The organism is Anaerobiospirillum succiniciproducens DSM 6400 (assembly GCF_000482845.1).
Lineage (GTDB): Bacteria > Pseudomonadota > Gammaproteobacteria > Enterobacterales > Succinivibrionaceae > Anaerobiospirillum > Anaerobiospirillum succiniciproducens.
Genome location: NZ_AXWV01000020.1, coordinates 1 through 57,671, shown reverse-complemented (window position 1 = coordinate 57,671; position 57,671 = coordinate 1). Strand labels below are relative to the sequence as shown.

General features: G+C 44.5%; 30 protein-coding genes, 1 tRNA gene and 1 pseudogene. 18 read left to right on the top strand and 14 right to left on the bottom strand.

Translation table 11 applies throughout. The annotated features are described in order from the left end of the window. The first annotated feature begins 101 nt into the window (after positions 1-101). The 4 genes from H524_RS0103275 (at position 102) to H524_RS14050 (ending at position 5,077) form a co-directional block, all read left to right on the top strand. Positions 102-1,370: an oligosaccharide MFS transporter gene (locus tag H524_RS0103275; protein WP_052338883.1), complete on the top strand. Its 1,269-nt coding sequence runs from the start codon at positions 102-104 to the stop codon at positions 1,368-1,370. A 433-nt stretch (positions 1,371-1,803) separates the two neighbouring features. Further along, positions 1,804-3,279 carry a glycoside hydrolase family 32 protein gene (locus H524_RS14055; RefSeq protein WP_044121372.1) on the top strand — a complete coding sequence of 492 codons (1,476 nt, stop codon included), beginning with the start codon at positions 1,804-1,806 and terminating at the stop codon, positions 3,277-3,279. A gap of 395 nt (positions 3,280-3,674) precedes the next feature. Further along, on the top strand, positions 3,675-3,872 hold the full coding sequence (locus H524_RS0103265; protein WP_027939190.1) for a DUF4250 domain-containing protein: 198 nt from the start codon (positions 3,675-3,677) through the stop codon (positions 3,870-3,872). A 350-nt stretch (positions 3,873-4,222) separates the two neighbouring features. Then, positions 4,223-5,077: a hypothetical protein gene (locus H524_RS14050; protein WP_044121370.1), complete on the top strand. Its 855-nt coding sequence runs from the start codon at positions 4,223-4,225 to the stop codon at positions 5,075-5,077. A 177-nt stretch (positions 5,078-5,254) separates the two neighbouring features. On the opposite strand, the gene H524_RS0103255 is transcribed toward H524_RS14050, so the two are convergent. Beyond that, positions 5,255-7,162 (bottom strand): AAA family ATPase, encoded by a 1,908-nt coding sequence (locus tag H524_RS0103255; RefSeq protein ID WP_027939188.1) that lies wholly within the window; start codon positions 7,160-7,162, stop codon positions 5,255-5,257. A gap of 290 nt (positions 7,163-7,452) precedes the next feature. Between H524_RS0103255 and H524_RS0103250 the strand changes: the two genes are divergently transcribed. Next, positions 7,453-8,313 (top strand): hypothetical protein, encoded by an 861-nt coding sequence (locus tag H524_RS0103250; protein ID WP_027939187.1) that lies wholly within the window; start codon positions 7,453-7,455, stop codon positions 8,311-8,313. A gap of 275 nt (positions 8,314-8,588) precedes the next feature. Here the strand turns inward: H524_RS0103250 and H524_RS0103245 are convergent, their stop codons facing one another. The 6 genes from H524_RS0103245 to H524_RS0103220 all read right to left on the bottom strand — a co-directional run bounded on the left by H524_RS0103245 (position 8,589) and on the right by H524_RS0103220 (position 18,476). Continuing rightward, complete coding sequence (locus H524_RS0103245) at positions 8,589-9,911, bottom strand: hypothetical protein (RefSeq protein WP_156907525.1); 1,323 nt, start codon at positions 9,909-9,911, stop codon at positions 8,589-8,591. A gap of 540 nt (positions 9,912-10,451) precedes the next feature. After that, on the bottom strand, positions 10,452-13,202 hold the full coding sequence (gene topA, locus H524_RS14045; RefSeq protein WP_084281631.1) for a type I DNA topoisomerase: 2,751 nt from the start codon (positions 13,200-13,202) through the stop codon (positions 10,452-10,454). A 901-nt stretch (positions 13,203-14,103) separates the two neighbouring features. Further along, positions 14,104-15,285: a protease SohB gene (gene sohB / locus H524_RS14040; RefSeq protein ID WP_044121368.1), complete on the bottom strand. Its 1,182-nt coding sequence runs from the start codon at positions 15,283-15,285 to the stop codon at positions 14,104-14,106. Positions 15,286-15,294: 9 nt separating this feature from the next. Further along, entirely contained in the window at positions 15,295-17,259 is a 1,965-nt protein-coding gene (locus H524_RS16315; RefSeq protein WP_052338882.1) for a S1-like domain-containing RNA-binding protein, read from the bottom strand. 655 nt (positions 17,260-17,914) lie between these two features. Beyond that, a complete protein-coding gene (gene rplY / locus H524_RS0103225; RefSeq protein WP_027939185.1) occupies positions 17,915-18,202 on the bottom strand; it encodes a 50S ribosomal protein L25 in 288 nt (95 codons plus the stop codon). Between the two features lie 197 nt (positions 18,203-18,399). Next, positions 18,400-18,476, bottom strand: a tRNA-Pro gene (locus H524_RS0103220). Between the two features lie 766 nt (positions 18,477-19,242). Here H524_RS0103220 and H524_RS14030 point away from each other — a divergent pair. Further along, positions 19,243-19,866 carry a deoxycytidylate deaminase gene (locus tag H524_RS14030; RefSeq protein ID WP_084281630.1) on the top strand — a complete coding sequence of 208 codons (624 nt, stop codon included), beginning with the start codon at positions 19,243-19,245 and terminating at the stop codon, positions 19,864-19,866. Positions 19,867-20,205: 339 nt separating this feature from the next. After that, on the top strand, positions 20,206-20,886 hold the full coding sequence (locus H524_RS14025; protein WP_052338881.1) for an HAD family hydrolase: 681 nt from the start codon (positions 20,206-20,208) through the stop codon (positions 20,884-20,886). 399 nt (positions 20,887-21,285) lie between these two features. Here H524_RS14025 and H524_RS14020 read toward each other — a convergent pair whose 3' ends face one another. The 6 genes from H524_RS14020 to H524_RS14005 all read right to left on the bottom strand — a co-directional run bounded on the left by H524_RS14020 (position 21,286) and on the right by H524_RS14005 (position 31,159). Next, complete coding sequence (locus H524_RS14020; RefSeq protein ID WP_052338880.1) at positions 21,286-22,875, bottom strand: hypothetical protein; 1,590 nt, start codon at positions 22,873-22,875, stop codon at positions 21,286-21,288. A gap of 346 nt (positions 22,876-23,221) precedes the next feature. Then, positions 23,222-24,145 (bottom strand): carbohydrate kinase family protein, encoded by a 924-nt coding sequence (locus H524_RS0103200; RefSeq protein ID WP_027939184.1) that lies wholly within the window; start codon positions 24,143-24,145, stop codon positions 23,222-23,224. A gap of 351 nt (positions 24,146-24,496) precedes the next feature. Next, positions 24,497-25,360 carry an aldo/keto reductase gene (locus H524_RS0103195; protein WP_027939183.1) on the bottom strand — a complete coding sequence of 288 codons (864 nt, stop codon included), beginning with the start codon at positions 25,358-25,360 and terminating at the stop codon, positions 24,497-24,499. Between the two features lie 630 nt (positions 25,361-25,990). Then, entirely contained in the window at positions 25,991-27,082 is a 1,092-nt protein-coding gene (dusA, locus tag H524_RS14015) for a tRNA dihydrouridine(20/20a) synthase DusA (protein ID WP_245580437.1), read from the bottom strand. A gap of 455 nt (positions 27,083-27,537) precedes the next feature. Beyond that, on the bottom strand, positions 27,538-28,884 hold the full coding sequence (locus H524_RS14010; protein ID WP_052338878.1) for a hypothetical protein: 1,347 nt from the start codon (positions 28,882-28,884) through the stop codon (positions 27,538-27,540). 745 nt (positions 28,885-29,629) lie between these two features. Next, the gene (locus H524_RS14005) at positions 29,630-31,159 is read right to left on the bottom strand and encodes an SLC13 family permease (protein WP_084281629.1); all 1,530 of its coding nucleotides are present in this window, start codon (positions 31,157-31,159) and stop codon (positions 29,630-29,632) included. 2,299 nt (positions 31,160-33,458) lie between these two features. On the opposite strand from H524_RS14005, the gene H524_RS0103175 reads away from it, so the two are divergent. From H524_RS0103175 to H524_RS16305, 5 genes are all read left to right on the top strand, one after another. Continuing rightward, entirely contained in the window at positions 33,459-34,823 is a 1,365-nt protein-coding gene (locus tag H524_RS0103175) for an SLC13 family permease (protein WP_027939182.1), read from the top strand. Between the two features lie 521 nt (positions 34,824-35,344). Continuing rightward, entirely contained in the window at positions 35,345-35,632 is a 288-nt protein-coding gene (locus tag H524_RS14000) for a hypothetical protein (protein ID WP_044121364.1), read from the top strand. A gap of 868 nt (positions 35,633-36,500) precedes the next feature. Next, complete coding sequence (locus tag H524_RS16310) at positions 36,501-38,102, top strand: peptidoglycan DD-metalloendopeptidase family protein (protein ID WP_052338877.1); 1,602 nt, start codon at positions 36,501-36,503, stop codon at positions 38,100-38,102. A gap of 1,241 nt (positions 38,103-39,343) precedes the next feature. Further along, complete coding sequence (locus H524_RS0103155; protein ID WP_027939181.1) at positions 39,344-45,130, top strand: zinc-binding metallopeptidase family protein; 5,787 nt, start codon at positions 39,344-39,346, stop codon at positions 45,128-45,130. Between the two features lie 962 nt (positions 45,131-46,092). Further along, the gene (locus H524_RS16305) at positions 46,093-47,736 is read left to right on the top strand and encodes a DUF4253 domain-containing protein (RefSeq protein ID WP_052338876.1); all 1,644 of its coding nucleotides are present in this window, start codon (positions 46,093-46,095) and stop codon (positions 47,734-47,736) included. Between the two features lie 327 nt (positions 47,737-48,063). On the opposite strand, the gene H524_RS13985 is transcribed toward H524_RS16305, so the two are convergent. Continuing rightward, positions 48,064-49,281: an iron-containing alcohol dehydrogenase gene (locus H524_RS13985; RefSeq protein WP_044121362.1), complete on the bottom strand. Its 1,218-nt coding sequence runs from the start codon at positions 49,279-49,281 to the stop codon at positions 48,064-48,066. Positions 49,282-50,329: 1,048 nt separating this feature from the next. Between H524_RS13985 and potA the strand changes: the two genes are divergently transcribed. The 6 genes and pseudogenes from potA to H524_RS16995 all read left to right on the top strand — a co-directional run. Beyond that, positions 50,330-51,454: a polyamine ABC transporter ATP-binding protein gene (gene potA, locus H524_RS0103140; RefSeq protein WP_027939180.1), complete on the top strand. Its 1,125-nt coding sequence runs from the start codon at positions 50,330-50,332 to the stop codon at positions 51,452-51,454. A gap of 413 nt (positions 51,455-51,867) precedes the next feature. Then, positions 51,868-52,719, top strand: coding sequence for an ABC transporter permease subunit (locus H524_RS0103135; protein ID WP_342663613.1), 852 nt, complete (start codon positions 51,868-51,870; stop codon positions 52,717-52,719). Further along, a complete protein-coding gene (locus H524_RS17945; protein WP_317383726.1) occupies positions 52,706-54,541 on the top strand; it encodes an ABC transporter permease subunit in 1,836 nt (611 codons plus the stop codon). The genes H524_RS0103135 and H524_RS17945 overlap by 14 nt, the downstream gene beginning before the upstream one ends. Before the next feature lie 370 nt (positions 54,542-54,911). Then, positions 54,912-55,826 (top strand): flagellin N-terminal helical domain-containing protein, encoded by a 915-nt coding sequence (locus H524_RS0103125; protein ID WP_027939178.1) that lies wholly within the window; start codon positions 54,912-54,914, stop codon positions 55,824-55,826. Between the two features lie 19 nt (positions 55,827-55,845). Then, on the top strand, positions 55,846-56,823 hold the full coding sequence (locus H524_RS0103120) for a flagellin N-terminal helical domain-containing protein (protein ID WP_027939177.1): 978 nt from the start codon (positions 55,846-55,848) through the stop codon (positions 56,821-56,823). A gap of 424 nt (positions 56,824-57,247) precedes the next feature. Then, positions 57,248-57,343, top strand: a pseudogene (locus tag H524_RS16995) (flagellin N-terminal helical domain-containing protein); the annotation flags it as partial. Between the last annotated feature and the right edge of the window lie 328 nt (positions 57,344-57,671).

The window sequence follows — 57,671 nt, the reverse complement described above, 5'->3', positions numbered from 1 at the left end:
AGGGAATACAAAATCTTAACTTAGTGTTTGTCAGAGCAAAATGCTTTATTGCAAAGCTTTTAATGCCATGATCTTGTAGCTGGTTTATGGGGACTTTTCAGATGGCTGATAAGCGTTCATTCTTAGCACTTATGCGCTCTATGGGAAAAGAGTACTACATCTTATCCCTAATGATGTATTTCTTCTTTATCTCATGGGCAGGCTGTTACTCATTACTTGCTGTATGGCTTAAGGAGTTTTTCAAGCTCTCTGGTTCTGAAATCGGCTTTGCTTATGCTGTATTCTCTGTAACTGCTTTATGCCTATCACCTGTCTATGGCATGTTACAGGACAAGCTCATCTTACGCCGCCATCTACTTGCCTTTGTAGGTGTTTTACTTTGCTTAGCTGGACCTTACTACATCTTTATTGTTGAGCCGCTTTTAACCATTAATGTAATTTTCGGCGGTATTGCAATTGGTCTGTACATGGGTTTTGCTTTTAACGCTGGCATTGGCGCTTTAGAGACCTATACTGAGCGTTTTGGTCGTGTTGCAGGCTTTGAATTTGGTCACGTTAAGACTTTTGGTGCCTTAGGATGGGCCACAGCTGTTGCCATCACAGGCATCTTAATTAACATCGACCCACACTATAACTTCATTATTTCTTCAATAGCTGGTGTCATCTTCTTGGCTTTACTGGTGTTCTTAAACACCGCAAACTCCTACTCCAAGAATATGCTTGAAAACTATGAGACCAATGATCAGCAAAAGGCTTCATTTAAAGAGTTAGGCCGTATTGCTAAGCATGGTAGTTTTTGGGCTTTGATCATCTACATGATCGGCGCATCTATCTATGGCGTTTACGATCAGCAGTTCCAAGTATTCTTCGTATCAAAATTTGAAGATGCTGCTGAAGGCGCTCGTATGTACGGCTTCTTAAACTCCACTCAGGTTTTCTTAGAGGCAGCTTTCACTTTTGCAGCTCCATTCATCGTTAACAAGATTGGCGCTAAAAACGGCTTACTCTTAGCTGGTGCCATTATGTTCGTACGTATTGGTGCTTCAGGTCTAGTTGACACTCCACTAGCAATCTCAGCAGTTAAGCTTCTGCACGCACCTGAAGTTCCTTTATTAATTGTTTCTTTATTTAAGTACATCACTACTCGCTTTAACCCAGCTATGTCAGCAACAGTATACCTAGTTGCAAACGTTATGGTCTGCCAGATCATTTCAGCTGCCCTAGCTCCAGTATGTGGTTATTTCTACGATACTATTGGTTTTGGAGACACCTACTTACTTATGTCAGCTTTAGTACTTGTATGCACAGTGCTGTCAGTCTTCTTGCTGTCCAATAAGACTCTTGAGGGCACCTCAGAGAGCAATATCTAAGAAGTAGCTATACAGGACTCGTTGCCTTGTTGCTGCCAAGCAAAACAATTACAGTCTCATCAAATAAGCATATACGAGTCCTTGCTAAAAAGTTCTGCACGGCTAAGACCTTGACGCAGCTAACTTAAAGAATAGTAACAATCAAACAAACTATTTAAAACTACTACGTCATAGCTACCCAAATACACAATATCTCGGGTAGCATCCTAAATTGCAAAACCATCTTGCGGAATTTAAGCGGTCTTAAAGCTGTATGTAGTTAAGTTTACTTAGCTAAAAAGTTTTACTTATTGCGCTACGACTGTAGCTAAAACTTATCCAAAATGCTCAAAGTCATACTTGCTCAAGCAGGTTAAAACTACTCTCAGCACTCGTTCATTGAGCTTTAACTATAAGTAGTATCTGCGCACTCAAAGACAGATAAGGAATCGTCATGTTAGATCAAACCAAACATCAAGAGGCACTTGCCAAGGCTAACCAATTTATCCTTGAACATGCACATGAAGTAAATAAGCGTTCCTACCCTCACTTCCATTTAGCTGCTCCTTATGGATGGATCAACGACCCAAATGGCTTTTGCTATGCTTTAGGCAAGTATCACATCTTCTATCAATTCTACCCTTACGATGCTAAGTGGGGCCCAATGCATTGGGGTCACGCAACCTCAACTGATTTAATTCACTGGGAGCACCAAGAGGTCGCCCTTGCTCCATCAGAAGATTACGACAAGGACGGCTGCTTCTCAGGATCTGCAATTGAGCACGACGGCAAGCTCTACCTTATGTACACTGGTCATCACGTTTTTGATCCAAACAACGACCAAGTTTTCCGTGAGGTTCAGGCCATTGCAGTCAGTGAGGACGGTATTCACTTCAAGAAGCTCGGTGCAGTAATTGAGCCTGAAGAGGGCATCATTCACTTTAGAGATCCAAAGGTTTGGAAGGATGAAGATGGTCTCTTCCATGTTGTGTTTGGTAAGAGCAACAAGAATGATGAGGGCGAAATCCTTCACTACACTTCAAAGGACTTAATGAAGTGGGACTTTGTCTCCATCATCAAGACCATCGAAGACAATGCATTCATGTATGAGTGCCCTGACTTCTTCAAGTTATCTGAAGACAAGTGGGTTTTAGCCACCTCCCCTATGGGTCAGTCACCAGATGGCTACGACCGTCAAAACCCTGCTGTTAACTCATGGCAGTCTGGTACCTTTGACGGTAAAAACTTCACTCCAGATACCAAATTATATGAGGTAGACCGTGGCAACGACTTCTATGCCACTCAGTCAACCGCCACTCCAGATGGTCGTCGCATCCTCATTGCATGGCTCAACATGTGGAAACTCCCATTCTTAAACTACCAAGATCACTGGGTAGGTGCTTTAACCTTACCTCGAGAGTTATCCATTAAGGATGGTCATATCTACCAAAAGCCTATTCGTGAGGCTGCTAGCTTACGTTTAGCTAAGTACGAGTTCTCTAAACAAGAGTGCACATTAAACTCTTCTGTAAGAGCCTTAAGCACCAATAGCGCTACCGAGATTACCTTTAGCTTCAACCCATCTGAGAATAACGCAGAGCAGTATGGCATCGCTATTGGCCACTCAATTCGCTTATTTGTAGATCGTCAGACTAAGAATTTAACCCTATTCCGTACTGACTTAAATGCAACCTCTTACCGCTCTATTCCTATCAGTTTTGATAAGGAGCACAAGCTGCAGATCTTCATCGATAACTCCTCTATCGAGGTCTTTATCGATGACGGTCACGATGCAATGACCACTAACTTCTTTGGTCAAGATCACTCCATCTTTGCTTATGCAACTAATGGTGCAGCAACTTTCAAAGACCTTACCGTCTATGATTTAGAGCGCCCTATGTTCAATGCACCACTTTTCAAGAAAGCGTAACGCATTGAAACTCAAGTAAGAAACTTGAGTCAATAGACAAAATACCATCCAACCATTTAGCTACATGCCCTGAGAGATGCCCACCACTTAAGTGGCATAGCTCGGGGCATTTTAGTATCTGCTATCACTCCCTAGCCTATGGTACTTATACACCAGCTAGATATCGATGCAGTTACTTGCCCTTGCTTTTCTGACTTACGCACCGTTAAGAGATCTTTGCAATTACTTGCCCTTGCTTTTCTGACTTATGCACCAGCTAGATATCGATGCAGTTGCAGCATTACTAAAAGAATAACGCATTTGATGCGCTCAATAGGATGCTTTGTGCCATAATTGACACAGCGCTATGAGCCATTGCTCATGGCACGATAGCTTTCAGATGAAGGAGTTTTACTATGGCAAATATCCTCGAGCGCTTCGAGACAATGGATCCTTATATTCTGCTTTCAGCAGTGAACTTAAAGCTGCGTAACGACTGCTCTTCACTTGACGATCTGTGCAAGACTCACGAGATCAGTGAAGAAAAGCTTTGCGCACGCCTTGCATCTGTTGGCTACAAGTACAACGCCGACCAAAACCAATTTGTAGGCTAATTGCCTGTTGCTGATAGCCCTGCCCATGTCAAAGCATTGCATTTGCCTTTGCATGAGCTTTGGCTTTGATTGAGCTTTAGCTTTGCATGCGCTTTTCTTTTGCATGCGCTCTGCTTTTGCCTTAGCGCACAGTAGCACAGCAGATAGCACCTCTAGCTAAGCCTTGCGTAGCACACGAGAGTGCCTTATGTTGGCATTAGCTATCAGATAGCGCATTAGCAACTTACAAGCCCTGTGCCTTAGTGGTACGGGGTTTTTTGTTACTTTTTTTGAGACCTAGCCTAATGCCATGCGGCTTTGATTATGTGTTAGGATTCTAAGATAAGCTTTTCTTTGTTCAAGGAACATTCATGGCCAATACCTACGATCTACCCAAAAACTATATCAAGATAGTTGAAGAAGCTAAGTTGCTACCAGGCAAACCTTTCCTGAGATATGTGCAAGAAGGGCAAAAGTATTTAATCGAAAAACAATCATTAGACAAGTACAGCAACCAAGCGATAATTAGACACACACTGACCATACCAACTATGTTTAGAACATCCTTGATGTCCGACATGGTTGTCTTTTTATTCATGGATTTGTTTGGTCTGTTCGGTTTTTACAAAGACAAGCATCAATTTGAAATCTATGGCCCTGCTCTTAGAGCCAACGCTGCAGCATACGCATTTGACTTCTTCTGTGAGGATTCATCAGCACACAAAAGCGAATATACAAGTGCTTGTCGCGAGCTTCTGCTAGAAAGATTGCATGAAGCTTACCCAATTCACTGCAAAGAGGCCAAAGTACCAGTAAATCCAGCTGTGCTCAATGCTAAAAGTGTTAGCGCTTTCTTACGCGAAGCTCCTGAATATAAGAAAGATGCTAACGCGTTTTTGAAAATCAACACTGATGCCACAATGCTTGATTGGCTGAAAGCTATCCGCCTTAACACCCTGTTAATTGCTCCAAATAAGAAAGAAATTAAGGAAATGATGCGCACCGCTGACAAGCTCAATCTTCCAATTGCTCCTTGTGACCGCATTATTGAGACCATGCCTACGGTTAAGCAAGCCCCACAGCTTTATCAAAACAACACCAAAGCACAGCTTATGCAAACGCTTAGACGTCAACTTCCGTCATATATTCCATTAGCAGATGAACATGGCAAACTGATTCATCCACAAAAGCCACCTCACAATCTACCTGAATATTTGATTCGCTAACAAGAGCTTCTACGATAAAGACCTTGGTAAAGTATTCTTGCGCCTCAAGGATGAACTTTATTTATCCTTGCGGCCATAATGAAAATGCCGCAGCATGACACCAAAATTTCGTCATGCTGCGGCATTTTTGTTTCCATTCACTCAAAATAGCCATTGATTAGCAACGGCCACTTAATATTATTTTGGTTTAGCAATGCCCTTGGCATTGATGTCAGGGTGTTGATACTCAATAGCATAAGTGCCGTCACGGTTAATCCTAGAGACAGCTGCAACTTGCTTAAGAGCATTGCTAATGACTATGCAATAGCGATGCGGATCGGAGTTAAGCAAGCTAAAGCCATACTTGCGATCGACCATTTGCTTAGAGCCCTCATTAAGCTTCTTGATGATATTCTCGCGACAGCGTGCTAGTTTAAACTCAATTACCACGTCAGGCACCATTGGACCATTTTCTTGCTTATAAATCACAAAATCTGCATAGCCAAATAGGGATGCGGCTTCACGCTGTGCATAAAATCCTGAGCACATCATTGAAAAGCCTATGATCGAGGAAAGAACTTCCTCGTAATTAGGTTCTTTGAAGATCTTTTGATCAAAACAATTGAAGATGTTGCTAAATAGATCAGCAATACCCTTAGCGCCTTGATGCAGGCGTTCAAATACTTCTTTCTTATTACTAAGCAAGCTAAAGAGCTTATGGTTTACACCAGGCATTCCTTCTGGGTTGTTTTTGAGTTCGTTAATTAAAAGAGTTGCTAAAGAGTTAGCTACCTCATGATTGGCTAAACCCAAGTATGCAACGTTGTCTATAACCTCCTTAATGCTTAAGTAGCCAGATTGGAACAAGATGGCTATAGCATTATCTAAGGTGATGGCCTTAATATCGTCATGTTTGACAATTAGGCTGTCTACATCAATAGATAGAAGTTGTTTGTTAGCTTGATTTGTTTCCGAATTATTTATTGCCAAGCTAAATACTGGGAAAAGGCCCTCGATTACATCAGCCATTGATGCATCTATCTCTGCCTTTTTATCTATTGCGTTTTGATAGATGCTGTTAAGAAGCTGGTTAACAATGGCATGATTACATTGCTGTAACAGCTTGAGTATAAATGATGATCGAGCTCCTGTGTTAGACCAGTAGTTCTTGAAGCCATTGTGTGGAGATCTAAGAAATAACGAGACACTAACAGGGCTAAATACACGCTCCTGTTCAGATGGATTTTCTGAAAAGCTATAACCATCGTAGAAATAGCTCATAGCCTTTAGAAGCTCATCGTGGCTTAAGCTAGTAACCTCTTGAGCTCTCTTTAGCTCAGGAGCAAAGTAGTGCTCAATTTCTTCGCGTGTATAGCCACAGCAGGTTGCATAATCACTCTCAAGACTGATATTTATGAACTGATTTGCTCCAGAGAATATTGATGTTTGAGAGTACGAGCTTACGCCTGTAATAAAGACCATACGAAGGCAACGTAGACTTTTTATAGTAGCGAAGATTTCTGAGTAGATTGGCAGCAGCTGTTCAAACAGCTCTGGATTATCTAAATTTCTTGATAGAGGTGCGTCATACTCATCAATAAGTAACACAATTCTATCACTACGAAATGGTCGATCGCCTTCTTTTAATTCAGGATGCGCAGCTAAAAACGCCTCATCTTTAAGCTTAGTCAAGCATGATTTAATCAAACATTCAAAGCGATATGCTACAGACTCTTTTTGAGGAATAGTAATACCAAAGTATGATGCGTACTCGTTGAGATACAATCCAACTTTGTGTTCAAACTGCTCTACAGAAGATGGTACACATTTGCTCCAGTCAAAGTGAAAGACGAAATAGCGATTAGGATCAGGCCAATGATCATGGCAGTAGAGACCTTCTGTGCCTACAGTGCCTTTTGAGAACAGATACTCAAGTGTATCTACTAACGTGCTTTTGCCCATACGACGTGGTCTAGTGAGCAGATATTGTGCGTATGTAGAGGCCATCTCACATATAGGCCTAGTTTTATCAACATAGACCATGGTTTTATTAATCAGTTGAGCAAAAGACAAGCTTTCGCCTGTGGTTATAATACGCATTGTCATAGAATCCACCTCGATACTGATCAAAGAAAAAGACTTAACCTAGCCTACGATATGAGTACAGTAGTCCATGGGCTTATCTGCTTTCTAGTAGTCTAATCATACACCACTCATTCAAGGCATATCTAATTCCTGCGAAATGATATATGGCGCTCCTACCGGTGAGTGACTGACAAGCCCTGTGCCTTAGTTGTACGGCGGTTTTTGTTATTTTTGATGCCTAGTTCGCTGCTATCTTGCTTTGATTATGTGTTAGGATTCTTAGACAAGCTTTTGTTTTTAGAGGGCTCCCCATGCGCAATACCTACGATCTACCAAAAGATTATCTTAAGAAAGTTGAAGCTGCCAAATCGCTACCTGGCATACCTTTCATAAGGTTTATGCTCGAAAGCCAAGATTACTTACTTGAAAAACAAATGGCAGGTAAGCAAAGAAATTTATCTGTACAAAGACACACCATGACCATGCCTACTTTGTTTAGAACATCACAGTTTTCAGACATGGTTGTCTTTTTGTTTATAGATTTGTTTGGCCTGTTTGGATACTACAAAGACAAGCATCAATTTGAACTCTATGGCCCTCACCTCAGAGCTAATGCTGCAGCGCATGCATTTGAGTTCTTCTGTGAAGAAGCATCGGCACACAAAAAAGAATACTCAAGTGCTTGTCGTGAAATTCTGCTTGAAAGACTAAAAGAGGCCTATCCAATCAACTGCAAAAAAGCAAAAGCTAAAGTAGATCCAGCTGCACTCAATGCACCAAGCGTAAATGCTTTCTTACTTGCGGCCCCTCACTATAAGACAGATGCCAACGACTTTTTAAGATACAACCTCGAAATCGAAATGACCGATTGGCTAAAGATGATCCGTATCAGCACCAAACTCTTTCGCCCAACTGTCAAAGAGGGTACAGAAATGTTGCGTACCTCTAGAAAGCTCAATTTGCCAACTTGGCCACGTGAGGAACGTACTATTGAGACTATGCCGACAGTTCAACAGGATCCAGACTTATTCAGTGAGCTTGACTCCCCAGAAGAGCTTATTGCGGTCTTCAGACAACAACTACCATCAACCATGCCGTTAGGTGGATTAGATGGTAAACCTGTTCTTGCTCGAAAGAAGCCTCATTGGCTGCCTAACTACTTAGTGCGATAGAAACCCTGCAGCATTTGATGGCTATATAGAGCATAGCTCGAGCACTCTATAAACAATTGCATTGCAAGCAAACTGATGCTTACTCCCATGCCATGGCGTGGGAGTTGTGGCATGAATCCTAGGCTATGGTGGGGCTAAGGTTAAGCGCCACTTGCATCTGGTAGCTGCGTTACGAATAGCTGCTTTACGCGCAACACCCCTCGATTTTGGGTTGATGAGTATCTTTTTCTAGCTGCTAGCGATTTGATGCGGGGGTAATTATTTTTTGCTGCTAGCTAAAAGAAAGATGCGATGCGGTTTAAGAGCTCAACAGCCTTCTTGTCGTCATGATCGATGCTGCTTATGAGCAAGGAAAGATCATTTTTAATGCTGCTAGCACGCTTAGCTACAGTATGGCTTACGTAGTCACGATACTGCTCGATTTGACCATCAAAGACAGCTTTTGGAAAGTTCTCAACGAGATAGCACAGTACCTGCTGGCCAAATTTACTCTTAGGATCAGCAATATGCGTGATATTAGTTTCCTGCCTAATATCGTGAGATGACATACGCTCAAAGACTTTTCTCTCAGGCAATGAGAGCTTGTAGAAGTATGCATCGTAAAAAGATAAATCCTTCTCTAAGATGGCTGCAGCATGTGCATAGGCATTTAGTTCAGCTTCATCTGAACTTTGTCCGCTATAAGCTGGAGCTGCCTTTACTATAGCAGCGTCGCTCTCATCAGCATCAAGCAAATCTACAAAACTTACATTGTTTAAACGATCCTGCTCATTTGCTAGATTAAAGCCAAGATCGCTTTGTCGCTGCGGCGTTAAGATGCCACATGGAGCAAGCAGTGGTGCTAAATCAACGTTAATGCATTGAACTTTAACTGAGCGGCCATCACTAATTAAGACCTTAAGTAAACGATGGTCATCGCTTTGATTTAAGACCTTTAATAAACACAGCTTGCCAGATTCATTTACATGCACTAAGAATTTACCTGGCGCATGCTCAGCAAAACGCACTGCTCTATTGCCATGTAAGAAACTCATGATCTTAAGATCATGGCTAAGAAGATGATTGTAGATATAGAACAAAGCATCGATGCGTTGCATCTGATTAGTAAGATCGCCAGTAAAGCCTAATTCTTTGGCGGCCTGATTGAGGCTTTTGGAGTTTTTAACTTTTACGTTGCCGAAGTAATAGCAAGTCTCTAATGCAGTCTTGAGATCGACTACATAATTAAAACGACTCATCGCATCTGGCAAGAAAAAGTTTTGAATCAGCATGCCATTGAAGGCAGAGAGGTGGCGCGAGGCATAAGTAATTAAAATATCATCCTCGCTTTGTGGTCTTACTTGCTCGTTTACCTGATTGATAAACTCAAGGGCGCTAACACCACCACGTAAGTTGTTAGGATCAATATCTTGTCTAAACAAGAATGCTGGCTTGATAAGCGCATGCTGAGCGTACTTACACAGCATGATCTTCTTTACGGTAGCACTATCTAAACCAAGACCTTCAGGGACACGCAGCAATCCAAAACCTGCCATACGGGCCATTAGTGACGGAGCACTTAAAGGCAATGGCAGAGCATAATACATACTGCGACTCACTGTAATTTCCCTCTACTAACAACTAAGAAAACCACACCTTTTCATAAAAACCAAGCATCAGCTGCTAAGTAGTACAGACAGTTAATCTGCACGCATACCTATTCTCCCTAGCTTTGGCAGCATCATGAGAGAGCACCTATCCTGATTGGTATCGTGGTGTGCAAACGAATATTATACAAAAGCCGCCGGCAAAATTCCCAACTGTTGCGACTTACCAAGCAAGATACCCACGATCTTGGCTGCATTTGCTAAGTTGCCTACGTGCTTTATTGCTACTTGCTTGATCCTTGAAGGCTTGATAGCTCTTGGAGCTTGCGACTATGCGCGAGCCTTTGCCTTGGCTTTTGACTTGGCTTTAACCGCATGTGACTATTGCCTTGGCCGCGTGTGGCTGTGGGCTTTCGCTTGAGCCGCATGTGACTATGGCTTTTGCTTTGGCTTTTGGCTTTTGACGGATGCTAAAAACGACAATGCCGCCAAACTGCTTTATAGGCAGGTGGTGGCGGCATTTTGATATTACTCGTATGGCCTTAATTAGTACTACTTAGTAGTCTTCTTAGTGGTGGTCTTACGAGTTGTAGTCTTGGTAGCACTCTTAGCAGAGGCTTTAGCTGCCATCTTAGTGGTGCTTGAGCTTGTGCTCTTCTTAGTGGTGGTAGAACGAGCCTTTAACTCAGAGATAGTCCATGAGTTGGTATCCTTGTTGTAATAGGCTGCCCACTTAGTCTGCTTGCCCTCGTCAGTAATAGAAGCTAAGTATTGCTCCTTAGTCTTACGAGAGAAACGTACTTGAGTCCTATTGCCATCATTATCCACCACAGGGCCGTCAGCTAAGTAATAGAACTTAGGACTAATACGGTCACGGAAGCGGCGTAACTCTTCAACAAAGACAGGACGTGTCTCACGAACTTTAGGGAAGTTATGTGCCGCTAAGAAGATACCAGAGGCACCGTCACGCAGAACATAGTGAGAGTCCTTGTTCTCCTCGCAAGTAAGCTCTGGCAGATCTACTGCATCCTCACGTGGAGGAGCAACTTCACCGTTCTTTAAGATCTTACGGGTGTTCTTACACTCTTCATTAGTACACTGCATGTACTTACCGAAGCGACCATCCTTGAGCACCATGGTGCCACCGCACTTTTCGCACTCAACAGTTGGGCCTAAAGCAGCCTCAGCCTCTTGTGAGTAGTCACCCTCTTCACGAATGTAACCATCACAGCCTGGTGCATTAGAGCATAAGTAGAGCTTGTGGTTCTTATCAATGAGATAAGCATCCATAGTAGCGCCGCACTTAGGACAACGCTTGGATTTGAGCAGTAACTTAGCCTCAGTAGCCTCATCCATCTCAATATCCTCAGGAATGGTTTGCTCCTGAGTATAAGTAAGATTTACAGTGCACTTGCAGCGATCTGCAGCCTTTACTGAAGAGTCGTGATAGCCCATACAGCTTAAGAAGGTACCGGTTCTGCCCATATGAGCTGCCATGTGGTACTTACCGCATTGAGGACACATCATGTCGATCTCAATGACCTTGTTATTTGGCATACCACCTTGATCAGCTGGCAAAGAGGCCTTGCTTAAGTGCTCAGAGAAGTCCTTGTAGAACTCATCTAAGTTAGCAATCCAATCACGCTTACCTGCAGCAATCTCGTCTAATGACTCTTCCATGGATGCAGTAAAGTGCAGATCCATGAGGTTTGCAAAGCTATAACGCAGACGATCGGTAACGATCTCACCCATCTTGGTTGCAAAGAAACGATTACGCTCGATCTTTACGTAGCCACGCTCCTGAATAGTAGCAATGATGGCTGCATAAGTAGATGGTCGACCAATACCGTCTTTTTCTAATTCTTTAACTAAAGTAGCTTCAGAGAAACGTGCTGGAGGCTGAGTAAAGTGCTGAGATGGCACTAAATCTTCAAGCTTAAGGATATCGCCCTCTTTTACATCAGGGAGCATGACATCTTCAGACTTGTTGCCAAGCACGCGACGGAAACCGTCAAAGATCTCAGTACGGCCAGTAGCACGTAACAGATAATCACCAGCCTGAACTACAATAGCGCGAGACTCGTAAGTCTGATTGCTCATCTGACAGGCTAAATAGCGATCATAAATGAGCTGATACAGACGCTGACCGTCACGATCAACAGTTGAAGGCACAGTCTTCATCTCAGGGTGAGATGGTCGAATAGCCTCGTGAGCCTCTTGAGCAGACTCTTTTGACTGATAATAATTTGGCTTTTCAGGTAAGTACTTATCACCATAGTTATCAGCAATGATCTCACGGGCAGACTCAATTGCCTCTTTTGACAGATTAACGCTGTCAGTACGCATGTAGGTGATAAAACCAGCCTCGTACAGTCTCTGTGCTGCAACCATGGTGCGCTTTACAGAGAAACCTAAGCGCTGATTGGCACTTTGCTGCAGAGTTGAGGTGGTAAATGGAGGTGGAGCGTGTGCCGATCCCTTCTTAGAATCGATGCGAGCTACCTTGTATTCTTGCTTACGTAAGTCCTCAAGCACGGCCATAGCTTGAGCTTTGTTATGCATCTCAATCTTAGAGCGGCCCTTGGCAGCAAGATTTACCTTTAAAGGCTCTTTATTCGGAGTTAAGGTATTGGCGAAAATTTCCCAATACTCAACTGGTACGAAAGACTTAATAGCTCTTTCGCGATCAACAATCAGCTCAACTGCAACGGATTGTACACGGCCTGCTGATAAGCCACGGCCGACCTTTTCCCACAGCAGTGGGGATACCATGAAACCTACAACACGATCAAGGAAGCGGCGAGTCTGCTGCGCATTGACCATGTTCATATTGAGCTGTTCTGGGTTGGCAAATGCCTTGGCAATCGCACTACGTGTAATTTCAGGATACTTTACACGCCAAAACTGTGTGTCTTTACCGCAGGCAGGCGCAAGCACTTCATGTAAGTGCCAAGCAATAGCCTCACCCTCGCGGTCCAAGTCAGTTGCTAAGTAGACTTTATCGCACTCAGACGCAATCTTCTTTAACTCTTTAACTACATCTTTCTTCTCTGGCATGACCACATAATCGGCCTTCCAGTTATCAAGCGGATCCACGCCCATACGCTCAAAGAGCGCAGAACGCTTTTCTGCCTCGGTCTTCTTAGTGCGAGTAGTTACTTTCTTAGTAGTACTTTTTGAGGCTCCGGTCGGAAGATCGCGAATATGACCGACACTAGCTCTAACTATGTAGTCAGGGCCAAGGTAATTATTGATTACCTTCGCTTTGTGCGGAGACTCCACAATTACTAACGACTTACCCATAAGTTATCCCCTAAAAATACAGTTTGAACAGCTATAAGATAAAGCTACCAAACAAACCTTACCTTCTAGCCGAACCCTTGAGGTGCAATCCCAAAGGCCTCATGCCTATGGTCCCTCGAGAACTGTTCGTGGTGATTGTATCAGTTTCCACGCCACATCAAAGCAAGTGAAAACTTTGATCATCACCAATGTGACCTCAGTCAGTATAAGAGCGCAACAGACGCTCTCGATGCAAAGGTCAAAAAGCCAAGCACGATAGCACTAAATTAGTTGAGCACATAGCGCATACCTAAAAAAACTTAGCTAAGAGCAAAAGTAGCCCTAGAGTATCACGCTTTTAAGCGTTGACGCTTTAACTATGGCTTTACCGATATCAGCTTATGCCTCTAATCGAGATCTAAGTAGCCAAAAACGACTTTTTTCTTCAAGTCGCTAGATAACGTCACACGCCTAAAAGTGCAGCTCTATATTAGTTGAGCACAGGCCATACTTTAAATGCAAGCTCCTGACTAAAAGTTTGCAAGTGCACCTTATCAAGCTAAGCGCACTTCTAGGAATAAATCCCCCTTTTTCTTAGTTCAGTGGCAAAGCATCGTAAAGTAGCACACTAGCGAGCCTAACTACGAATCCCTTAAGCTATTTGTATCATTGTGGTGCAGCACCTTAGCACCGCAAACCAAGCTTAAGACCTATCGCAAGCACAAGTTATCAGCCTGCCGCAACCCAAGCTCAAGACCTGCTGCAAGCCCAAAGTTAACAGCCTGCTGCAAATCAAGTTCAAGGCCTGCTGGCAGGCCTGAAAGCGAGCCTAGCTTGATAACTTTGGAGCTTAAGATACGGACTGTACGGCCCTATCTTGTGCTTTAGCTTTGCAATCGCTTTTGCTCTTGCTCTTGCTTGACTAGCGCATGTTCATGAAAGAGTTGTCGTGCTCTTCTAACTTTTGCGCACTTTCAACTGGATCGATGCACTTGCCAAAGATAGCTTTGCTTAAGGCAGATTTTGGTAAGAACTTAGAGATGAGATTCTTCTTCTCTTGCTTCTTCCACTTGATCTTTAAGGCGCTGTCGATAGTTAAGCCCATACGCTCCTTGATGTACTCATCTGAAGTAGCAATCTCATCGACTAAGCCTAATTCTTTAGCATCCACAGCTAGCCAGTGCTCACCAGTGGTGACCTTATCTGCATCTAAGTGTGGACGATAACGCAGTACCTGCTCTTTAAAGCGGGTGTGTACGGCCTCAAGCTCTTCTTTGAACTTAGCACGACCCTCTTCGGTATTCTCGCCTAAAACGCTTAAGGTACGCTTGAACTTGCCTGCAGTGATTTGCTCATAATCAACATCGTACTTATTGATTAGTCGACGGAAGTTTGGAATACCAGCAATCACACCAATAGAGCCAATGTAGGAAAATGGAGCAGCCACAATCTTATTGGCTACACAAGCCATTAGATAACCACCAGAGGCAGCCACTTCATCGACGGTAACAGTAAGGGTAATGCCACGGTCACGAATACGCTGCAGCTGTGATGCGCATAAGCCATAAGAGTTAACTAAGCCACCTGGAGACATCAGGTTTACAATGACCTCGTCCTCAGGAGTAGCCACATCTAAGATGGCATCAATCTTTAAACGCAGATCTTTAAACTCAGTACCCTTAGCAGAGCCTCTAAAGTCGATCACATAAAGGTTGCGTGGGCAGAATACGCCTGCTTCCTTTTTCTCTTCAATGGTCTTTAAGAAAGCAGCACGCTCATCAAGCTTCTCTTGAACCTTTTCCTTTGCGCTAACTGCTGGCTTCTTTTTCTTCTCTTCTTTCTTAAGGCCAACCTTGATCTCTTCTTTGTTTAAAAGCTTATCTGGATTGGAGCGCTTTAGGCTCTTAGAGATCATTTCATTACGCTTTTTAGCAGCTAACTTGAGATCCTCAACTACTAAAGCACCTTTAGCTTGAGTCTGACCACCTTTCTTATTACGAGAAACAAAGGAAAGAATGGTCATCACAGGAATGATGATCACTGCTAGTACCACAATGCCCTTGAGCACGAAGCCTAGCAAATCAAGTAAAAATTCAACTACCATAACTACCTCTTAGTCGCGCTCTTTATCAAATTTGTTGTCGTCATGCAGCTCTGAAAATACGGCCTGAGCAGCCTCTTCATTACCACCGGTAAATGCCTGACGCTCGCCATCAACAACATCGAAACTACCACGCTCATCACCATCACGGCGAATGAACTCGTATTCGTCGTCATCTTGTAAAGAGCTATCAGCGCCATCTACAAACTCACGACCCTCGTAATCATCGGCACCGTCGTGATCTAACATGTCGATATCAGCGTTAACTCGCATCTGACCAAAGTGTTCTTGGCAAAATTCTCTACCCTCATCGGTAAGATCAATGCCATTGTCCACAATAGCGATTAAGCGCTGCTTATATAAGGAGCCAATGGCTTTCTTAAAGCGGCCTTTAGACATATGCAGGAAGTCTTCAATCTCTTTAGGATCGGACTTATCGTTAAAGCCTAAATGACCCTTTTCAAAGTGCAGAGCTTGCATGATGTCTTCTGCAGCATGCTCAATACCATCTCTACCTGGCTCTTGAAGCGATACATCTAAACGACCATCATTACGTACTGCAGTAATGTAGCCATCATAGCGCTTGCCAATGGTTAGCTCGCCCTTTTGCTCGGAGGCGTAGATTAAGCCATAAACACTGTCATTAACGATGACACGATAGCCCAGTGGAGTATGCGCAACACCCACGACCTTCACGCGCTCATCGACTTGAAACTCATCTTTACGTGCTTTATCGCGGATATAGCGGTTAAAGCACTGTGTACCAAAGAGACGGCCGCGCTCATCAATCGAGACATAGACTAAGGCATTATCGCCCTCGAACATTCTAAAGCGCTGCTCGGATACAGGCAGTACTAGCTCTTTTGGAATACCTAAATCTAAGTAAGCAGTAGCATTCTTAACGCAATTGATGCGCAGATTACCAGTCATACCTAATTCAATATATGGTCTACGGGCAGTAGCTAAAACACGATCTGCATCCTTATAAAGGAAGACACGCATCATGTTGCCTACTTCTAAGCCCTCTGGCAGCTGTGAGTTTGGAATAAACAGAGCGCCATGCTCTTTGGCATTAACAAAGGCACCCTTATCTGAGATTTCACAAACCTCAAGCTCCACCATACGGCCAATAGGAACTTCACTGACAAAGACCTTATTTACATCGATAACCTCACGCTCGCCGCGCTCATGACGATTGTCTCGATCAGGACGTGGACCACGCTCAGTGCGAGGCGGACGACTCTTTGCACTACCCCATGGTGAGGCAGCGTTAGACTGACCTTGCTCATCGCGTGCACCATAGCCACCACGGCTAAAACTGCGCTCATCACGCTCATAGCGACCTGAGGAACGATCATCACGCTCGAAACGATCATAAGAACGCTCATCGCGGTTAAAGCGGCTTGGACGTCTATCATCTCGATCAAAGCGGCTAGCACGACCAAAACCACGGTCATCACGCTCGAAACTGCCTGAAGAACGCTCATCGCGGTTAAAACGGCCTGGACGGCTATCATCACGGTTAAAGCGGCTTGGACGGCTATCGTCACGGTTAAAGCGGCCTGGATGGCTATCATCACGATTAAAGCGACTTGGGTGGCTATCGTCACGGTTAAAGCGGCTTGGACGGCTATCGTCGCGATTAAAGCGACTTGGACGGCTATCGTCGCGGTTAAAGCGGCTTGGATGGCTATCGTCGCGATTAAAGCGGCTTGGACGGCTATCATCGCGATTAAAGCGGCTTGGATGGCTATCGTCACGATCAAAGCGGCTTGAGCTACCATAAGAACGGTCATCGCGTTCAAAACGGCGTGGGCTGTGCTCGTCGCGGTTAAAACGGCTTGAGCCACGATCATCACGTTCAAATCTACGTGGGCCACGCTCGCTGCTCTCGAAGCGCTGTGGAGTATCTGTTGCTACGGAGGAAGTGCTGCCTGGTCTCTTCAGGCTAAGTCTTGTCTTTGAAGTTCTTTCCATTATCGTTCCTAGCCGTCACTGACCGTTCCTATAGAAGAAGGAGACTGCTATTTTTCAGTGAGGCAAAAGTGGCCTACAACTTAATAGGCTGATTTATATTAGAGGCATTAGCTTATCAAAAGCAAATCTTTTTTAGGCAAGGCTCATCACTTAGCCTCTAAAAGCGATATCTAAGCCCTTTATCTTAGTGGAAATTGCAAACAATGCATGCCGATTCTGTTCAAGTAGCTTAGAGTGAGTAATATTCGGTATGTTTTAAGACCAAGTCTTCGAGCGAATCTGCTTGTGAGGCTGTTAAGTGCTCTTGGTTATATGAAACGCCTAGTCATTGTTAGCTGCAGCATTAAATGGTGTCTTAAGATAACTAGAGCTTTATACTCTGCGATACGTAAGACTTGCCAACTCTTGCAACGACGTATGCTTACCTATCTTGCTATGACGTAGGTTTTCCTGTCGCGCGATGGTTTAGGCTTCCCTGCAATACGATTGCTTTGGTTTTCCTGTCGTACGATGACTTAGGCTTCCCTAACAAAAGTAGGGCTTAATTGAAGATGAGATTTTGCGGGGTCTACAAAGACAAAGAGCAGACCTTGGTCTGCTCTTTTAGAAATCTTTGTGCAAGGTCATTATGACCTATTGCATAGCTTTCTGACGATTATACGCGCTGGAAGTCAACGTGGATAATACGTGAAGAAACTGGATGACGCTGCATTGCGATTGGCTTAACAGCGATAGCATCAGAACCTACGTTTAAGGTTACAGTCTCAGTGAAGAAATCTGGCTTAGTGGTAGCCTGAATTAACTTCTTCTCGTTTAAAGTGATGCTGACAGTTTCCTGACCCTTAGCAATGATGATTGCTGGGATCTTCTCTTCGCGACGAAGGCGGCGGCTCGCACCTCTCCCTAAGTCATTACGAAGTTCAACGTCTAAAGTGATAGCCATGATTATATACTCTCGTATTATTTGATGGTTACGCCAAACGTCTGCGACCGGATCGTTTGGCAAGACATCGCTACCTGATACTAGAAGAACTAGCAACTATCTAAAGTTGTACAGACTTTCATCTGCTCTTCGAAATGGTCAAAACCATTCGTGCATCAGGTTAGATAAAAAAAGCGCACTTAAGCGCCCTAAAAATCTGGTCGGTGATGTAGGATTCGAACCTACGACCCACTGCTCCCAAAGCAGTTGCGCTACCGGACTGCGCTAATCACCGACGGCGCATATTCTATAGTCACATGTGATGCATGTCAACAAAAATCTTACATTTACTTCACATAAACTACAAAATTGGCACTTACACTAGCCCTCGTTAGTTCTTCAAAAGGACTTAACAAAAACTCGTGTATCAAGTGCGTGCATTAGCATACACCCAAACGATCATTAGCACAAACTTTGTAAGTTGTAATGGATAGTGCTTTCAGATCATATTGAGAAGTAAATCACATCTAGAATTGCTATTAATGAAAGATCGAACGGCTCAAAACTAATTGATTGATCATTTGCAAACCTAGTATTGATCAGTTTTCCCATGATCTGACTACACTTTTACTCGATGAAAATGAGTTTTTTGAAGATCCAAGTGATAAGATTTATCAACTTGCTAAAAATGCTCTTTTATCGATCATTCCTGTTCATCTCGTGATCGATGCAACAGTCCCATTACTCTTAAAGATGCCATACATAAGCAAAAGATTCGATCTATAGCTGCTATAAAGGCGGCTTTTTATGTATGTCGCTAAAGCAATTGAGTATGTACCTCAGCTGATAACGATTGTCGTAGCGTCTTGATTGCAATGTTCAGACGCGTACAATGACGCTCAGATGAGAGTGTAAAGATGTAGATGCCAAAATTAAGGCCCTATCTTTATATAGCTTCATCTATATTACAAGTTAACCGCTTGCTTGTTGCATTACCTAACTTGTAATGTTCAGTTTATGGTTTTCTACTTTTTTAGCTATGACCGTTTGCGGAGGTATTGATGTCAACTAAGTATGTACGTCCATCCAAGGATGAATCCTTTATGGAAATTGCCGAGTCGGTGTCAATGCGCTCAACCTGCTTAAGACGCCGCTACGGTGCTGTAATCGTTTCTAAGGATGGCCGTATCGTATCCACTGGATACAATGGTGCTCCACGTTCTCGTGACAACTGTATCGATATTGGTACTTGTCTGCGTGAGGAGCTCGGTGTTAAGCCTGGCACTCACTATGAGATCTGCCGTGCAGTCCATGCTGAGGCAAATGCCATTATTAATGGTAACCCTCTTGAGATTATCGGCGGCACCTTATACTTATGCGGTACTGATGTAGCTACTAATGCTCCATCTAAGTACATCACTCCATGTGCTATGTGTGAGCGTCTTATCTTAAACGCTCAGATTGCTAAGGTAGTGATGCGCGATCAAAACCGCAACTTAGTAGAAGTTAACCCATTAGATTGGGAAGACGATGCGCGTTTAATTGAAGAACACCGTCGTAACATTCTTGGTAAATCTTCTGAGAATGACACCTCCGCTCACTCAGGCAACGGCGATGACGTTGATAGCGTAATTACTGCTATCAAGAAGCCATCTTCTTGCTGCGGTGGTGGCTGCTGCGGTTAATAGGCAGACTCGAAAAACTTATTAGCTTATGCGCCCATGGCCGTACATCAAGCTTAGGCGCTCAATACACGAGTTCATTTGTTGTTGTTTTAGACGGGTAGTACTTATTTATCTACCCACTGTTTACATCACAAAAGTACAGACATATATTTAGGACAAAGGAGCTTAGATAGTAGTTCCTAAGCTAGCACTCTTATATCAGAGTAAGCTGCTCAGTTAGCTTTAATATAAGAGTCAGTGCAAGCTGCTTAATAACAACTGCAGTGGCATATACCTAGCTGCATGAGATGAACACTATCTTTGCTCATATCGTCTGTATGAATCTCCGGAACATAAGCCATGCACGATAAGTTGCTCGAGCAAATCCAAAAGTATCCAGCCTTCATCTTTGACATGGACGGCACCATCATCAATTCTGAGATTTGGCATCATGTCGCTTGGAAACATATGGTTAAGCTGTTCGGCGGACCTGAATTACCACACGAACTCTTGCTTGAGTACGGCGGCTTACCAACTGCCACCATCTGCCAAGACCTCATAAACCGCTACAATCTCAATGCCGATCCCGAGGAAATGGCTAAAACTAAAACCAAGCTCTTCATCAACGAATACATGCCAAAGGCCGAGCCTTTCTGTAAGATCGAAAATATCCTCAAATATCTCTATGCTCAAGGCAAACGCATCGCTATTGCCACCTCATCCCATCAGAGAGAAGCAAGATATCTATTAGGCAAAGTCGGTCTTATGCCTTACATTCACTCCTTAGTTACAGGTGATATGGTGCAAAAAGGCAAACCAAATCCTGACATTTACCTGCTTGCAGCTAAAAGCTTAGGCGCTGATCCTGTCGATTGCTTAGTCTTTGAAGATACTGTAGTGGGCATGATTGGCATCAAGAACGCCAAGATGGATGGTGTAAAGGTCTTTGATGGCGAGTTTGATTGCGACCATATTATCAAAGCTGATGAAGCCTGGGAGCCCCGCGATACTGGGCTTTCTATCCCCATCAAGATGGACTAGTACGCCACAAGAAGGCTTGCATCACACACAAACAAGCATCTTGCTAAGAACCTAACAGACTCAAACCCACCATCATAAAGTACATCCTTGCAGTTTGAGTCTTGAGCCCCTCTTCTCATTTCTTATACAGCACAGCTGCAAGCGACCCTTGCAAACTGTGCTTTGTCTTTTAGCGCAGCTAGAATGCCCTTATCGTAGCTTAGCTTTTAGTTCGGCTAGAATGCCCTTATCGTAGCTTAGCTTTTAGTTCGGCTAGAGTGCCCTTAGCGTAGCTTAGCTTCTACTTTTTTGAGCGCAGCTGCAGCTACGTTTGCTAGCTGTGCTGCGATTAAGCTCTTTTGAGAACCTTTTTGCTACTGTTGCGCCTTTGAGCAATCAACAGCTATTGCCTTCATTTATCTAATTTGACGCAGCAGCGGCTGTGGCTTCAGTAGGCTTGGCAGCGGCTGTGGCAGTGGCTTCAGTAGGCTTGGCAGCATCAGCATCGGTCTCTTGTGTAGTGCTTGGCTCAGCTACTTGAGCTGTGTCTTTGGCAGGGGTGACAGTTGGCTCTGTAGCGGTGCTAGTGTCAGTTGCAGGTAGCGCAACGCTATTATGGTTAGCTGACATATTTTCAAGCACGTCGCCAAAGAAAATAGTATCAAGCTGTCTTGAGCTTAGCTCCTTTGCTGCAGCCTCTGACAGACCGCATTGTGCAGCTTCATATTTTTGCAGGCACAGATAGTTAACCTGATCGGTATAGCTTGCGTGGATATTGAACTTATCTGAATTTATAGCAGAGATTAAATTCATGACTATCATAGCCAGCGCTAGATAAACGATGTGCACAGTACGAATACGATGTGAGTGCTCGAATAACACTAGTATTGGCAGCAGCGCAAAGGCAAAAATTAAAATCAGGTGCCAGTAGCTAAATGTAATGGTTGAGGCAGCACCTGCCATCATGAGCGCTAAGATCGAAGCAATAGTCAGCGATCGAATAAAGCTAGTGCCTTCATGATGAGCAAAAGGCGAAGATGAGAGCACCTTATAGTTGGCATAAACCGCAATTAGTACAGTTAAGCCACCAATAGCCTGAGTGATCACGAGATAGACATAACGTAAGATCTCAAGATAGACAGGAGCATCTGCTGCTACATCAGGTACTAAAGCCTTTTTAGTTACCAGTAAAGAGCCAAATCTAAACCAGTACAGTACTGCCTTTAAGACTGGATAAACATGCACTAGTCCATAACCAAAGTATCTTTCCTGAGCGATCTGATCGTTATTTTCTCTAATGGCCTCATTCACCATCACCTCATTTATGTATGGGATAAGTGAAGCTGCTACTATCGCTAGGCCAACAAAAATACCTAAAAAGCTGATTCTAATATCACGACGCAGGTACAAAATACCGCAGATGGCAACTAACACTGGCCAAGAGAAATGCAGCTGTAGACAAAAGCCTGCAGATAAAGAAAGCATCACAGATGCTAAAAATGCAGTTAGATATGGAACATCACGGCCTTTTCTTCTAATGCGTACCAGCATGTTTAAAAAGACAGCTGATCCAAAGGCTAAATATGAAGGGTTATATAAAAGTTCTTCATATAAGAACCAAGGTGACAGAGCATATAAAAGAGTGGCGATGACTACTGTACGTGGCTTAAGAATTTGGGCTACTGCATTAACAAAAATGAAAATACTCAGAACACGCAATCCAATTAATAGAGCAACTGGAGCAATTGGATGCATGTACCAAGTGAGTGGATAACCTACTATGTAGGATGATAAAGAGCCTGGCACATTTCCTACAGTACTTGCAGCATTACCATAAGGCAGGAAATTACCTGTAATTGCGCCTAGGTAGCCTTTATCAAGCATCTGCAGTTGATCGCCGCTGATGATCTGATTGAGCTGGAAAAATACAGCAAAGGCTGTCGAGATGATAATCAGCAGTAAAATTAAAAGGTAATCTTTTAAGTTCAAATGTGTGCGAACACGTGCCATGAAGCGATCTCTTTAATCATTTGCTTAGTGAAAGAGCATAAGCCACAAAAATCTCTTTCGCTGCATTCTCTAACGACGTATCAATAATAACGTTAAGATATTGCATTCAAGCTTATGATACCATCGATTGAATGGCCAACTGCTAAGTAGATTGTTGTTCAAACATTTTTAAAACAAAAAAGCGATCTCACATCTACATGTAAGACCGCTCTTTAATGCGCTTAGCACACACATGAACTAGTGCTTGAAGATGAAATCTAGGCCATTGGCATTGCGCAATCGCTGTTAATTGCTCTTAGCGCATTGGCAAATGCCACACTGTTATGCCTAGCTAAAGCTTGCTAACTTATCTAGGCTTGTTTGCGTCAATCAGGGCACTGAGCTTGGCTTTGAGATCATCGCTGAGCTTTGGCATGGCACCTGAGCAAGTACAAACATATGCAGCAACTTCTGCAGCTGTCTCATGGGCCTCTTGCTGAGATACGCCCTGTACATACAGTGCAATAAAAGTAGCACTAAAGGAATCGCCCGCACCAACAGTATCTGCTACCTGCACGGTTGGCGTTGGAACATGGGTGTATGTATCTTTTATGAAGATCTCAGAACCATGCTCACCACAAGTATAGATAAAACCGTTTAAGCCATACTCGTCTGCTATCGCCTTGTAAAACTCTTGTGAGGACATGTTTTTGTCCATGCCCAAGAGTTCGCAGACAACTGGCAATTCCTCTTCATTGCACTTAAAGATGGTGCAACGCTTTAAGCCTGCAATAACCACCTCAAGATCATAAAAAGACTGGCGTAAGTTAATGTCAAAGATCTTCATGCTGCCTTGTGGCATAGCATCTAAAAACTCACCCACGCTCTTACGGGTTAAACCATCTTTGTAGCGCTGAGCAAGCGAGCCAAAGCAACAAACATCAGTCTTTGATGCAATCTCTTTAAGCTCATCTGTCATTGGCATATTGTCGTAGGCTGTATCCTCAGCAAAGTCGTAAATAGCTACGCCCTTATCATCTAAGGATGCTTTTACGTAGCCAGTGACCTTGTGAGAGCGATGTGCATTAACCTTTAGACCTGCCTCAGATAGAACTTTAAGCGCCTTATCGCCGCTTTCATCCAAACCCACGCTGCTCACAACTAAGGAGTCTAGGCCAGCTTGCTGCGCATGGTAAGCAAAGTTAGCCGGAGCGCCACCAATACGAGTACCTGACGGGAGGATATCCCATAAAATCTCGCCTAAACCGACACATGTAATGGTTTTAGACATAACAACCATTCTCCCTAGATTGGAACAAGTAAACACTTTCAGCAAATTTTGCAGCAAAACTTTGTAAAAATTTGTGAGCGCTATAGATAATAACGCAACACCTATAGCTTAACGTTAGGCAACCATGACCATCAGCAAGGGCTAACAAAAAGTATTTAGCTCTAAACCAAGCTGATGTTTAAGCTAATTATTAGCTTGTGCCGCTTTTGTTAAAACTATATTGCCACGCAAGATCTAAATTGTTAAGGAAAAGCTTAGTTTTGCAAAAAATAGCACAAAATATGATAGCTAAAGCACAATTTTTGCAATTATTTTCACAAATTTTGCTGCAAATTTTGCAGTGTTTGTGCATTAGTCCTCTTCAACAATCTTTGGGAAAGTTGCTTGAGGGCGCATGTTAATCCGATCAGGGTCATAAGCGCGACGTAAGTTAGCGTTAATGTCCTCAATTGAATCCATATCATCAGGAGTTAATTCAAAGCCGTAGAGATCTGAGTTTTGCTTAATGCGCTCAGCTCGTACTGACTTTGGAATTACAATGACACCACGCTGCATATTCCAACGCAGCATGATTTGAGCTGGAGTGACCTTGTAGTAATCGGCAATAGAAGCTAAACGAGGATCACTAATTAAACTATTGCCCTCACCGCCTAATGGAGAATAAGCCTCAAAGGCAGTACCTGTGCGACGGCAGTAGGCAAGGAGCTCACTTTCGATATTTTGTGGATGGCACTCAGTCTGATTTACCTGAGGAATGACTTTCGCGCCTGCCTTCTTTAACTCTTCTAAGTGCTTAATGGTGAAGTTTGATACACCAATAGCGCGGCATAAGCCTTCATCGAGTAACTTCTCAAGCTCTAAGTAAGCTTTTTGATAGCCATCAAATGGCCAGTGCAACAGATATAGATCAACATAATCCATACCTAAGCGCTCTAAAGACTGCTCTAAGCCACGGCGAGGATTATCAAAGTCAGTACGCCACAGCTTGGTGGTGACAAAGATGTCCTCACGAGGCAGTGAGGTATCACGAATACCGCGACCTACGCTCTTTTCATTGCAGTAGATACGAGCTGTATCAATCATGCGGTAACCGTACTCAATGGCAGTACGCACCGCTGCACGAGTTTGTTCACCCATTGGACATCTGAAAACGCCTAAACCAAGTAGTGGCATACGCACACCATTGTTTAGCTCTATAACAGAATTGATATCCATAAGTGCTGCTCCTTAGTATTTTTGCCAGCTTAATGCAAGTGCACTTTTAGTTAAGCAAAGACTTATCTAAAAGAGCAGTGAGAGCAGCGCAAAAACGCCCTGCCCTACTTAAACTGCAATTGCATTAAGCATGAGCACGCCACGAAATCACACACTATAAAAACGATTGAGCCGTGCATGCGCTACAGCAAAGCTATAGTCATAGCATCAGCCAATCAGTCGTGGCGCAGTTAAGTAATATTTTGCTAGGCAAGAGAACATAAAATGCTCCTTTGCCTAGCTCGACCAGCAACCATAACTCTATCTACTTAAAAGAAACCTCATAAAGGTTTCTCTTCATAAGATGAGCTAAGATACGTCGGTCGTTTGCCGTATCCATCATGTAGTGCTAATGCACACTTTATGATGGCGGCATAAATTCTTGTATCCTGCAAAACTAGCTGCAAAGCACCACATCTTGTTGGACCGTGCTTGTACATGCAACAGTCAAAAGATTGGTTCTAGCTTTGCACTTGCTGTTGCTAATCCAAAAGATTAGTTCTAGCTTCGACCAATTACTTTTGTAAGTACAAAAGATTGGTTGTAGCTTCGCACTTACTTTTGCAAGTACGCATGGCTTTGCAAGCTTAATTAAATGAGTGAGCCTCGCTTCATGGCGGCAACTGCATGAGCTGCAACCATTGGGGATGCTCCCTTTTTAGTCATATGCTCGGACATATAGCGTCTAAACAGACGTGAATTTGGACAGCCATTAAAGAGTCCTAAAATATGACGGTACAAGAGGTGCACCGGCTTACCCTCAGCAACGATAGCTTCACCAAGCTTAATGACCTCCTCAATAACTTGCTCACGAGACATGATCTCATCTGATCCTTTGCCATAGAGCTCATGATCTACCGTGCAGAGAATATATGGATCATCGATCACAGCACGACCAAGCATTACACCATCTACCTTGCTCAGTTCCTCTTTGCACTGATCGATAGTAGTAATGCCGCCGTTAATGGTGATCTTAAGACCCTCAAAAGCCTGCTTAATCTTATAGACACGCTCATAATCAAGCGGTGGCACAGTGCGATTTTCTTTTGGAGATAAACCGCTAAGCCAGGCTTTACGCGCGTGGATCACAATGTGACGACAACCTGCCTCGTAGATAGTGCCCATAAGCTCAAAGGTAAAGTCCTCAGAGTCGAGCTCATCTACACCAATACGTGTCTTTACTGATACTGGAATATCTCCTGCAGCCTCTTGCATGGCGCTATAACACTGAGCAATCAGCTTTGGTGTTTTCATCAAAATGGCACCAAAGTTACCTGACTGTACCTTATCTGAAGGACAACCAGCGTTGAGATTAATCGCCTGATAGCCACGCTTAACACCAGCATTTGTTGCAAAAGCAAGCTTCTTAGGATCACTGCCACCTAACTGTAAACATACAGGAGGCTCGTTATCCTTAAAGTCAATTAGATGATACTTCTCATGAACCAAGGCGTCTGCGGCGATCATCTCAGTATATAAAATAGCCTCCTTACACATAATGCGGGCCATTCGTCTAAAGATGGAGTCGGTCACATCAACCATGGGAGCAACGGCAAACTTCTCGCAAGGTAAAAAGTACTGCACTGAAGCGTTACTGTGCTTATTTTCACTAGCAGCACTAACAGTACTATCTGCTACCTTGCAATCTTGCTCAGTTACGTCGTTTAACATTTGAGTAGTCATCAAACACTTAATCCTAGTATCACGCCACTTAATCATCCATCCACTCTATGTTCTTGCCATATGCACTAAGACATAGATTCAGTCACAAAGTGATGAGCTTTGAAAAGTGGCCTCAAAACATGACGCTATGATAATGACAAAAAGCTAAAAAAGCATGACAAGTGCAAAACAAAAGTTTGTTCCCTTGCTTAAAAAGGCTTCAAAGCGCCCCAAACCACTTAAAACCGCTCGATTCCCGCCATCTTTTTCACGCAAGCGGGCTAAGCGTGTAAGTACGCATTACTTTGCTTAATAACATTGCAGTTTCGATGGCTCTTTGAGCACGGCTGCAAGCTTGTGAGACTGTGTCTTTGCTTCCCGCATATAAAAATGGCACAGATACAACGAGAGCATCTGTGCCAGTTTTTCTTAAAAGGTTTTAATAGAGCTTGAAAGCTTCTCATTGACGCGAGTAATTACTCGCTAGCATCATCGTCCTTGCCCTTTCTTAATACATTACGCATCAAGCGGCCTAAGCGGTGCTTGCTTGCAGTAGTACTGTCTGAGCGGCCTAAGAAAGCTAACTGATTTGCTAAGTTCTCTTGCTCAATTGGAGTTAACCAACGGCTTGAGAACAGTGGCAGTAAGATGGTGATGTTACGCACTAAGTCGTTTAACTTTTCTTCATGCTCGGTGTTTGGATTGCCAAGGAAGTGAGCAATAGCAACACCTAACTTCTTCATGTCTTCTGGATTGATTTCACGAGTTGTAGCAGGCAGAGAGCTAAAACGCACAGCATCAAACTTAACTGCAGGATCTTGAGTGTATACCTTGCAATTACGTGCCACGATGCCGCAATCAGCAAGATTATCAATAGCGCCACGAGCAGACATGGCGCAGTGCTTAGCATCAATCACAACTAAATGAGACTCAGTACCACCGCAAATTAAGGTCATACCGCCCTCTTTGAGGCCTTCAGCTAAAGCTTGAGCATTCTTAATGGCCTGATCGCAGTAATCACGATACTCTGGAGACTGCATCTTCTTAAGACGAATAGCCATAGCTGCAAGCTCTGGTGAACCAAGGCCGGTGTGACCAGAGGCAAAAGCTACACGATCAATTGCGGATGCATACTTGTACTTAGAGATGATCACAGCACTACGTGGGCCTTGCAGAGCACCGTGAGTGGTGAAGGTAACCACATCAGCATATGGCAGAGGTGATGCCATCACACCTGAGGTAATCAGACCTGCAACCTGTGAAATATCACACCATAAGATTGCGCCTACATCAGTGGCAATCTTGGATAAACGCTCATAATCAATTGGATATGGATAATTGATTGGAGAGACGATGATAAGACGTGGCTTATTCTCTTGAGCTTGAGCCTCAATGGCATCATAGTTTAAATGCTGAGTCTCTGGGTTTAAACCAAAGTTTACAAAGCGATACACAAAAGACTCGCTGTTGCAGTGCTCTTTTTTGCGCAGGTCAAGTGACATGACCACATCACCACGCTGCACTAAAGCCTGCAGTACTACACGTGAGGCAGCCTCAATAGTGATGCACTTGACGTTAGCGTGCTCGCAATTGAAGATGCCGCAAATACGCTTAGTTACGATCTCCTCAAGGATGTTGGTTGAGGAGAAGGTATTGTTGTGTTCTTCATTAACTAACACATTGCCCAAAGTAGCAGCGCAAAGTGGGGACATACTGTTCTCATCGGGAATGAATGACAGAGAGTAGTACTGTCTTTCCAGCTCCTCCTCGTAATAATCGTAGAGCTCGGTATCAAAACCGCGAATAACATTCAGTAAATTCATAAAATCCCCCGAAACAACCACATCGCGATCATTTAGCCGCTATGACCTAAGTAAATTTGCTTAATGCTTAAAGCATTGAACTAACACTAAAGTACATAGCAACAGAAGATGCTGGTTGTGACAACTGCACTCATAGGCGTACAACAAATTGAAAACGCCCATGATGTTCAATCTAAACCTTGAGTCACTTGTAGTGATCGCATTAGAGCAAGTAGCCATTTAGCAGTGAAATCCCCAGACGCCAAATAGCATTATGCCCAGTATCAAGTTTACCCTAGTTAGCACTAGGCACCAACAATCGTCACGCCAAAACGTGCACACCGTTATAGTTTACATGAGCCATTGCGCAATCTTGCTGTTAATTGCTCTGCCAATTTTCAATAAAAGCAAGAATTGTAAAGTCTCATAGGCAGGGATCACCAAGCAACTATAGCTTACCAACTACCCTTGGTATGCACACTCCAAGATCCCCAATCGCCCTTACCTAAGATCACCAAGATAGCAAAGGATTGATGACAAGCCCTCAAGATGGACGGATGGATGGATGACTTACTTGCGTGCGTGTTTAGTTGCTTAGTTGCTTAGTCGCTCGCCTGATAACTGTCTACGCTGCGATCATGGCTCTGCATAAAAAGATCAAAAGATCACAAGATCATGTACCTAAAAGACAAAAGGCACCATACGGTGCCTCTTGTTCATAGATCAGGGTCATTCATAAGCTGATGAATGCCACTTATTCATTGGTTTACTTAGCTTCTGCGTCGCTAGGAGCAGCCTTGTCTGCGTCCTCTGCAGCTGCATCCTTAGAAGCAGCAACTTCTGCTGCAGCGGCCTCAACGTTGTCAGCAGCTGGGGCTGCCTCAACAGCATCTGCAGCCTCGGCAGCGTCTGCTGCAGCGGCGGCTGCATTCTCATCTGCATTTGGGGCAACTTCCTGAGCTTGATTTTGCTCAGTTTGCACTACCTCAACTACAGCAGTAGCTTCAGCTTGTGCCTGAGTCTCTTCTGCCTCAACCTTGAAAGGCCAAGCCATTGGAATAACTACCACACAAACCAGCAGTGAGAGCACTACTAAAGGAGAGCCAACACGCACATAGTCCATAAACTTGAACTTACCAGGTGCTAAAACTAAGGTATTTGGAGGGGTAGCAACTGGAGTGGTGAAAGCACAAGATGCGCCGATAGAAATAGCCATCAGTACTGGATATGGGGAAGCACCCATCTTAGCTGCGATAGACAGGCCAATTGGGCAGAGCAGAGCTGCTGCTGCAGTATTGGACATGAACTGACTTAAACCACAGGATAAAGTGAACAGCACCACCATGAACATGTATGGGCTTGGAGAATCACCCATTAAGCCTACTACCACATCAGCGATCATGCCGCCTGCACCAGTCTTATCGAGGGCGTTGGCCAGTGGCAGCATACCAGCAAATAAGAAGATGGTAACCCAGTCGATACCACGGTATGCCTTCTTTTCTGAAAGGGTACCAGTTAACACGCAGGCTAAAGCACCGATAACGGCTACCATTTCCTGAGTCAGACCTGGAATACCAAATACCAGACCGTAGATAACGAAGAGCAGAATTAAAATGCAGTACATACGGGCACGTGGAGTACCTGAGGAAGTCACGGTACCAACGGAGGCCATATCTGCATAGTTATGTGGAGTGAGCTTGCGGCCAATGGTCATCATGTAGATAACTGACATTATTGACAGTGGCACACCAATGATGGCGAACTCAAAGAAACCAAACGGAGCCATATTAGATGACTCTAAAGTTGCTGATGCAATAATGTTTGGTGGAGTGCCTACCATGGTGATAGTACCGCCAGTATTAGCAGCAACAGCAAGACCCATGAGTAATGGAGAGCAAGGAATACGTGCGGCTACACAGATACCAATAATTACTGGCAGCAAGCAAGCTACAGTTCCTGTATTAGAAGCAAAGGATGACATGACGATTGTTAGAGTCATCATGGCAGCCATTAAAGGTATCTCTTTTGTACCTACTCTCTTTACGACCATAGATCCTATTCGTTGCGCCAATCCCGACTCTAACATCGCGGCACCGACTACGAACATACCGGCAAAGAGAACTACGGTTGAGTTTGATAGTCCTGCAAACACTTCTTTTGGTGAAAGTACACCAAAGACACCTAAAGCAACTGTGGCACCCATTGCAGTTACAGCTAGTGGAATCAGTTCGGTTACGAACAAGAATGCCACTACTGCCAAAACTGACAATGTGATAATTGCTGCTGAGTGATCCATGAGTTGATCCTTAACCCAGCATCATCAAGACAAATCCCAAGAACTAACCATAGTTTTAAGCTAGTGCCAAATAGACATCTATACGCCAAAGGACAGATCCTACAAGGAGTGTGCTTAAGTAGCCTACAAATAAAGTAGTTTAGATGCCTACAAGATTTGACTAATGGATGCGTTGTATTCAGCTAAATGCTGAAAATCTAAAACAACCAACTAACAAGCAAAATTAGGCACATAAGCATATGTTCCCATCATTTGCTGCGACATGTTGTTAGTTGTATCCCCCGAAAGAGAATCACGAGCTATAAATGAAAACTATAAATGACCATAGCTTCACTTACTAATAAGCCGTTTTCCCAAATACGTTCATGATAGCCCCGCCTTATGTGCAAATCGAGGATTTTGATCACACTACACAGTTAATTAGTTATCACGCAAAGCGTGAATACATACGGAATTAAACGCAAAATCTCCATAAATGACGGCAAAAATATTCGCAATTTTAGCCAAGTATGCCTTTAATTGGGCGGTGTACTAAAAGTTCGTAACATTATCCACTTTGTACCAGTCTAAAACACCCCTCTTAAACATAGCCTATATAAAGGATTAGCAAGCGAGCTTCAGATAATTACCACAGCTTTGAACCACACCTCAACCTTTACCAAGCCACATGCAATGCACCACAAGATTTGCAAAAGAAGTATAGAGGTACTGTAGCTTCAGATCACCTTACCAAAGCTAGCCTAAGCTTATTATGCGCTCCATGAAAATGGCCAGATGATGGCTATGAAAGAATATGTTTAGCAGCATGACCATCAGTACCATCATTCTTATAAGCAAAACTTATCCACATCCATTTTCATCACTGTACTCATAACAGCCTCCCCACTGGCTTAAGATCTCAAGCTCACTGCTGTATGCCCTGCTTTTCAACCCCACTATCACTTGCCAGCTCGACTTTAACTACCAGCGAGCAGGCCAGCACGCAGGTAGGCATGAGCTAGCTCTATGCTTTGCTACTACCTAGCGTGGCAAGATGAGGCTCAGTGCTTTTCTGATTTCTATGTGGGAGGCTAGCGCATCTTTTCTCACTAGCTGACTTATCGCTATGTGAGTGGGTACAGATTAAGTTGATGGAGCGTGAAGCTTGCTACTTAGTTTAGAAAGGTCCTTGCATTAAGTAGCTTGATGCAAGTTTGTCTTGAGAAAGAAGGCCTAATGGCATGGTATTTTGCTATCACAGTGATGCTGTGAGTGCTATTTGAAGGATTCCCTCATGGCTTGGGATGACAAGACATACGGCATACATAATTGCACTTTGTGCCTGTTAAATGGAGGCGTGTTGGGTGCAAAAGTGGCGTATTTGCGCTGCGCATGAGGGCTTATGGGGTGTGGTTTACTTTTTGGGTGATGGTCTGCTTGCACTTTGTTGCTCAATTGACTTAAGTTGCTGATTAATCACTTTCAACATGGCTTATATAAGCCGTTTATAGCCGTATAGATACAAGAATGCACTAAACTTTTACACACAATTAAGCGTGATCTTCGGCAGATTTATCCGAAACTTGTATCCCAAGCGCACCATTTGAGAGCACAAAACCTACAAAGATCACACTGATTTGTGTTTAAAGCATCTAAACAGGTGGTATTTAGGCAAGTGACTTAATTAACTCAGTTTAGAAAAGAATCCTTAATTTATGGGATCCAAATTTTGATCGACTGCACATATATATAAGTAGAGAACGCTGGCTAATAATAGGCTCTTGATACGATTTATCAATAAACTGAGAAACATCAGATAGATCAGGGGTTTTTTGTGAGCTAAACCCAATAATTTTAGATATGACTTATACAGATGGAAATTATTATCAACTAGAGTGTTTTCAAATCGGTGATTTCATTAATTTGTAGCCATTCGCTTGCACGAGTTCAGGTTTCTCATAGAAGCTGGCTGTCAACATAGCCCCGCTTCAAAGCTTATCTTAGACCTCTAAGAGGAGCAGTGAACTTGGATTAAGGAGCGAACTTAGGTAACTAAGTTCAATCCTTAAGACAAGTAGCAGAGATAGCAAAGGCAAGTCTCCTTTGGGATACGAAGCTTTTGGTTAGCACTGAGCTCAACAGACAAATTTGTACCTGACGCTCCACCGTCAAAAAACTTGAAGGCATAAGCTCGATTGTTTTTTCGTACAAAGCACTGTTGTAGCAAAACGGCGGCATTACTTGATCGTCTACCGCCGATTTCTATGAGTGACCTGTTGATGCATGCGGATGTAGGTCTATATCCCAAGGAGTTAATAATATGTCCCCTATGACTAAGTCATACATCGTCATCGCCGACATAGTATTATTTGTGCTGCTTTTAAACTTCCTGCCATTTGGCGACACTGAGAACAAGGGCTTAGCGCTCTTACTCTTTGTTGGTATCTTATGGCTCACCGAGGCAGTACACGTTACTATCACCGCGATCACTGTCCCAGTCCTCGCCATCGTGCTCGGTCTGGTTCCAACAACCAAAGCATTAAACGGCTTCTCTGATCCAAACATCTACCTCTTCTTCGGTGGATTTGCATTAGCAGCAGCCATGCACTATCAGAAGATCGACCGCATTATCGCTCAGCGTATTTTAGCTTTAGCTCGCGGCAATTTCTTCTTGTCCGTACTCTTCTTATTCACTGTAACCGCATTCTTATCCATGTGGATGTCAAACACTGCAACTGCAGCTATGATGTTACCACTGGCTATCGGTATGCTCTCTAACGTCAATTATGAAGAGAACAAGGGCACTTACGTATTCGTGCTGTTAGGTATCGCATTCTCTGCATCTATCGGTGGTATGGGCACCTTAGTTGGTTCCCCACCAAACGCCATCGTTGCATCTAACATGCATATGACCTTTGCTGACTGGTTCGTAATTGGCTTCCCATTCATGCTTGTGCTCATGCCAATTATGCTGATCTGCTTATTCCTTGTATTCCGTCCTAACCTCAAGATTAAGGTTGACTTCAAGGATGAGCAAGTCGAGTTGACTGGTAAGCGTTACTTAACCTTAGGCATCTTCGTTGCAATTGCTCTGTGCTGGATCTTCTCAGCTCAGTTAAACCCACTCATCTCTTCTCTGATGGGCTTAACCGCTAACATTGCATCTTTCGACTCTGTAATCGCTATCTTTGCAGCTATCATCGTAGTTGCCTTAAAGCTCATTAGCTGGAAGGAAGTTCAGGCTAACACTGATTGGGGCGTTCTGATGCTCTTCGGCGGCGGTATTACCCTCTCTGCCGTGCTCAAGGACTCCGGTGCATCTCAGATCATGGCAGACGGTATCGTACTCCTGATCGAAGGCCAGCACTACTTCGTCATCGGTCTGTTAGTTTCATTCTTCATCGTATTCTTAACAGAGTTCACCTCTAACACTGCATCTGCTGCTCTGTTAGTTCCTCTGTTCATCGCCATTGCTGAGAGCATCGGTGCACCTCCTTTAGGCTTAGCCTTAATCATCGGTTTAGGTGCTTCATGTGCGTTCATGCTCCCTGTAGCAACCCCACCAAACGCAATTGTGTTCGGTACCGGTTATGTTCCACAGGCTGCCATGATTCGCATCGGTTTAGTTCTCAACATCGTATGCTCATTCGTAATCGCAATTGGTGCATACTTCTTCTTCCTCTAAGAAGAACTACATACGAAACTAAATTCGCTACTTAAGTAGCAACCAAAAGATAATTAAGAGGCAGTATGCTCACGCATCTGCCTCTTTTTTATGCCCATCTCAAGCTACCCCATCCATCGTCTTTAATCTTCATTTGCTCACGCTCTTCACGTTGCACCCCATGTGCTGACAAGGTTAACGTCTGTCCTTCCCGCACTAACAGAGACGGTTAACGTCTGATCCTAACACTAGCGCACACGGCTAAAGCCTGAACCTAACTGAACTTGAAGCTAAATCTTTAGTCGCATGTCACTTGAAGCGAAAGTAAATACTTAGCTTAGTGATTCATTTATAAAACATATCCACTTTTATTGTAACGTGATAATCACAATGACGCATCAGAGCCATTTTCGATTTAGGCTCTATGCCATTTCTATTTTGGTTATCTCAAGGATGATGACGGCTTTTGAGGCTATGGTGTAGCAATTGCAGCTCATCTCATGGCTTGTTAATATGGCTATAGTCTGTTCATGAGGTGCTATATGCTCGAGTTTTCTATCGGAACTCTATTGTTTACTGTTACACCGCTTAAGGTTGGCATCGTTTTGTGTGCATCCGTACTTGTGAGCATCATCTACCGCTTTTTGTTTGCCCATCGCCGTGACGAGTGGTTTAGACGTACCAAAAGCACCATCATCAATCAGCGTGGTCCATTAGGCAACTACATCTCACTTGGCTACCCAGTTACTTTTAAAGGCTTTTTGGTGACCTTGGCTGTTGCTGGTGACTGTATCTTGATAGCCCTCATAGTTTTCTATATTGATTTTTAGCAAGCTCAAGCTAAGTCTCTAGCTTGATGCTATCTCATACTTTTCCGTCTTTTCCTAACGAGTGTCGCGATCCCATGATGGATGAGGATTGTGGCTAAGTTTGATGTACTCTTGCGCAATTGGTGGTTGCGAGCGTGCGTGGGCTATTACATTTGCTACTTAGGCTTTAGTGTTTTATGTGGATGTTAGAGCGCAATATGGTCTTGGTGCATTAATTTGAGGGGGCTTGGCTTCAAAGATCATACAAGCTGAGGATCGGCCTTGACAAAAGATCAGATAGCTTTACATATGCGATCATATTTTTAGGTAAGAGGGCTTATAGCTTGTGCTCAGATGATGCACAAAGCCCATTAGATGGGGTGTTGTATTCAAATCGTGGGATCCAAGTTTGAGCTTGAAGCTAAGTTATTCTTTTGTATTTTGCTAAAGTTTTCCCCGCTAACTAGGCTTGTATTAGGCACAAAATTGCCCTGCGCTATTTAGATAGCTGACAAAATCAGCTACAATCTTAGTCCTAAGGTATACACAAAGCTTGTAGACTGCCCCTTTTTGTGTAGTAAGTTAGTCTAGTGCCTTGCTACTCAACAGCGAGCTGCATCTTTTACCACTGCCCTCCGCTACTGTTTTTTCAGTGTTGTTAGCAGTGCTAAGAGCTGCACTCCGAAACGGTCTGATATGTTTTTTTACGTATCTGTCACTTCTCCTAACTGTTTCGCTCTTACACACCATGTTGAATATCAAAGTTACGAACAGAATGACACACGAGGATTTCGTTGCACACACGGATGCGACGCCTTTCATTCTGCCTCGAAAACATATCCTTGGCGTAGGATCTGTCGTAATTGTATGTGCAGTCCTAGTGCTACCAATGCCATCAACATGGGAACGCTTCTCTGAAAACAGCGCCTCGATTCGCGCTGGTGAAGAGGCTTACCTTGCCACCGATCAAAGTAGTAATGAGTATGCTGCACAAAATCAAACTGTAGGCACTCATCAAGAAAACTACGAAGATTACGACATCCCAAGCCGTTACTTTAGTTCATCCACCCCTGCAGATCCGGACACCTTAGACCAAATCTTTGAAGGTGCAAAAGATACTGTTAATGCTGTACTTGGCAATACAGTTGAGGGTACTTGGGCTGATGGCACTAAAGAAGCTGTCGAAGGCACGAGTGATGAAGATGATGATGAGCTCATCGCAAGTGAAGGCGCAACACAAGAAGTCTATCAGCGCCCAACTGGCACATGGTATCGTCAAACTGTACGCCGTGGTGATAGCCTTTCTGGCATTTTCACATACCTAAACTTGCCATACGCCACCTTAAACCGCGTCACCAAGGTCGCAAAGAAGCGCGATCTGCGCCTTAACATCGGTGATCCAATTTACTTCTTGATCGATGATGACAATGTGGTCAAAGAGATGGTTAAGCCTATCTCTAAGACTCAGCAGGTACGCTTTACTCGTTTAACTGCTACTGATGACTTCCATGTAGTGTACGAGGCTATTGGTAGCCATGCTGAAGAGTCAGCCTTAGCAGCCATTTCAAATGCCGACAAGATGCCGCTGGCAGTTCAAGCTGCAAAAGAGCGTGCTGAGCGTGATGCTTTAGCTGCTAAACAGCTTGCCGAACGTATTGCGCTTGAAAAAGCCATGAACAAAAACCCTAATCGTCCTCGTTTAGTAATTAACGAGATCAAGAAGGGTGAAAGCTTCAAGACTGCAGCTCATAGAGCTGGTCTTACTCCATCTGAGATCAGATCGATTAACGATATTTTCAAAAACAAGATCGCCACCACTAAGCTTAAGGCTGGCGACAAGTTCCGTGTTCTCTTTAGCGGCATCGGCACTGATGCCCTCATCTACGCGGTTAGATTGGATACTTCCAAGGGTAGTTTTGAGACCTTCATGAACCCTGAAGATCGCAACTACTACGGTGAGAATGAGTACACCCCAACAGCAGGTATTTTCCGTCGTTTCCCTCTAGCAGGTGAAGTTAAGGTTAACTCCCACTTCAATCCACAGCGACGTCACCCTGTTACCCGCCGTATTAGTCCGCACAATGGTGTGGACTTTAAGGCCGCCGTGGGTACCCCAATTTACGCCCCAGCAGACGGTACTGTAACTTTCTCAGGCTATCAAAGAGCTGCAGGTTACTATGTAATTGTTAGCCACGCTAACAATTTCTCCACTGTGTACATGCACCTGTCTAAAGCTGAGGTCAAGATGGGTCAAAAGGTTATCGTAGGTCAGCTCATTGCTCGTTCTGGTAATACTGGCCGAACCACTGGCCCACACTTACACTACGAGATTCGTATTAACGACCGTCCTGTAGATCCGCTCAAGATTGACCTACCAAGTTCCAATCATCCAAACTTGGCCCGAGAGCAGCGTGAGGCCTTTGCCAATAACGTAAAGATTCTCAGGGCCGACCTTAAGAACGACAATCTCGCTCTGTCCAAGACTAAATAATATTATTGCAGCAGCCTTAGGCTGCTGCTTTGCTTTTAGCCATTCACAAGCTAAGCCCCTTTGAATCTTTTGCACCGCCCTATTTTCAAGATCGCGCCTAATTTGCACATAAGCACGCATACTATTCCTAGCTTTAGCCCCGCCGCATTTCATGGCAAACACAGCCCCTCTTCTCAAGCTTAAAAAAGCCCCATCCGCTCTTATCTTGCAGCCAGCTGCTTGCTACTGCATGTTTGTTGCTCGCTGCTACATGTTTGCAGCGTGCTAGCTTGATTGCTTTTGCTTGCGCTCCTCGCTGTTGAGGTGAATTTGCGCTCATCACTTTTGTCCATGAGCCTATCACATCAAGCGGTATCCGAGTTAATGTCCTTGAAGGGCGTGATTGCGCGTGGTTGCAGGCCTGATTGGATAGATTACACTTTGGTACGGCTCTGGTTGGATAGATTACACTTTGGTACGACCCTGATTGGATAGATTGGCAGATGGCGCGTCGTTGCGGTTTGTTTAGTGTGCTCTCGCAGTGGTTGTTGAGCTTTTGTTGGCTGGATTACTAGTCAGGCAGTCAGATGCTCGGAAATGAATCATGTGCTTATGGTGATTTTGACTAGTCTGATGGTCTATGAGACCTCATGGGAAGATTTGTGGTGCAGCTAGGTTTTGATGCTATGAGCTAGCTCTTGGTATCTATTGCGTAGGTGGATGGCTCTGTTTTTGTTGAAAAGATGAGGAGCTGTTTATGTTTATAAATGGCTATTGCATCAAAAAGCTTACATACAAATAGATACAGTTATATTGTGTAGATGGCAATGGCGATTTTTTGATGAGCTGCTATGCATAAGTTCTTGAGGATGTGCAAAGAGTTTTTTAGATCTATGACTATCCTCAATGATCTGATCACGTCTTATGGTCGCATGGGGGCTTTTCATGGTAAATTCACTAGGCCAATACCCTGTGCAGGGTTTCTTCAAACAAACCATTGGTCAGAGTGCTGTTTGCTTTTTACAAATAGCCATACCACTGATGGGCTGTATAGTGTCAGCTAAGCGTGTTAGTTTTTAGCAGATTCGAGTCTGTACTAATAACTCTAAAGCTTAAGGAGTCTTACTTTAAAAAGGGCTTATGTTAGTGACTAGGCCATTTTTTAAAGGCGCTGCGTCTTAAGTACTTTTCTATTAAGACTTGTTTAGACTGATGCTGAGTAGAAGTTGTAAGTGCTTTTTGCCAAAGCTTAAGTTTTAGCGATGCTGTTTAATACCAATTTGTCCAATGAAGCAGCCATTTTAACTAAATGGTTAGTTTCAATCCCGTCCGTTGCTCATGCAAAAGGACCGTCCTTAATCACTAAGGCAATCTATGATGGCCTTGGTGAGTTTCCGTATTTCAAAAATCACGCAGATCATCTCAATCTCATTGCGCATGAAGAGTCTTCAAAAAGCTCCATCGTAGCTTTAGTTAAGAGTTTTGATGCCATTGAAGATACTTTGGTGATCTTATGTGACACGGATACAAACAGCCCGTACCACTATGGTGTACTTAAGCGCTTCTCGACTAATTGTGATGAGCTACAAAAGCAGCTCTCTCAGAGCAAAGACATCACTAACGAGACTTTAAAGAAAGGCATTGATTCAGGTGATTTAATGTTTGGCCTGGGCATCTTGCAAAGCAAGTGTGCCACTGGCTCCATGTTAGTTGCCTTAAAAGAGCTTTCTGACAATCATGTGCGTCTTAAGCTGAACATTCTGTTTATTTGTACTTCTGAAAGTGCCATTCAGCATCGCGGCATTAAAAAGTGCATTCCATTTGTTCATGACTTAATCAAAAAAGAGCACCTAAAGCTGCGTCTGTGTGTCAACGCTAAGCCAAACTTCCCTATCTCTCGCACTGACAAAGATCTGCACATCTACACTGGCAACTACGGTAAGGTAGAGCCATCTTTCTACATAATTGGCAATTCTGCATCGGCCTTTAGACCATATGCTGGTTTCTCTGCATCCATCATTGCCTCAGAGCTCATTCGTGAGTTAGAGCTCAACCCACTCTTTAGCCAAAGCCTCCATCAAAAGCCATTAGTACCTACTTTTGATAGCTTACGCGTCAAGGAGTTTGGCAAGGACTATAGCCCTGATGGTATGCAAATTAGCTTTAGCATGCCACTTGTAAACATAAGCTTAGATGACTTACTTGAGCTGTTGAAAAATAGCGCTGCTAAGGCAATTGAAAACGCTGCTGAGCTTATTGATCAGCGTGAGGCCTCATATGCCAACCTTAATCACGAAGAGTTTATTCCTCTTGCTCAAGATGCTGAGGTGGTGTCTTTTAGTGATTTACTTGAGCGTGCCTCCCATAATTTTACTGGCGATCTTAACAAGGCCTTGCAAGGCATGGTGCTTAAATGCCGTTCTGAGGGCTTATCACTGCATCAAGCTGGCATTACCATCATTGAGCGCCTCAATGAGCTTGCCAAGTTGCCACGCCCTTCAGTAGTGGTTTACTTTACTGACAACTATGTACCTACCCAAGGACTGTCAGCAAGCTCTAGCCAGGATCGTGAGTTATTTATGATCCTCGATGGACTTATTAACAAATTCTCTGCCGTAAGTCCTATCGTGCCTACTATGGCCACAAACTATGCGCCATCTGATGCAGGCTTTAGCCGTCCAGTAAATCTTAAAGATTCACTCAATACCTTAGCACGCGAGTGCCCAGTTGGCATTAGCGATATCGAGGGTATTGACGTTCCTACTATCACCATTGGTGTTAAGGGCGATCACTTAACTTTACTTACTGAGCATGTTGACACTAGCATGTGTCAGTATCTGCCAGCTTTTGTACTCTCACTAGCTGATGCCATTGCTAATACGCCAGAAAATAGTCTTGAAAATTACCAAGACGATCTGCAGCGTCACCTTGATGCTTTAGAGCATCGAGCTGAGGCCATTGCCGGAGCCGCAATCAATGCTGCACAGCAAGCTCATGAGCATCGTAGTGGCGATAACACCTTCTACTCTAAGCTCTCTCAAGGCACCTTAGAGCCAGAGTCTTTAGACAGTTTCTTAAAGCAGCAAGGCAGCCAAAGTGGCTCCTCTATGAGCGGCCCCATGCTTAGCGCCCCAAGTGCTCAAGCAAATCCCAGTGCAGCCTCTAACGTAACTCAGGAGCAAGCTAAGGCTGAGGCAGATGAGCAAGCTAATGGACATGCTCAAGCACAGTCACGAGATGATACTCAGTCACTCTCAGATGCTCAGTCACGTGCTGAGGCTGAGGCAAGAGCGGCGGCCCAAGCTGAGGCCGAGGCACAGGCCAAGGCTGAAGCTGCAGCTTTAGAGGCCAAAGCACAAGCAGAGGCTAAGGCCCGTGCAGCAGCATCTGCTGCAGCACAAGCCAATGCTGCTAAGGCATTCTTTACTGCTCCAGCACAAAGTCAAGCAGCTGAAGATACAGACTCACTTAGCCGTGAGCAAAAGATCAATCCATATGCTGAAACAAATGCCGTAGCGCAAGAGATTGCTCAGCGCATCAATGCTGAACAAGCCTATGCAGCATCTGCGCAAGGCAGCATTGAGCAGAGCGAGGATAACTATCCAAACGAGTATCAAGATGATGAAGAGGATTTAGATCCTCCTCAGTATGTTGAGGCTCAGGAAGTTCAGGACACCGACTCAGTACATGCGTCAAATGCACAGAACACTGCAGCACAAAGCGATGTGTCATATGTCAGTGCTGCCTCTGACGATGAAGATGGCATCATCAGCCCACAAGCACATACCGACTTTAGTAAGCTCTCAGCACAAAGCGTCTATACCGATGCTCAGGTCTTATCCGAAGTCCCTGGTGATGGACTGTCTGAGCCTGTAGTTGAGCTTACCCAAGTTAAAGTTGCAGCCACCGAAGAAAAGCACTTTGGACTGTTCAATAACCTTGGCAAGATCTTCAAGCGTAAGAGTGCTGATAGTAAGGATGAGTCCAAGGTCGACACTGCACCTGCTATCGACACTGCAACCGCTCTCGATAGCGAAGCCGCGCCGGACACTGCCGCTGAGTCACAAGTAAATGAGCTTGATAGCACCATCAGTGCAGCTAACTCTGATCTTGCTGCTGCCAATGTAAGTGCCCAAGATGATGTCGCAACTGCAGCTGAACTTGCTAGCTCCGATAATGCAGCAAGTGAGGATGTAGCTTACGAGCAAGAGTCTGATGAGACTGACGTTGCCACTAGTGCAGCATTAAATGCTGAGGGCGATGTAGATGCAAATGCAAATGCAAATGCAAATGCAGATGATCCTAGCGTTACTGCTGAAGCTCGTGAAGCTCGTTTAGAGCGAGAGCTTGATAGCATCGTACAAAGCGATGTCTTAAATGCTGATGACGATAAGACTGATGCTGTAATTGCATCCATGCACACTGCAGCTGTTGGTAGTGAAGATAAGACTATCACCATGCAAGCAGAGCCTCCTCGTAAGAGCATTGAGAGCATCCTAAGTTCTATCGAGCAGCAAACTAAAGTTGAAAGCAAGAGCTATGTAGCTACTGAGGATACAGCCAGTGCATCTGCTAGCGCTGCTACTCAAGATCGCAAGCCATCCATGAGCTCTGTTGATGAGATCAATGATGACAATGTTGCCTCATTGATTGCATCTTCTATCAATAGAAAGATTGAGCAAAACAATCTAGTCTCTATCGATAGTCCAAAGCCATATCGCCAAAGCGCTAATCCACTCTCTGATGTTATCTATGCTGATTCAGTGAGCGTAGGCGAGGTACGTACAACTGATAATGGAGCAGCAAGAAAAGAGAGCGCTGCTAGAACATCTGCACCAAGCAGTGATAACACCAATGCTAGTAATAATGGCCCATTAAACTTTAATGGCGCTGCTGCTACTGCAGCTGTGGCTCATGATTTAGATAAGCCAGCCAACCTGTCTTTAGACTCTGCTCCAAAGCCTTTTACCCTGCCTGATGAAAACGCCATTGCCGGTGCAATTGCAGGGAATAACAGCGCATCAGCTAAGCGCTTTTTAGTGGTTAATAGCGATCCGCAGAATACCCGTGATCCTGAAGAGGTCTATGCAGAGGCTCGAGCTGAGGCTGAAGCTGCTAAGTTAGCTGCCGCCGAAAAGTCCCGTCGTGAAGGCCAAAGAGCTATTGCGATGGAAGCTATTCGCGCCGCTCAAGCCGCTCAGAAAGCCCAGAAGGCTGAGTCATTCGATGCACAAGCCAAGATGGCTGAGTCATACGATGCACAAGACAACTCTAGCGACGAAGCTGCTAAGACCGTAGCGTCTGCAGAGGATTCAAGCGCAGATCTAGTAACTAATGCTGAGCAAGTACCATCAGACAATACCGAAGCACTGGACGCTGCTCCATCTCAAGATGTTGCTACAGAGCCTGAGGTAGAGTCTGATAAGAGTGGTGCTGATGCTAAGCCTACTGCTAGTGCTAGTGCTGCTGTGGCTGCAGATGCTAGCGTAGCTCCTAAAGCATCTCCAAGCGATGTGAAGGCTGATGCTCCTATTGCAGCTGCTAAGGCAAGTAAAAAGCTTGAACCACTTGATGCTGCAACCTTAAGAGAGATTGCTGCACTTAAAAAAGTTAACTCTGAAGAGGCTATTGCTGAACTGCTCTATGCCTCGGACTTAGATGAAAAAGACGCTAACGGCACTGAGAGTGACGTACAAGAGCAAAATGCTGCTCAAAATAGCGTTGCAGCTGACGTTGAAGCTGAGTCTCAGCCTAAGGATGAATCTAGCGAGCAAGAGATTGCTGTAGTACCAGATACCATTTTAAGTGCTAAGGCCATTATCACTACCTCTAAGACAGAGACTACAAACTCAGTCATTACTGATTCACGCGCAACTAAGCCATTTATGGATCCTGTTGAGGCGATCACCACTGAGGTTCTCGACGAGAAGGACGCCCAATCAAAGTCTACTGATGGTGTTGCCACTGTTATCACCTCTGGAGCTTATACCCCTGCCTCAACCGATGCTGAAGCTGATAATAATGCTGCTTTAGTAGTTGAGGAACAGTCACACAAAGATCCTACCGAGGAGCACTCTTACACCACTGAAGAGACCGATGACTATGTAGCCACTGTAATCACTAAGACCATTATCCAAAAGGATGAGACCCTTAGTGAGGGCAATGCTGCTGCCAATGCAGATATCAATACTGATGCAAGCGCAAATGTAGATGATGCAGCCGGTGCTGCTGACACTGATGCAGCCGATGCGGCTAATGCAACTGCTGAGAGCGCCGCTAGTGATGGTGCTGCAAGTGATAATCAAGGCACTGCCGATACAGCGGATCAAGGTGCTCAGGCGCAAGGTGGAGATGGTGCTGATGAGGCATCTAATGGCACTAGTGCTGAGGAAGAGGCTAAGATCGCTGCCAAGGCGGCTTTAGATGAAAAGCGTGCGGCATTGCGTAGAGCTATGTACGGTGATGATGCCGATAATATGCCGCCACGTCGTAAGCGTGGTAGCTATATCGACTTAACTGGCCGTGGCGATGTTTTAAGCTACGATCCTGATGAGCTTACTAAGAGCTTTGAGCAACCTGAAAACTCTCAATCTGGTGCTAATGTAGTTGACGGTGCTTTAAGCCGCAACGTGCCTGTATCGTCACTGTCATCTGCTGAGATCAGAGCTATGGCTCAGGCTAAGGCAGAGGCTGACAGAGCTGCAGCTGAAGCTGCTAATGCCGGTGCTGAGGCTATTAAGGCTAAGAGCCCTGGTGTACGTATTATGCGTACTACCACAGCTCCAAAGGCCCAGCCTCAAGCTCAGCAAGATCAGATGGTTTACTCACAAGGCGGCGCAGTAGTGGTCTCTAAGCGAGTCTCTGCTGAAGAGGCAGGTGCTCTGCTCAATGCTAATAAGCAAAGTGCACGAATCCCTACTTCGCCTACCGCTATTGAAGGCTCTACTAGCTATCTTGAGCGTACAGCTGAGAAATCTATCATGAGCCAACATGAGCGTATTAAAGAAGACGCTAGCGTTCCTACTACCATCGTAGTACGCGGCAATTAACGTTTATCAAGCAACCTAAAGTCCAAAGCTCTAAAGTACTATGCTCTATTAGCTTCAAGCATTGGCTATGGTTGCTCTCTAAACCACTGATTTACAAACTTAGATTGCTTTACACCACACTTTAACTGTCACCAAGGCTATTTAGCCACCAGAGGACTAACTACTGTCAAAGATCAGATGAGATTGAATTTGTTCGATGTCAGAGATCAGATGAATAGTGCGCTGTTTGTGTCTGCAATCAGAGATCATATGAGGCTGCCTTAGTCCGATGTCAAAGATCAGGTGGAGCAGGCGCGGCTTGTGTCTGCAATCAGAGATCGGACGAGGATGCTTTATCTGATGTCAAAGCTTAGATGAGCGGGCGCTTGTCCTTATGTGTCTTTATGTTAAAGATCGTGGATGGTGCAGATATGGTATGCATGTTGGCAAATGATGCTTTTTAACCATACGTAGTTAAGAAGTTTTCGCAACTAGAGATACAGTGCTATTAGATTTTTGCTGATAAGTAGATAATCTTGAAGCCCAAGCAACTTGACATCAAGTGTAGCTGCGCTGTGTACTTATGCAATCAAGGCCCAATGATTGCACGTGCAACAAAAAATAAACTAGCACATGTTTTATTATGGTTTTAGTGACCATGATCCGACACTTTGTGCTTTATGAAGATTAATATAGCGCTAAGCCTTTATCTTTGCGCTTTTACTGAGGCTTACTAGTCTCTTTGAGCTTAAGACTGGTATAGCTTTATTAACCTTAGGCGTGGATGCAAATAAAAGCATCGTGTCAAAGATTGTTAAGCGTTATCCCTTGTACAAACTTTGACAAACGCCCATCAACATATTGACCCTTCTGTTTATCTAAAAGCTGAGTCTTTTAGATGTGATGGGCAAACGCGCTATCAGGGTATGCAACTACACACTGCTACTTGATACTCCAGGTCGCGAAAAAGAAAAGAGTTCACTATGGCTGAAGTTAACTTCGACACCACAGGCCAGTTTTCTGGCTGCATACTACTCTCAAGTCCTTCATGGGATCAGAGTAAGCTTTTAAGCGATCTCAAAGAAAAGTGGGATATCGAGCCTAAGGAGAATCTCTCTAAGAGTGACTCTGAATTGATCTTTGACTTAGATGGTATTCATGCTGCTTTCATGTTTGTGCCAGAGCACATGCCTGATGGTGAGGCAGAGGCCTATGCGTCTAACAACTTCCAGTGGCCCGAGGCCAATGCTGTAGCCCAGGCTCATCAAGGCTACATCCACATCTCTGTACATGCCGATTTTCTTATCGACACTATCGACCGCGCCAAACTCTTTACTAAGCTCATGTCCGCTGGCAGCCGTCAGCCTTTTGCAAGCGGCGTTTACACCTCTGGCGTAGTGGTAGAACCAGTTTATTACGATCTCTTTTCTGACATGCTCAAGCACGACTGTCTGCCAATTGAAACTTGGATTTGGTGCGGTGCTGTGACCATCGAAAACGAAGTGATGTGCTATACCTTTGGTATGGAAAACTTCGGCATGGACGAGATGGAGATCTGCGATCCAAATATGGACATCGATGGCATGCGTGAGGTGTTACGTAACCTTGCTTACTATGTGCTAGAAAACGATGCCATCTTAGGCGACGGTGAGACTGTAGCTTTCTCAGATCAAGAGAGCTATACCGTAACTCACTCTCGCGGTATCGCCATGCCAGATCAGATGACCTACAAGGTCTCTCGTAATGAAGAAAATGTTGAGGTGGTTGCTACCGAAGCTGAGGATGCCTCCACTGACAATGCTCAAATTATCGACGAGCACAGCATTGTAGTTACTGGCCTTGAAGAAGAATCAGATCCACATATTGCAGCTTTAGCTCGCAAGATGATCTCTTTCTTAAACTGCGATTGTTCCTATATTCCACCAACTTCCGATATCGCAGCTATTCGTGAGGCTTACGATCAAGCATCTGTACAAGGTTTATCTGAGGGCTTTGTCCCAATGTTAATTGCAGTTAACGACCTGCTCTTACAGTGCATGATTGTTAACTCAGATCCATTTACCGAGTCAGAGGATGGTCTTGAGTTCTCCTTTGATCACGTTCGTGATTACCGCTCTACTGCTTTATCTACCGAAAGCGATAACGGCAAGGTAACTTTAGCCTATCGCATTAGTGAGTGCGAAGAAAAGGCCGCTAAGGACAATATCGACTGGGATCAACTCATTATCGGTCGCGTTGAGAACGGTCGTTCCTACAATAACTTCTCCTCAGTTATCGACCACGACACTGAGATGAGTGTGCCGCTGTTACTTGCTAAGCTGCCTGTAACTAATCCATGGGATGTCTTTGCCTTCTTACCATTTGGCGGCTGGGGTGACTGCCCTGCTCCTGAGGATATTACCTCTATCTCCAAGTTCTGGTTTGAGCGTTACCAAGCTATGCCTGCTGTACTCACTCATGATGAGCTTGAGTATATTGTTCCAGCTCCAGTACCTGAGGATAAGGCTTTAGAGCTAGCAGTTGAGCAATACGGTCTGTGCCATGAGCTCACAGAGTTGCACCACTATGTTGGTTGCCTTGCTGACTCACTTAGACAGTCTACTGTTTGGTACTTCTGGTGGCGCTAAGGCTTTTATAGCTAAGCGCTTTCATAGCTAAGGATCTTCATAGCTAAGATCCTTAGAGCAAAGTGTCTTTAGCTCTTATAGCTAAGGACATTTATTGCAAAGGCCTTAATTGCTAAGAGCCTTAGAGCAAAGTGCCTTTAGCTCTACTTAGACCTTACGGTCTCATGTAAAGCCCTACTCTTAGCTAGCTGCATTTAAGCGAGCGCGAGCTTGCTAGATTGGCCATACAAACCATCCTAAGACGCAAAAAGCCGCAGCTGCGGCTTTTTTGCTATATGAAAGATAATCATCAGTGCCCATCATTTTGGGCAGTTGCTGAGTAATGAGCTAGACGTTATAGTGCGGTAATAAGCGGCGAGTTTGTCTGTAAGTATAGGCCAGAGTGTAAATAGACTCACATGCAGTAGAGTCGAGTTTTACGTAATTGCCGATAGTGGCACCGTCTTTGAGGTGTAAGCTCTCTACTAGCTTAACTACATCCACCATTGGCAGTCCCATCTCAAAGAAGTTTTGCGGCAGACCACAACGATGGAAGAACACTCTGAGCGCCTCAATACCCTTGAATGCTGTATCGGTTGGATCATCGTAATTAAGCGCAATACCAAAGACCTTATTGGCAAACTGAGCCATACGCATTGGATTGTGCTTTAAGCAATATGTCATCCATGCTGGGATGAGTACAGCAAGGCCTTCACCACGTAGAGTTCTGTAAGTAGCAGCGAGCTCAAGCTCAAGCACATGCACCGACCAATCTGCCTCACGACCTAAACCACACATACCATTTTGTGCCAAGGTGCCGGCTAGCATGAGATTAGCACGTGCATCGTAATCATTTGGATCTTCAATAGTACGAGGTAGAGTGTTGATGATAGTGCGTAAGATACCTTCGCACAGTTCATCAGTGAGATTTACGTTTGGAGTATTAGTAAAGTAGCACTCAATAACGTGAGCGATCATGTCCATTGCAGCAACTGCAGTAGACTTGTTGTCGATAGACAAGCTCAGTTCAGGATTGATGATGGCAAAACGAGGTAAGAATGCTGGCGAGCTCTTATTGAACTTACGCAGCTTGCCATCAATCTCACGGGCGATGGTACAAACTGCAGAGCATTCGGCACCGGTATCAGATGAAGTGGTAATAGCACCATTAATCAAGGTACGTACTGGCTCACGTACTCCTGAAAAGAAGTCCCAAAAGTCACCAGCGTATAGAGCACCTGCACTAATAGCTTTTGCGCTGTTAATCGCTGAGGCACCGCCTACAGCTAATACCGCATCAATATGCTCTTGTCGGCAATAGTTAATGCCTTCATAAACAGTATCGGCCCAAGCAATTTCTTGAGTCTTACCAAACACAAAAAACTCTAATCCGGCGCGATCTAATGAGCGCTTAATACGATCAAACAAGTCAGGTTTATGGGAGGCGTCATCATAATGAATCATGATACGACGAGCACCTTCATACTTTAAGATTGAGCCTGCCTCGTTCTCACGGCCACGTCCGAACATAACAAAGGTACGGCGCTGATAGTCAAAATTCTGCATGGCTCCGATGCTCCTTATTATTTCAAACGGGCAAAAACTAATTTAGCAAAGATATGAGCTTAAGTAGCTCACAACGCTTTTTTAGTGAGTGAGGCAAGTATAGCATGATTGCTAAAGCCCATAGCGCCTAGTGCAAGCAAAGACAGCTATGCCCATGCTTAAGCCAAAGTCTAACCACCATTAGCTGCTAAGCTATCAAAAACCTAGCCACGTCACCATAACATAAATAGTTGCATGCACATTTTGCAAAATTGTCAGCTTTTGCATGCATATTGACCATATGCCAATGTAAGTGGGCTTGGCAATGTTTTAACCGCTTGTTGTCGTTAGGCCCTTGTTTCATGGGCTTTGTAAGGCGCTGGCATTTTAAAGGGCAAACTATTTACGTAAATACTTGTCCTAAGATGTCGCAAAGTCCGAGAAATTCTGTATTATACGGGCTTATCATGGGGCAGTTGTCACTGTTTCGTGAGCAAAATGGCACCTGTATTGTCATGGTGTCATCGGCCTATGCACTACAAGCTTAATCATTTAGCTAGGTGCTTTTCTGCTTTGCGCCGAGAGTACTCGCCGTTTATTATGCAGGTCTAGGCCCGAAAAGTATTATTGTGGCCGGGCTGCGGCAGCATAAGGAACCATCTCTACGCAAACACCATGTTTGCATGTAATGACTAATAACACTTGTCACATACGATGCCTTATAGCTGTGTACACCAAAAGGTGTCCTGCAGCTGCCCGCTGAAGTGAAATACCACATACATGAGCTTAAGTTAGACCTAAATTTAACATTAGCTCGCTACAGTTGTTCTACTCAAGCAACTAAGCTATGAGTAAACAGCCTAAGGTAATCGCTTGGGGCGGGGTCCTTCTTACCTTTCATCTTGGACTTATACGAGTGGAAAATACTCCTAAGTTGCAAGCGGCAGAAGCCGCTTCAAATGAGGCAAGTGCTGCAACTAGCACTCCAACATCTCCTTTATCAACCGTTCAGGGCATCAAGAACTTAGCTGCAGCCCCAAAGGGATCTGCCTCCCATCGCGTAGGTGAACTGCCAGGTCAAAAACCTTCTCCTGAGAAGCAGAATCGTAAACCTATTCTGACTGTCAAGAAGCTCACTAAGCGCTTTGATAATTTCGTAGCTGTAGACGAAGTGGACTTAACCATCTATGAAGGTGAAATTTTCGCCTTACTCGGCTCTTCAGGCTGCGGTAAATCCACTTTGTTACGTCTTTTAGCAGGTTTTGAGCAGCCAACCTCTGGCTCTATCATGCTCTGCGGCGAAGAAATGATCGGTGTACCACCGTACAAACGTCCTTTAAACATGATGTTCCAGTCTTACGCTCTGTTCCCATACATGACCGTAGGCCAAAACATCGCTTTTGGTTTAAAGCAAAGCAAGTTACCAAAGGATGTAATTCAAGACCGTGTAGAGCGTATGCTGCGTCTTGTACACATGGAAAACTATGTTGACAGAAAGCCATATCAGCTCTCTGGTGGTCAACGTCAGCGTGTGGCTTTGGCTCGTTCTTTAGCTAAAGAGCCTCGCCTGCTGCTCCTTGATGAGCCAATGGGTGCACTTGATAAGAAGCTGCGTGAGCAGATGCGTCTTGAGCTCGTTGACATCATCAACTCAGTTAATGTTACCTGTCTGATGGTTACCCACGATCAAGAAGAAGCCATGACTATGGCTGATCGTATTGCCATTATGGATAGAGGTGAGTTTATTCAGGTTGGTGGTCCTCGTGAAATCTACGAAAACCCTAACTGCCGTTTCTGCGCTGAGTTCATCGGCTCAGTAAACATCTTTGAAAGCTCCTTAGTAACCTCTTCAGCTACCCAATCTTTAATCAAGGCTCGTGATTTCAACCACTTAATTGAGTTATCTCACGATATCGATTTGGCTGACGGTATGCCTCTCATTATTGCGCTGCGTCCTGAGAAGATTTACATCTCTCATGAGCGCCCTGCTGAGAATACCAACTGGTGTGAGGGTGTAGTAGAGAACATCGCTTACTTAGGCGACGTGTCTATTTACTACGTAAAGCTCACCAACGGCCGTATTGTTACTTCAACACTGCCTAACGTAGACCGATTCAAGCAAGGCCTTCCAACTTGGGAAGACCATGTTTACTTAAGCTGGGATCCAGATTCCTGTATTGCGCTGACCATTTAATGGCCATCGACCACCAAGTGATAAAGCAATGCCCTCTGGGCAAAGATGGCCTCAGACATAAACATATGTCTGACCATCAGCTTGCACTCACTTAAGGACATGCCCCTCAAGACACAAATAGATCTATCTAAAAGATTGTATCTTCACAAAGATACCTGCAGCATCAGGCAGAGAACAGCTTGAAAAAAAGCAGCTTTCACTGACACACTGTAGATATCTCATAGCGCTCTTGAGGCAAGCTATTGTGCACAACTATACAGGTAACTGCGATGTCCACTGGCTTAAGCTCGAATCTTAGTTTTATCCGACGCGCTTTTGCTACAAAGCGTGTTACATCAAATGAGACTGGAATGATGAGTACACATCAGCACACTTGGCGTGATTACGCACTCATTTTTCTACCGTACCTATGGATGGTACTGTTCTTCTTACTGCCATTCTTGATCATCTTTAAGATCTCTTTGTCAGTATCAGAAATCGCCATTCCTCCGTACTCTCCTTTAGTTACCTTTGAAGAGGGTGCCATGCAGATCATTCTGCATTTGGAAAACTACACCTACATCTTCACTGATCCTGAAGGAACTTATATTCGCTCCTACCTGAAGTCTTTACAGGTAGCAACATTCTCTACTTTCTTCTGTTTGTTAATCGGTTATCCGATTGCTTGGGCGTTAGCCACTGCTCGTCCTGCTATGCGTAACGTACTGTTCATGCTCATCATTATGCCGAGCTGGACTTCGTTTGTAGTACGTATCTACGCATGGATGACTCTGTTAAAGCGCGATGGTCTAATCAATGAAATCTTGATGACCTTAGGCATTATCGATGCGCCGATTCAGATTCTGCAAACAGATGCTGCAGTTTATATCGGTATTGTGTACTGCTACTTGCCGTACATGGTACTGCCGTTATTCTCAGCATTAATGAAGGTTGACTACTCATTAATCGAAGCTGCTTCAGACTTAGGTTGCCGTCCTGTTAAGACTTTCTTTAACTCCTTAGTACCGCAAACTAAGTCAGGTATTGTTGCCGGCTCTATGCTCGTCTTTATCCCAGCCATCGGTGAATACGTTATTCCTGAGCTGCTTGGCGGTAAGGGCTCGATCCTCATCGGTCGTATCTTATGGCAAGAGTTCTTTAACAATCGTGACTGGCCACTTGCTAGTGCTGTAGCCATCATCATGCTCATCATCCTTGTGATCCCAATTGTGGTCTTCTACAAGATCGAGCGTAAGGAACAGGAGAGGATCAATGCACGGAAGTAAGCAAAGCAAGGCTGCCATTGCACGCGGCGTGATCATCGCCTGTGCCTTGGTATTCTTATACCTGCCTATCGTGACCTTGATTGTGTACTCATTCAATGAGTCACGTATGGTGACTGTTTGGACGCAGGCATCTTTAAAGTGGTACCGAGCCTTATTTAACAACTCAGACATCATCCGCGCAGTTGGCGTATCGCTCTTAGTAGCGTTTATGACTGCTTGTGCCTCCGTGGTGTTAGGCACCTTAGCTGCATTCGTGTTAACCCGCGTAGGCAGCTTTAGAGGCGAGTCATTATTTGTACTGTTAATGACCGCTCCTATGGTGTTACCTGAGGTTATTACTGGTCTTGCACTGCTGCTGATCTTCGTAACTTTAGGCTCTCATATCCCTATTTTTGCTGATCGCGGCATTTGGGCCATTTGGATTGCTCACGTAACTTTCTGCTCAGCCTATGCAACTGTAGTTATCCGCTCTCGTTTTAGAGAGCTTGATACCTCCATTGAAGAGGCTGCTATGGACTTAGGCGCAGGCCCTGTCAAAGTATTCTTTGCCATTATCCTTCCTGCCTTAATGCCATCTGAAGTTGCTGCATTCTTACTGGCTTTCACCATGTCTATGGATGATTTGGTGATTGCCTCATTTATTGCAGGCCCTGACTCCACTACTCTACCTATGCTGATCTTCTCATCAGTACGTAGAGGCCTGTCACCTGAGATCAATGCGTTAGCAACTATCATCGTCTTCATCGTATCAATCTTTACCTTCTTTGCTTGGTTATCCATGGTCAAGAAGCAAAAGCGTAAGCGTGCCGATGCAGCTAAGGCTGAAAAGGCCTCCGCAGAAGAGCAAAAACTGCATTACTTTGCACCACACGGCGATGAAATGCTCGATAGCGACTTCAAGCTCAATCCAGTAGCTCTGGCACTGTTGCAAGCTCAGGCTAAAGCTTTAAGCCGTGGTGAAGATACAGCTGCAGCAACTGCTTTAGCTTTAAAGTCGATGCGTAGCCCTAACGTGGTTGATACCAAGGGTAGAAAAGCTGGCGCTGTGGTAGCAGCAGAAGATGGCGAGGCAGTGGATAACACCGAACTTGCTGAGGCCTACGCAACTGCTGCTGAGCAAGCTTTAGAGCGTGTTGAGCGTGAAGAGGCCGAAGCTGCATTGCGCGAGGCTCAAGTCCAACAAAGCAAGGCCGAACCAAGCACAGTAGCTGTAAGCCCTGTAGTGACCGAAGAGCAAGCTGCAAAATTAGAGGCTGCTCGTAAGGCTGCATCCGAAGCCGCATCTGCCGAGGTCAAGAAATCCTCAAGCAGCTCAGCTAAAGATGCAACCGCAGCTCAGAGAATCGAGTCAGAGGGTATAGCTCAAGCTGGTATGGCTCGCGTGTTAGATCACGAGGAGTTTGGTGAGGTTAAGTTCAATCCATCTAATGGTGAAGATCAAGACCTTATCGCCCCTGCCCCAACTTCAATGAAGGCAAAGCTTAAGGGTGCAACAGCTCCTGCTACTACCTCTACCTCGCTTGCTGATGCTAAGGCACGTAAGGCTGCAACTAAGGCCGCAATTAGCAAGGCTCAAAGTAGCGAGACTGAGTCAAATGATTCACTTGAAGTAGCCAGCGACAAGAGCAATGCAAAGAGCAGCGTAGTGGCCACAACTGCAAGCTCTCTTGCTCAATCAAAAGCCCGCAAGGCAGCAGCCGCTGCCGCCCGTGCTCGCGCCCTAGCCTCAAGTGCATCAGATAACAAGAGCGCTGCAGAAGTCACCAAGACCTCATCATCTGATATTGCTAGCGCCAACGTCATCGACAACACTGACAAGTAACCTAGCCACTCAACCCAAGGCTAGCACTCCCTAGCCTCCAAAAGCCCCGATTCTTCACCAAGACTCGGGGCTTTTTCATCCCTCCGCATACACTCCATAATTACTCACCGTTTTTTACATAAATAACATGTAAATAACGATGGCAAATCCGTTTCACAGCCCCTCAAAACCAATAGATACACAATATCTACAGCACCATCCAAAAGTAAAAAATAATGTGTTTACGATCAAACATTTTTACTTTGCTATGTTTTACAAATACAAATAAAACAACATAATCGTTAGCAAGTGTAAGAAAGATCATAATGCCCCGAACCGATGTGTATTGACCCGTGGGCAATGCAAACAACTAACTATAAGGATCTGTCCCATGGCAGTTTACGTAAACACCAATTACAGCGCCCTTCAAGGCCAAAGATACCTGACTAATGTCAACAATAATCTCACTACTACCTATCAAAGACTGAGCTCAGGCCTTCGTATTAACAGCGCCAAGGATGACGCTGCAGGCCTTCAAATCGCCGATCGCCTGACATCACAGATCAACGGCCTCAACCAGGGTAACCGCAACGCTTCAGACGGTATTGCTCTTGCTCAGACCATTGAGTCCGGCATGGACGAGATCTCAGGCATGCTCCAAAAGATCCGTACCTTAGCTGTACAGGCTTCAAATGGTACTAACACAGCTGAGGATCGCGCTGCTTTAGCAAAAGAAGCAAGCTCTTTAACTGCTGAGATTGCTAGAATCTCACGCCAAACTACATATGGCGGTAAAAGTATTCTTGCTGGTGCTACAAAAGGTGCAATTTATTCTGAGGCAGCTGCTGGTCAGGCCTCAAAAGGCGGTAAAGTTACTCTGCAGGTAGGTTCAAACAAGGGTGACACCATTACTTTTGATGTAGCTAGCTTTAAGTTTTCTGTTATTGCAAAAGGCTTATCTACTGGCATCAATAAAGATGACCCTACTGCGACCAAAGGTAAAGCCATTTTATTCTCTACTGTTGAAGCAGCTCAAAACCTGATTGCAAATATGGATGGCATTATTGCTAAGGTTGATGGACAACGTGCCAACTTAGGCGCGATCCAGAACAGACTTGAGAGCTCCATCCGCAACCAGTCTAACGTTGCTGCTAACGAAGCTGACGCTCGCAGCCGTATCCGTGATGCTGACTTTGCTGAAGAGTCTGCAAACCTTTCACAGCAGTCCATTATCCAGCAGGCTGCTGCCTCTATGCTGATGCAGGCTAACACCCGTCCTCAGCTTGGCTTAAGCTTATTAGGCTAATCGTAAGGAGGACTTTCCCATGGCAGTATATGTAAACACCAATTACTCAGCCCTTCAGGGCCAGCGCTACTTAGGTAATGTTCAGAACTCTCTGACCACTACCTACCAGCGTTTATCAAGCGGTATGCGTATTAATAGCGCTAAAGACGACGCTGCAGGTCTCCAGATCGCTGACCGTTTAACCTCCCAGATCAACGGCCTCAACCAGGGTAACCGTAACGCTGCAGACGGTATTGCATTAGCCCAGACCATCGAAGCTGGCATGGACGAGATCTCTGGCATGTTCCAAAAAATGCGTACTTTAGCTGTTCAAGCTAACAATGGAACCAATACCATTGAAGATCGCAAGGCTTTAGCCAAAGAAGTTGCAGCTCTAGCGACTGAAGTTAACCGAATTGCAACCCAAACTACTTTTGCTGGCAAGACCGTGTTAAACGGCAAAGGTGATACTTCTATTTACGGCGCAGCTGGTGGTGGTCAACCTCCAGGTGGCGGTAATAACGGCTCTGCTGGTAAAGCAGGCGATACTGGCTCTATAACTCTACAAGTTGGATCGAACAAAGGTGACACTATCTCCTTTGATGTTGAGTCTGTTATGTTCTCTAAACTGGCAACAGTTACTCAGCTTGTCGGAAATGGCAAAGTCTTTTCTACAAATCAGAACACAGGCGAGATAACGGTATTCTTCTCAAAGGCAAAGACAGACGCAAGCGCTGACTCATTTGGTGGCATCATCGAAATGTTTGATGCAGCCATTTCAAAGATTGATGGTATGCGTGCTGGGCTTGGTGCCATCCAAAATCGTCTTGAGAGCTCTATCCGCAACCAGTCCAATGTTGCTGCTAACGAAGCTGATGCACGCTCACGTATTCGCGATGCTGATTTTGCTGAAGAGTCTGCAAACTTATCTCAGCAGTCCATTATTCAGCAGGCTGCTGCCTCAATGCTGATGCAGGCTAACACCCGTCCTCAGCTTGGCTTAAGCTTATTAGGCTAATCGTAAGGAGGACTTTCCCATGGCAGTATATGTAAATACCAATTACTCAGCCCTTCAGGGCCAGCGCTACTTAGGTAATGTTCAGAACTCTCTGACCACTACCTACCAGCGTTTATCAACGCATGGGTGCCCATAATTACCACCTTAAATTAAATCGACATACTGCGAATATGCCTAAACTTCGGGTACGCCAGTTACGAAGTTATTCACTTCCAGTGTAAGATATAATGTGTACACTGAGATTTTTTCAAAAACATGAGAAGCTGAATCAACTGCGTAAAACCTGATTTTTAGGAGGCTCGCAGAGCAGACAGCGATCACAGCAGAGTCCTGTAGAAGACAAGGGGCGGCTGGGAAGACCGTCCTCCCCCCTCAGAGGCTCTTCTGTGATCCGCAGCCGATTTAATGTGGTAAAAACGGGCCCCGTTGTGCAAGCGGTATGCGTATTAATAGCGCTAAAGACGACGCTGCAGGTCTCCAGATCGCGGATCGCTTAACCTCCCAGATCAACGGCCTCAACTGATACAAGAGTGTTATCATAAACGTAATTGCCATGTAGACGATTGCCATATATAGGCTACTTTTCAAACTTTTCTTAAATAATTTACGCACTGATTCTCCTCAGTGCGTTTTTTTTAGCTCTCTCTAGAAACGTTTCTCTTATGACAGTGACTAAAGGCTGTACTCTTTTAGAGCGCATAGTCGAGATCGATCTGTAAACGTTTCTGCATTTTAGGCAGTTGTCATAAAATCGGATAAAACAGCATAAATATCACGTTTCTAGTGTCTGCAATTGTTATAAGAGATTACTGCCTCTTCGTTGCTTTTTAGTCGTTGCTCGCGCTATA

Bases quoted from the DNA above. Each gene is read 5' to 3' on its own strand.
- H524_RS0103275 (WP_052338883.1), top strand. From the start codon at position 102: ATGGCTGATAAGCGTTCATTCTTAGCACTTATGCGCTCTATGGGAAAA.
- H524_RS14055 (WP_044121372.1), top strand. From the start codon at position 1,804: ATGTTAGATCAAACCAAACATCAAGAGGCACTTGCCAAGGCTAACCAA.
- H524_RS0103265 (WP_027939190.1), top strand. From the start codon at position 3,675: ATGGCAAATATCCTCGAGCGCTTCGAGACAATGGATCCTTATATTCTG.
- H524_RS14050 (WP_044121370.1), top strand. From the start codon at position 4,223: ATGGCCAATACCTACGATCTACCCAAAAACTATATCAAGATAGTTGAA.
- H524_RS0103255 (WP_027939188.1), bottom strand. From the start codon at position 7,162: ATGACAATGCGTATTATAACCACAGGCGAAAGCTTGTCTTTTGCTCAA.
- H524_RS0103250 (WP_027939187.1), top strand. From the start codon at position 7,453: ATGCGCAATACCTACGATCTACCAAAAGATTATCTTAAGAAAGTTGAA.
- topA (WP_084281631.1), bottom strand. From the start codon at position 13,202: ATGGGTAAGTCGTTAGTAATTGTGGAGTCTCCGCACAAAGCGAAGGTA.
- sohB (WP_044121368.1), bottom strand. From the start codon at position 15,285: ATGGTAGTTGAATTTTTACTTGATTTGCTAGGCTTCGTGCTCAAGGGC.
- H524_RS16315 (WP_052338882.1), bottom strand. From the start codon at position 17,259: ATGGAAAGAACTTCAAAGACAAGACTTAGCCTGAAGAGACCAGGCAGC.
- rplY (WP_027939185.1), bottom strand. From the start codon at position 18,202: ATGGCTATCACTTTAGACGTTGAACTTCGTAATGACTTAGGGAGAGGT.
- H524_RS14030 (WP_084281630.1), top strand. From the start codon at position 19,243: ATGTCAACTAAGTATGTACGTCCATCCAAGGATGAATCCTTTATGGAA.
- H524_RS14025 (WP_052338881.1), top strand. From the start codon at position 20,206: ATGCACGATAAGTTGCTCGAGCAAATCCAAAAGTATCCAGCCTTCATC.
- H524_RS14020 (WP_052338880.1), bottom strand. From the start codon at position 22,875: ATGGCACGTGTTCGCACACATTTGAACTTAAAAGATTACCTTTTAATT.
- H524_RS0103200 (WP_027939184.1), bottom strand. From the start codon at position 24,145: ATGTCTAAAACCATTACATGTGTCGGTTTAGGCGAGATTTTATGGGAT.
- H524_RS0103195 (WP_027939183.1), bottom strand. From the start codon at position 25,360: ATGGATATCAATTCTGTTATAGAGCTAAACAATGGTGTGCGTATGCCA.
- dusA (WP_245580437.1), bottom strand. From the start codon at position 27,082: ATGACTACTCAAATGTTAAACGACGTAACTGAGCAAGATTGCAAGGTA.
- H524_RS14010 (WP_052338878.1), bottom strand. From the start codon at position 28,884: ATGAATTTACTGAATGTTATTCGCGGTTTTGATACCGAGCTCTACGAT.
- H524_RS14005 (WP_084281629.1), bottom strand. From the start codon at position 31,159: ATGGATCACTCAGCAGCAATTATCACATTGTCAGTTTTGGCAGTAGTG.
- H524_RS0103175 (WP_027939182.1), top strand. From the start codon at position 33,459: ATGTCCCCTATGACTAAGTCATACATCGTCATCGCCGACATAGTATTA.
- H524_RS14000 (WP_044121364.1), top strand. From the start codon at position 35,345: ATGCTCGAGTTTTCTATCGGAACTCTATTGTTTACTGTTACACCGCTT.
- H524_RS16310 (WP_052338877.1), top strand. From the start codon at position 36,501: ATGCCATCAACATGGGAACGCTTCTCTGAAAACAGCGCCTCGATTCGC.
- H524_RS0103155 (WP_027939181.1), top strand. From the start codon at position 39,344: ATGCTGTTTAATACCAATTTGTCCAATGAAGCAGCCATTTTAACTAAA.
- H524_RS16305 (WP_052338876.1), top strand. From the start codon at position 46,093: ATGGCTGAAGTTAACTTCGACACCACAGGCCAGTTTTCTGGCTGCATA.
- H524_RS13985 (WP_044121362.1), bottom strand. From the start codon at position 49,281: ATGCAGAATTTTGACTATCAGCGCCGTACCTTTGTTATGTTCGGACGT.
- H524_RS0103135 (WP_342663613.1), top strand. From the start codon at position 51,868: ATGGTACTGTTCTTCTTACTGCCATTCTTGATCATCTTTAAGATCTCT.
- H524_RS17945 (WP_317383726.1), top strand. From the start codon at position 52,706: ATGCACGGAAGTAAGCAAAGCAAGGCTGCCATTGCACGCGGCGTGATC.
- H524_RS0103125 (WP_027939178.1), top strand. From the start codon at position 54,912: ATGGCAGTTTACGTAAACACCAATTACAGCGCCCTTCAAGGCCAAAGA.
- H524_RS0103120 (WP_027939177.1), top strand. From the start codon at position 55,846: ATGGCAGTATATGTAAACACCAATTACTCAGCCCTTCAGGGCCAGCGC.